The following is a 57671-nucleotide window of genomic DNA, read 5'->3' as shown; positions in this document are numbered from 1 at the left end:
GCCATACTTCGACCTCCTTAGATTAAAGTTTGGCCTTAGTTTACTAGAAAAAACGGTGCTTGACAATTATCAGTTAACCTATAAAAACTAATATGTTAGTAAAAAAGACAGAACAAGCAATTATGCTCGGATCTGTCTTTTTTAGGTTAGTATTCACGGTTTTCCCGCTCTAGCTCACGCTCTGGCTTTGAAACGCGTTCACTAGAACAAAGCTCTCACCTAACTACGCCTTACTCACAAGCCAAGTTCGGGCTTATGTTGTAAGTCTAGGTTAGTGCTCGAGGATTTCCCGCTCTAGCTCACGCTCTGACTTTAAAACGCGTTCCAAAAGACTGATTTTTGCGCTTAGCTACGTCTAACTTGTAAGCGAAGCCCGCTCACGGCGTTAGTCTAGGCTATGCTCAAAATCAACCCGTCTTTTGTCACGCTCTGGTTCTAAAACGCGTTCACCAACACTGATTTCTACATATAACTACGCTTTGTTGTTAGTCGCAGGCGACTATCTGCCAAATCTAGGTTATATTACGAAATCAAATCGTGTTGGCTCACGCTCTGGTTTTGCTGGGGATGTCTGTGTAATCGTCTAATAGGTTGGCGTAACGGGCTAGGGCGAATAAATAATCGGATAGGCGATTAATGTATTGTAATAGAATTGGGTTTATTTTGGTTTGTTGTAGGTGCAGGTTTGCCATGGTCCGTTCGGCACGACGGGCTAATGTTCTGGCGTATTGAAGATTTGCACCAGTTATTTGACCACCGGGGAGAATAAAGGCTTTAATTGCGGGGACTTGTGCCATGATGGTGTCAATTCTTTGTTCTAGATTTGTGACGTCTTCAGCGTTAATGACGTTTGAGGCGGCGACGTTTAGGTCTGCTTGTAGATAATAGAGTTGACGCTGGACGGTAATTAATTCTGATTTTAAGCTTTGGGTTTTGGGCGATAATTGGGCTAAAACAACGCCTAACCAAGATTGCAGTTCATCTAAGGCACCTAAAGCTTCGATCTGGAGATCAAACTTTGGGACCATTTGGCCGGTTATTTGGCGTGTATAGCCTTGGTCGCCAACTTTTGTATAAATTTTGATAGCTAAACACCTCGAATTTAAGTTAGCATGTATCGTTTCAGGGCTTTTGTTAAAGGGGGTTTTAATAATGGGTAAAAAACAAAGTTACCAATGGCATGAGCTAAATCGAATAATAGGCCGCTGAGGTAATAGGCTAAAAAAGCAGGGGCACTGCCAATTACTGCCATGCCTAAACTGACAACAAGTCCGTATTCAAAGCCTAATAAGGTGCACAAGAGCAATTGCAGCCAAAACCAGTGTTCTAGTGGCAGCAGCCATTTAAATGCGGCTATCGTGAGAATACAGACCATATAAGCTGCGATTTGCGGTAAGGTCCATATACCAAACCCTAAAATAATGTTCGATAAGACCATCGTCAAAGTTGCCAATAAAAAGCCATAGCGGACACCCATTGTTAAGGTGACGATCATTAAAATATCGGTTACTGGCTGTACGTTGGGGACGGGAAGCTTAATGATCCGTAAAACAATGCATAGGGCACATAAGACGCCGATTAAAGTGATCTTACGAATGCGGACATGATTTTTAGCCATAATAAACGCCTAGGACTGGCTCAATGTAAAGACAACTTTATCGTTGGCTTTTAACTTTTGGGATTTAACACCTTTAGTGGCCATTTTGCCATTAATGGTATATGTCCAGTATAATTTTTTCTTTGTATTTTGTTTTTGATGATCAATGGTAGTTACAAAGCCTTTATTTAATTGAACAGGCCAATTTTTCTTTAAGCCGGTCAAAACAGTGCTGTTCTTTTTAACGGTGACCGTTTTTTTAGAAAGAGTTTTTTTATTCTTTTTTAAGGTGTAAGTTACTTTAATGGTTTGTTTTGCAGCAGCTTGGGTCACTTGTGGGGTGAAGATTGGGGCAGCTACACTCCCAGAAAGACTAAGTAGAGCAATAAAAGTAACAAGTAGGTAACGTAATTTTTTCATGATAAACTCCTAGATTATTATTTAATGGGACAAGCACCACCGGCACAGTCGGATTGATCGACTAATTCGATGTCTTTTTGGTCATGGTTGTTGTTTAATTTAGCAAAAACTTCAGCCACATCGTCTGAGATTTCAGAACATTTTTGTCGGTAAGTTTTAAGATCAATCGGTTCTTTAGGGGCTTGTTTAAAGGCATCCCCTGCATAAGGCAATAAGGATGTTGACTTAATTGTATGTCGGTATTGTTGCAATAAACCGGCAATTTGATCGGCTTCTTCAGGTTGGAAAGTCACGGTACAGCTGACGGCATTATCAGACCAGTAAGTTTGTAAAAAGGCTTGAGTCGCAAATTGTTCCGCAATTGAAACCGTTCCTGCAGAGGCAAATTGTGGACTGTCCGCATTAGCCGCTTTAATTGGAAATTCAACGCAGACGGTATTTTTAGTATAAACATCCGGTTCCATGAAATAGCCGCAAGCTTTTAAAGCCGGTAAGAGCGGATCATTGTCTTGGAAACGAATCCGTTGAATTAAATAGCCAGCATAATGGAAGTGCATGCCTTCAGAAACACCCGCTAATTTAGCGACGGTTCCAGAAGGTTTGACCGTTGTATGTTTCAAAGAAGGTGCACAGTGCAATGTATCCGCATAAACTTTATCAGCGGTCACAATTGTCTGATATAAAGCATCAATTTGAGCAACGATCGCAGGATCATAAATCGGTGTTTCTACAGTTTCATGAGTGTCGGGCGTGACTTCTGTTTCAAAACCAGTCACAACACGATTTCCAAAGGCATTTAAGAACCAATCTTGAATACCAGACATAGAAATACCAATACGCCGATTCTTTTGAATAATTGCGCGTGAAACAGCCCATTCATAGTCACTGAAGGTTACCCGCTTAGTGTAACGTGTAGCCAGAGTGAAGGCTTCTTCTAAAGACCAGCCTTCTTGCGTCGCGACATAAGGGAAAACTTCAAACAAGTTGCAAGGTTCACCATTGGCTAAAGAAATTTCACCACAAGGATTCATGCCTTCAACTTGATCATCAATCCCTGGTTGGTAGCCATCAATGAGGCGGCCGTAGTTTTTGGATAATTCAAGGTTAACAATGCCCGGTTCACCATTATGGGTAATGGCCTCAGCGATAGGGTTATAATTTGAAAATTGAGTGTCCACTGCGACACTATTGTTAGAGGCCCAGCGATGATGATAGAGCTGATCTTGATCTTGTTTCATCGTGATAAAGGCGTCGTCTTCTGCAGAACCTAAAGCTAGCTCAGCGGAGCGCCGGACATTACCGGCAACGACAGTTTTACCAATTAAATTGGCAATATCTGTACAGTCTACAGAAGTTAAATAAGTATTTAATCGTTGATTTAACAGCTGATTAATATCAAACAACATTTCTACTAATGGCATTGGCCCAGAAGCAGTACCACCAAAACCTTTGATTCTAGCATTTTTAGGTCGAATTTGACTAATATCTAAAACTAAATGGTCGTTAAGATTGGGATTTGTATCCGTAAAATGACCGTCAATTAAATTGGCATTGGCTAAAACCCAGCCTTCGCGAGTATCGGGTAGTTCATAATAACGGACCTCAGATAATTGATGGGTCTGTAACCAAACCGTCTTGTCCACGGCACCCAAAGCGATTGAATCTTCATAAGAAGCACTGGCCTGATCAATCAAGATGGTAAGTTTTGTACGGTGGGTGACTTTAGGAATTTGTTTGATATTAGCTTGGACAACTGAAAAGCCCACACCGCCACCTTTCATTAATTGATCAAATAGAAATGAAAACGGCATTGAAGGCGCAACTTGGTCTTGCGTTAAGTAATCTGGAACAATATGACTATCACCATAGGCTTGTGGCCGGATGGCGATGAACCAGCAGTTGTTTAAGGCATCACCGTTGCGTTTTTGATAATCGGTACCTGAAATCCATAAGTTTCGACCAGAAGGGGTCGCAGCTAAGCCATAAATTAGCTTATAGAGTTGTTGGGCTTCTTGTGTAAGGTCAGCGATAGTTGTTTCAGATACTTGCGCATCTTTTAATCTGGGATCTAAATTAATATTACCTTCAACTACCCGTTTAACGGTTTCTGACCAATTTTCAGTCCGTTGTGCTTCAGGCAGCCAGCGGGCGTAGGTCCGTTTGTATGTAACCCAACCTAAGGCACCCCAATGTGGGGTAATTGTTTTTGTAACGTCATCTATAAATTCATCTGATAAAACGATGGGGGATGTTTTAATCATTTGCATGAAGATGCCTCCTTGAATTAATTAATTAACAGCACTATATATGGTATCTCATTTGGAGATATAACACAATATAGGCTATTAATTATTTTCATGAAAATAATAAAAAATATTTTTATTTTATATAAAAAGGTTTAGAACATTTAACATAGATGCTCTAAACCCCTACTTATAAGTCTATTAAATTTATATTATTGGAATACAAACCATAACTAGTTGTCTTTTTCCAACTGTTGGCGAATATCTGAGATTTCAGCTTTATTACCCGTAAAAATAAGATGATCACCTACATGAATTTCAGTATCCCCATGGGGGGCAAAAAACTGTTTGTCCCGATAAATTCGAGCGATGGTAATTTTGTCCACAAACGGTAAATTCTTTAATTCAATGCCTGTGAAGCGCCGGTTATGGACAATGACTTCAAACAAGCCAGAATCGGTATCGGTGATAATTTTGAAAGTTGCCGGAGATTCAATCATACTGCGTAACATAGAAATATTGGCTTCAAAAGTATTAAAAACTTCTACACCTTGTTGGGCCAAAATATCATATTGATCATCGGCAACATTTTTTGACTCAAATCGGGCAATAATTCGCGGTACTTTTTCAGCTAACGCCCATTGAGATAATCGGAAATCTTCTTTATGATCTGCATAAGCCATGACAGCAATATCGGTATCAAAGGCACCAGCCGCTTTTAAAGCTTCAGGCGTTAACTCCTTGAGATAAGTGATGTCAGCTTCTGAATTATAAGTTCGATAATTGTCTAACTTATCGGTATATAACTTTACATTATACCAGCCCTTAGTTAACTGCTGGGCGATCGGGATAGTGATCAAATTGGCGCCGATAAAATGCACACTCGTTTTTTTCATGTCCTCAGCTTCTGGTTGATAAAATTTGTTAAATAAAACAGGGGCAATTAAACAAACGATGATCGCAGCAATGGTAAAAGCGCCAGATTGGGCATTGGTGATCAATTTTAAGTTTCGGCCAACGGTTAATGCTGGTAAAACTAAAGTGATCGTTGTGGTGCTTAAAAAGGTACCGGCCCAAGCATTGGTAACTTTAAACCGTTTCTTCAAAACTAAGTAAATTGGTAATTTTGCTAAGAAGAAACCTACCAAAAAAATTGGAATCAGAATTAAAGCACTTTTATCTTTAAATAAGCCCGGAATATTTAGTTTGGCACCAGTAACAATGAAGAAAATCGGGATAAAAAAGCCGTAGCCAAGGGAGGTCAGCTTATCTTGAGTTTCTTCTTTAGGCCGGAGTAATTTCATGACAATCCCGGCTAAAAATGCCCCTAAAATATTTTCAGCACCAACTTGTTCCGCAACAGAAACCAGTGCAAAGATTAAGAAAAAGGCGAGCCGAATATCAAGTTGGGTTGTAGATTTATCAATATTTTCAAAAAATTTATAAATTGATTTAGAACGTTTTAATAAGAAAATAGCAGCTAAGAAGATTAATGAAATTAACCAAACACGACCGGGGTGTGCACTATGAACAGTGGCATAGATCGTTAAAGTGACTAAGGGGATGACCTCTCCTAAAGCGGCAATTAACAAAATTGTTTGGCCAAAAGGCTTACTTAACAATTCTTTTTCTTTTAAAGCCGCAATAACGACACCCAACGCGATTGTTGAAAAGATTAAGGCAGCTAAGGTCATTTCTTTGAAAAGGCCGGTAGTTTGCAGTAAGAGGCCTAATAAAAAGGCGGTAATCAAGAGTGCCGCAAAGCTATAAATGGCAATTTTTAATGGGGACCAGATTTTCTTATCGCCGTCCGCTTTGGGGCTGAATAAACTAAAATCAATTTCCATCCCACTAAGAAATAGTAAAATAATAACCCCCAAAGATGACATTTGGGTCAAAGAAGTATTAACATGAATGACGTTAAAGAAACTTTGACCCAAAATAATGCCAACAACAATTTCCGCGACTGCTGTCGGTAAATTAGAAATATGAAAGTTCGCCATTAAAAGGGGCGTTGCCAGCGCTGCAAAAATAACGATTAAAAAAGATAAATTTTCCAAAACAAAGGCCTCCAAAAAAATTACAATAGTAAGATTAAATCATAAGGAAAGAAGCTTGTAAACCGTATGCCGCAAAAGAAAATATTTTATAGCTTACTGCTGTTCATACTAAGCATAGGGATTATTTTAGGCACCCACTTTGATGCTTTTTTATATCAGGATACTGTGGCCAAGGTCGTCAGTGTCAAAACCTTAAACCGGCAAAAAAATATTGATGAACATGAGAATGTCGATCATACGACCACGCAGAAATTGACTTTAGAAATTCTAAATACACGTCAAAAAGGCCAACATGTTCAAGTTCATAACAGCTACACAGAGTCGCAGGCTGTTGATCAAAAATATCATGTGGGGCAGCAAGTATTGATCAGTTTAAGTCATAATCAAAATGTGGTCATTAAAGGTTTAAAACGGGATACGTTTATTGTAGCGTTAATCTGTTTGACTATAAGCTTAATTTTATTGATTGTCCATAAAAAAGGGCTGATGGCGATCATCAGCTTAATGGTCAATAGCTTACTGTTTATTTTAGCGATTCAGTTGGAACTTATCCATAATGGTAAAAATATTTTACCGATCTTTTCAGGGTTAGTTTTTATCTTTACGTTGGTCACATTAGCTTTAATTTTTGGTTTGAACCGACAGCTGCTCGTAGCCGCAACTGCGACGATTATCAGTACTTTTATCAGCTTTGGCTTATTTTTGCTGATCTTAAATAGCACTCACGAACAGGGCATTCATTATGAAGCCATGAGCTATGCGGTCCAGCAGCCTAAAATTATTTTTTTGGCGCAGATTTTGATTGGAGCCTTAGGGGCAATTATGGATGAGGCCACGGATATTACGTCCACACTGCAGCAGCTAAGATTAGAAAATCCGGCGTTTAAATTTAAACAAATCTTTCCTGTAGGGATGGGGATGGGCCGGCAGATTATCGGACCTTTGATTAGTATTTTATTTTTAATTTTTATGGCCGATACAATTCCTATGGCAGTTTTATATTTACGTAATGGCAATAGTATATTGCAAACCTTTAATTGGACAATGTATTTAGGATTGGTCCAGTCTTTAGTGAGTGCGATTGGCATTGTGCTGACCGTACCGTTGACCAGTGTGCTGGCGGGACAGCTATTAGGAGGTAACCAAAATGGGCGTCGTTAGTGCTTTAGCATTAGTCTTACTTGTTTTATTGTTGCTGGTGACCGGAAAAGATACGTTTAGTATATTTGGTGGTTTAATTTTGAATTTTCTGATGATCTTTATGGTTATTATTTTGATTAGCCTGGGGACACCGCCGTTACTGACAGCCCTTATTTTAGGTCTATTGATCTTAGCGTTGATTATCTTTTTTAGTCCGGTGACTTTAACCACTGGGGCCGTGGCCTATTTAGTTTCAGTAGTCGTAATTCTTTTATTGGTTGTCCTTATTTTGCCGGTGCAATATTTTGGACAGTTACAAGGCTTTGGCAATGAGTCTAATGAGGAACTCGGTGTGTTTTCCTTATTGATTGGGATTTCTTTTCCGCAAATTGCTTGTGCCACTATTTTACTCAGTGCTTTGGGGGCAATTGCTGAAGCGAGTATCGCCATGGCCAGTGCCTTACGGGCGTTGTTAATAGAAACACCTAGTTTAAGCAAACACCAATTGTATCAAGACGGCCGTCAAATCGGTCGTAAAGTAATGGCTACTGCTTTCAACACGCTATTTTTTGGTTTTTTTGGCGGTTATTTAGCTTTATTCATTTGGTTTGTGGAATTAAAATATTCACCGGCGTTATTAATAAACGACAAGTTATTTATTGCAGAAATCGCTTCAATTATCATTGCAATCGTTGCGGTTACTTTGACAGTACCTTTAACAACATTTTTGATGACCCGTTGGCGCCATAAATTTGAAATAGACAATCGCTCAGACTCTTGACGGATGTTATTTTTATAGTTTCTGTTAAAATGAAACTGTTGATAATAATTTAAATGGTCTATGTTAAAACCCAAAGTAGAGGATGAACAAATGAGAATAATTGGGCGTTTCTTTAAAATAGTATTTTATGCCGTTGGTATTGGTATCATTATTTTCACAGTACCACAGCTGTATCATAAGTATTCAGATTATTTACAAAAAGAACGGATTGTTACAAAAGTACAACAAGCAACCAATCAAGTCTCTAATCAAGAGGCGCCCGAAAATTGGCAGACATTAAATAATTGGTGGCTGGTGAATCAAAACGGGACGTTAATTTATAATGCTGAGAATTTAACGGTACAAGATCAAGCCGCTGCCAAACAGGCGGCTGACTGGTGGAACCAATTAGCAGGTAGAACTTTAATTACCGTACAGACAAATCAAGGGACACAAGCCGACGTATATTTAGCCTATGTGGATAATAAATATTTAGGCTTTTCTGGTTTGACGGGTACGAATCATCTCCTATTAATTAATCAAGCAATTTTTTCTGAAAATGAAAGCAGTAATGATGTAACTAATATTTTAATTCATGAACTAGGCCATGCGTTAGGGTTAGCCCATGCGCCGCAAGACTATAACGATGTAATGTCCCCTAAACAAGTCGCTACCGGTGAACTTAAAACTGCCTCTAATTATGACCGAGCGGCTCTAAAAGCGAGTTTTACCCGGATGAATTCGGCACTGCATCAAAACATGTCACAAGCAAGTTACATGCAAGTCGCTGCCCAGACGCCTTATCCTGATTTAAATCGAATTGATGATATGACCTATAATGCAAAAGATGGTATTGCGGCCACCTTACAATCGACGCTAGCTAAAGTGAAAAATAAAACAGGCTTAACGGCAGCGCAGCAGACAGCGCTCACAGACAGCAAAGCAAGTTTGAAGAAAATTGAAAATGATGATGGGGCGACGGATAAAGAGATTTTAGCTGCCCAAACGAATTTGCAACGCTTAATTGAAGCCTTTAATCTTCAAAGTTACTTCCCCCAAGCCTATCCGGATCAGCAGATAAATGGCGAGTCAGAAAAAATTAATAATTTTCTTCAAAAAATTCAAGACACTTTCTAATCCACTTTGTAAAGTTGTTTTGTTAATTGTTACACAATGAAGTCATAATATTACTTTACTGTAACAGTTGTAACTGTTTTGTAATATCCTCCATGATATACTCATACTAGTAATTTATTATGCAAGTATTTGTATATTAGGAGGAATTTTGACAATGAGGGGCACAAAAAAAGTTTCATCTGCATTTGCGGCCGCATTATTAGCTTCAGCAGCAACACCAGCGGTAACGCAGGCAGCTACTGTAACAGTTAAATCGGGGGATACATTATCTGAAATTGCACAAGCAAATCAGACAACTGTTGAAAGTTTAATCAAGAAAAATAATATTGAAGATGCTAATTTAATCTATCCAAACGAAACGATTGAAATTGATCCGGCAGCAGAAGCAGTCACACCTGCAGAAAGTACAAAAGAAGTGACGTTGCAAGCCGGCGATTCTTTATGGAAACTTTCCCAAGAATACGGCGTTTCTGTACAAGCCATTGCGCAAGCTAATAATCTTTCCAGTATTTATGCGTTAATTCATCCCGGACAAGTTTTAACGATTCCAGAAGATGATTCTGCTGTCGAAACACCAGCAGTTCAAACGCCAGCAGCGCCAACAGCAACAGTAACGACACCGGCGGCAACGACGCAAACACAAACGACAACAACCCAAACAAGCCAGACTGGTCAAGACCAAGGTACATTTAAGTTATCTTTTTATGATCCAGCCGTTTTAGGCTCTAATATGGGCTACGGTGGTGTGGCTGCGAATTTATCCGTTTTTCCAAAGGGTACGCGCTTGAAGATTACGTTATCGGACGGCACAGTTTGGTATCGGACAGTTAATGATACTGGGACTTTTGCGTATAGCAATCCAAGACAATTAGATGTGGCGATGCCAAATGCGCAAATCCCATCAGCTGGGATTTTATATGCTAACGTGCAAGTTTTAAGTTAAATAACAAATAATAGTTGTGAATATTGTAAAAAACCTCTAAGATAGAAGCGTAGGAAAACGTTTTATATGGAGGTTTTTTATTATGCTAAAAGTTGGGATTATCGGTGCAAATGGCCAAGCAGGTGCCTTAATTGCAAAGGCAGCGACAGTTCGGAATATGGCTGTCACCGCAATCGTTCGGCATCCAGTTGAAGGCGATACCACTTATCCAGTGATTCAAAAAGACTTATTTGCGTTAACACAAGCTGACATCATTGATTTTGATGTGTTAGTCTGTGCAACAGCCTTTTGGACAGAAGTTGAAAAATTTGAAACTTCAATGACACATCTCATCGACATTTTACAAGGAACCTCAGTCCATTTGATGGTCGTTGGCGGTGCCGGCAGTTTGTATATGGACGAAAGCCGTACAACCCGGCTAAAAGATACTAAGGATTTTGAACCGGACTATAAGCCAGTGGCAGATGCAATGACAAAAGGTCTTGAAAAATTAAAGGCTAGTACAGATGTTGTCTGGACGTATGTCTCACCAGCCGCAGATTTTACACCAATGGGTGGGTTAACCAGCCATTATGTGATTAATGGGGATGTATTTACAACGAATGAAGACGGTAAAAGTTTCCTTAGTTATGCAGATTATGCCCAAGCTTTTGTGACGATTATGACAGATAAAAAATATCTCAATCGGCAGATTAGTGTGCATCATGTAGAAAATATTACTTGTTTATAGGCATCACAATTCGCCACTTTACTTTTTATAAGTTATAATTTAGAATGATCAAACTGATAGTTTTAGCACTAACAAAAAAGGTGGTGTGTAGATGCAAGTACAAACAAGAATTGAAATTTCTGATGCAGAATGGGAAGTTATGCGAGTTGTTTGGTCGTTAGGGGCCGCAACGAGTCATGATATGATCACTGCTTTGCGTGAAAAAATGAACTGGAAAGATGCCACTGTTAAAACGCTAATCGGTCGACTTGTCAAAAAAGGTGCACTAACCACTGAAAAAAAAGGCCGAGCGTTTATATATCATCCAACGATTGAAGAACAGGCTGCAATTGATGATGCGACAACATCTTTGTTTCATCACCTATGCCGGATGCGGCAAGGACAGGCTGTAAGTAACTTAATTGATGACCTTACTTTGACTCAAGGTGATATTGAGCGACTGCAAGCGCAGCTGGCTAAGAAACTAGAGACAGCACCTGTTGGGGTAACTTGTGATTGCTTACCCGCAGATTTTGAAATGCAATGTGATTAAATTTAAGATAATGATCGAATCTTTTGCCATTGGCAGAGACTCGATTTTTTTATTTGGCTTAAGATTACATTTGTAGATTATAAAATATTTAGGTTAATAGGGATTTTGACTGGTAAAATAGCTTATTTTAAAAAAGATAGAAAAAACACTTGACGTTTTACGTTTACAAATGTAAACTACAGATATAGATAAAGCGCTGAGATAAATCTGAGGCGTGATGAGGAGGTACAATCATGACAAAAACTAAAATGACAATGCCAATGACTGACCACGATCAAATGGCACATGAAACAATGACCCACGATATGTCCAATATGGACCATGATATGTCTGAGATGGATCACGGAGATATGATGAATCACGGTGGACATATGATGCATATGGGAAATTTAAAACAAAAATTTTGGGTGTCCCTTGTTCTAACGTTACCCATCTTGCTAATGACTTCATTCATGGGTATGACCCAGCCGCTCATTAGCTTTCCGTATAGTGAATGGGTTGTTGCTGTAATCGGTACTATTTTATTCTTTTATGGGGGCAAACCATTCTTCAGCGGCGCCAAAGGTGAAATTCAAGCCCGGCAGCCGGCGATGATGTTATTAATCGCAATGGGCATTACCGTGGCTTATATTTATAGTATTTATGCGGTGATCGCAAACAATGTTTTCCATGTTGATCCGATGATTATGGATTTCTTTTGGGAATTGGCAACTTTGATCGATATTATGTTATTAGGGCACTGGGTTGAAATGAACGCTGTTATGGGCGCTAGTTCAGCATTAGATGATTTGGCTAAATTGCTACCGAGTGCAGCCCACAAAGTTAGTGCTACAGGTGAAATTACAGAAGTAGCAATTAAAGATTTACAAGAAGGCGATTTAGTCTTAGTAAAAGCTGGGGAAAAGATTCCAGCAGATGGTATCTTAACCAGCGGCACATCTATGGTCAATGAAGCAATGGTGACGGGGGAATCTAGATTAGTTGCTAAAGCCGTTGATGACTCTGTCTTTGGTGGTGCGGTTAATAGTGAAGGCACTTTCCAAATGACCGTGACAGGGACTGGGGAGACTGGTTTCTTAGCCCAAGTCACCAAATTAGTGCAGTCCGCACAACAAGATAAATCAGCGCAAGAAAATTTGGCAGATAAAGTATCCGGTTGGTTATTCTATGCTGCTTTAACCGTTGGTATTTTAGCATTTATAATTTGGTTCATTAATAGTGGTTTGACCACTGCCTTACCAATAACCGTTACAGTGTTAGTCATCGCCTGCCCGCATGCTTTGGGCTTAGCGGTACCATTAGTTGTTGCAAGAAGTACATCAATTGCTGCTAAAAACGGATTATTGATTCGGAATAGAAATGCTTTAGAACAAGTTAAAGATTTAAAATATGCGTTGATGGATAAAACTGGGACTTTAACAATGGGCAACTTCAAAGTAAATGCCTACGATAGCTTGACTGATGACGTTTCAAAAGAAGAAGTATTAACTTTATTGGCAAGTTTAGAAGCAGGTTCTTCGCACCCACTAGCGGTTGGTATTATGGATGCAGCCAAAGACAAGGCACTCACTTATGATCAAGCACAAGATGTGAAACAAATTACGGGTGTTGGACTTGAAGGTCAAGTGGCTCAAAAGACGTATCAAGTCGTTTCGATGAGTTATTTGCTGAAATTAGGTTTAACTTTTGATCAGAAGAAATTTGAAGCTTTAGCTGCTAATGGAAACTCTATCAGTTTCTTATTGACAGAGGATCAAGTGATCGGTTATGTGGCACAAGGCGATGAAATTAAACCAGAGGCTAAAAACTTAATTGATGCCTTGTTGGCTCAAGGGATTACACCGGTAATGTTAACGGGCGATAATCGCCAAACCGCTGAAAAAGTCGCAAAAACTTTAGGTATCACAGAAGTTCAAGCACAACTTTTACCAGAAGACAAAGAAAAATTAGTCCGTCAGTATCAAACAAAAGGTAAAGTTTTGATGATCGGCGATGGGGTTAATGATGCACCAAGCTTGGCTCGAGCAGATATTGGTATTGCGATTGGTAGTGGGACTGATGTGGCCATTGAATCAGCAGATGTGGTCTTAGTTAAGAGCAATCCAAACGATGTTGTTGAATTTTTAGAATTAGCACGTAAGACAACTCGGAAAATGACCGAAAATCTTTGGTGGGGTGCGGGTTACAATATTTTGGCCCTACCATTGGCTGCGGGTGTCTTAGCACCGATTGGCTTTTTATTAAGTCCAATGTTAGGCGCGGTATTAATGTCCTTAAGTACGATTATTGTAGCGATTAATGCGATGACATTACGCTTAAAAAATAACGCTTAGACCAAAGTGTTTATGAAATTGACAAGTGTAAGCTCAATAGACACGTAGGTTATGGGAAAATCAGTTAAAAAAGTAATTTACAAATGTAAACATTAGTGATACTTTAGTATTGTTCAATAAATAATTAAGTATCTAATAGATATCTGATGGAGATTGGAGGGGTCATTGTATGAGCGAATGTCGCTTTGCAATTGATGGTATGATGTGTGCCAGTTGCGCGCAAACTGTAGAAAAAGCTACGAATGCATTACCTGGGGTTAAGAAAGCTACGGTGAACTTAACCGCTGAACAAATGCAGGTAGATTTTGATCCAAAAGCAGCACCAATAGAAAAAATTGAGCTTGCGGTAAAAGATGCTGGGTATGGGGCCCAAGCAATGGCAACGACATTGAATTTTGATGTTGAAGGCATGATGTGTGCCAGCTGTCAGCAAACTGTTGAAAAGGCTGTTCAAAACGTCAATGGGGTTTTAGAGGCCACTGTCAACTTGACGGCAGAAACGATGCAAGTCACTTATGATAGCTTTACAGTAGACGTACCGCAAATTGAAACAGCGGTAAAAGATGCCGGCTACAAAGCGACTGCGGAAGATATGGACGCTGATGGGGATGCTGTGGCTGAACAGGCCGCTGAACGTAAAGTTAATGAAGTTCGTAACTTGAAGTTAAGATTCATCTGGTCCGCAATCTTTACAGTACCTTTACTTTATATTTCTATGGGGCACATGTTGGGTTGGTGGTTACCAGCTGCCTTACATCCAAATATGCATCCCGTTGTATTTGCCCTAACGCAATTATTGCTGACCTTACCAGTTTTAATTTTGAATCGATCTTATTACATTATCGGTTACAAAACGCTATTTAAAAGACATCCTAATATGGACAGTTTAGTAGCGGTTGGGACAAGTGCGGCGTTTATCTATAGTTTAGTCAACACCTATACGATCGTTTTTGCGCACGCTGCTTTTCAAGATCAACTGTATTATGAAGCAGCCGTTACAATTTTGACTTTAATTACATTAGGACGTTATTTTGAAACAAAATCAAAACAAAAAACAGGTTCTGCGATTACAGCGTTGATGAACTTAGCACCAAAGCAAGCCTGGGTTAAAGAAAATGGGCAGTTTGTTGAAAAACCCGTAAAGGAAGTTCAAGTTGGCGATGAATTGCTCATCAAACCAGGTGCTAGTATTCCAGTGGATGGCGAAGTCGTTTCAGGCGCTAGTGCCGTTAATGAATCTATGTTAACTGGTGAGAGTTTACCTGTTGAAAAAAATGTTGCTGATGCCGTAATTGGCGGGACATTAAATCAAACAGGCCAATTAGTTATCAAAGCGACTAAAGTCGGGAATCAAACGGCTTTAGCGCAAATTGTTAAATTGGTTAATGACGCCCAAGCTACAAAAGCACCAATTGCACGTTTAGCTGATAAGATTGCCGGTATCTTTGTACCAACGATTATGGTTATAGCCGTTGTTGCCGCTTTGGCTTGGTTAATCAGCGGTCAGTCAATCGCCTTTGTAACGACAATTTTTGTGTCAGTACTAGTGATCGCTTGTCCTTGTGCTTTAGGGCTAGCAACACCAACCGCCATTATGGTCGGGACTGGCCGGGGCGCTGCCAACGGAATTTTAGTCAAAAATGGGGTTGCCTTAGAAAATGCCAGTCAATTAGAAGCAGTTGTATTTGATAAAACTGGGACTTTAACAGAAGGTAAACCAGTTGTAACAGATTGGTATAATACGTCTGAATTAACAGATGATGTTGTCATCAAATTAGCAGCTAGTTTAGAAACTGTTTCAGAACATCCATTAGGCGCAGCGATTGTAGCCTATGGCGAAGAAAAAGGTCTAGATGTTGAAATGGTCAACGACTTTGAAGTCTTACCAGGCTTTGGATTACAAGGACAAATCGAAGGTCATCAAGTTCAAATCGGGAATGACAAATTCTTAAAACAGCTTGATTTAGCCGCAGAGGCACAAGAAGCTGATCGTCAAAGTTTGGTACAACAAGGCAAAACGGTTATGTATATGGTTGTGGACGGCAAATTGGCTGCAATGATTGCCGTAGCTGATCAAATTCGTAAGAGCAGTGTTCAAGCTGTGAAACAGTTGCAAATTATGGGCTTAGATGTTGTAATGTTAACAGGTGACAATCGGCAAACCGCTGAAGCAATCGCCAAGCAACTAGGCATTACCCATGTGATTAGTGATGTTTTACCAGCTGATAAAGTGCAAGTTATTAAAGATTTACAAGCAGAGGGTAAGAAAGTAGGCATGGTCGGCGATGGGATTAATGACGCACCAGCCTTAGCCCAAGCCGAAATTGGCTTTGCGATTGGGAACGGGACGGATGTTGCCATTAAATCTGCCGATATTGTCTTAATGTATCAGAACTTATTGAGTGTGGCAGCTGCTATCGATCTAAGCAAGAAGACAATTAAGAATATTCGAGAAAACCTATTCTGGGCATTTGCCTATAATATTTTAGGGATTCCATTTGCAATGGGGATTTTGTACCTATTTGGTGGACCTTTACTCAACCCAATGATTGCCGGAGCAGCTATGAGTTTCAGCTCCGTATCCGTTGTATTAAACGCATTGCGTCTGAGACGTTATCGGCCGCAATTTGAACTCAGTGCATCAAAATAAAAAACTAAACTACAAAGGAGTTTTAGATAATGGCTAAAAAATTAGTAAGTATCGAAGGTATGAAATGTGACGGCTGCGTGGAGAACGTTACGAAAGCATTCAGCGCTTTAAACGGGGTTAACAATGTTGAAGTGAGTCTTGAAAATAAAAACGCCATCGTTGATGGGGACGTTGCTGAAGCTGACTTAAAAGCAGCCCTAGCAGATACACATTACAGCGTCGTTGCCGTAGAAAACATGTAAAATTTTAAGAGCGTGAACCAACACGGGTGATTTCGCAATATAACCTAGACTTGGCAGGTAGTCGCTTGCGACTAGCAACAAGACGTAGTTATATGTAGAAATCAGTGTTGGTGAGCGCGTTTAAATCAGAGCGTGACAAGCTACGGTTTGACAATGCACATAACCTAGACTTACGACATAAGCCCGACCTTGGCTTGTGAGTAAGGCGTAGTTATGTAAATTGTCAGTAGCTTGGAACGCGTTTTAGAACCAGAGCGTGAACTAGAGCGGGAAAGCCTCGAGCACTAACCTAGGATCTTGCAGGGTGTCGACAGACACACAAAAGATTCGTAGTTAGGTGAGAGCTTTGCTCTAGTGAGCGCGTTTTAAATCAGAGAAATCTTAAAAGTTTAATCAGTAGCTAGTGTTGTTTTTATAAATGACACTAGCTTTTTTTACAGATGCATAACTAAAAAAGCAGCCGACTTAAAATGCACTAAGCGCCGTTAATTTGACGGACTTAGTGCATTTTTGATGCGCCTTTTTCCTTGTGTCATCAGGGGTTAGCGACCTTTTTTAATTAATGACTAGTTGGTTATTGACTTTCCGGTCATTATAGTTATAATTAAGGCGAATTAGAAATTAAAAAAGTTTCAGCGTAGAAATGGGGTTATCAAAATGAATCAATCAAATATTTTAGAAGTACGTGGTTTACAAAAAAATTTTGGTAAAGTTCAAGCTTTAAAACGAATAGATCTAACTTTAAAACCGGGGGAAGTATTGGGCTTCATCGGTCCTAATGGCGCCGGAAAATCGACAACAATTCGTACAATTTTAGGCTTAATTAAAGCAAGTTCAGGTGAGGTACGTGTATTTGGTGAAGATGCTTGGCAGTCTGCCGTTAAGATCCACCAACAATTGGCCTATGTCCCTGGGGATGTTTATTTATGGCCCAACTTGACAGGGGGGCAAACGATTGATTTATTGTTAAAGCTGGCAAAACAAACACATAATGCTAAAACCGATGCTTTAATTAAACTATTTGCACTGGATACTTCTAAAAAAAATCGGACTTATTCAAAGGGTAATCGCCAGAAAGTTGCTTTAATTGCGGCATTATCTGCGGATGTACCATTATATATTTTCGATGAACCAACTTCAGGCTTAGATCCGCTCAATGAAGTGATTTTTCAAGAACAAGTTGCCGATTTAAAAGCACAAGGTAAGAGTGTCTTATTGTCGAGCCATATTTTATCTGAAGTTGAAAAAATGGGTGATAAAATCGCGATTATTCGTGCTGGCGAAATCATTGAATCGGGATCATTATTAGAAATGCAGCACTTAACGAGAAGTCAAGTAGCCGTTACAACTGAAATGTCGCTAGTGGATCTAAAACAACAAACCGGCGTTCATCAAGTGAAATTCAAAGATGAACATTATCGGCAGGCGGCGTTTAGTGTGGACAGTGAAGTGATGCAAGATTTAATGACTTATCTAGGTGCGCATCGAATTCAAAGCTTAAAAGTCACACCCCCAACTTTGGAAGATTTATTTTTGCGTTATTATGGTACGGAAACAACGCAAGACGAGGTGAGATAACATGTTATTTGCAGGAACAAGTCAATGGTTAAAAATTAATTTAAAGAAAGATTGGCTGCGCATTTTAATCTGGCTGATTGCAGCGGCAGGTATTTTTGTCATCGTTGCTGCCAAGTTTGAGGCCATTTATGGGACCCCAAGTCAGATTAAAACAATCAGTGACACACTAAAGTCACCAGCAATGATTGCTTTATTTGGGTTAATGCCTAAAGGACACTTAACAACGGCCAATATTTTTGCAGCAGAAATGTTAGTTTTTTGGGCAATTTTAATGATTATTTGCAATTTTTCGATTGCGATTGGTTCCAGTCGTCAAACCGAAGAAAATGGGATTACCGAACTATTATTAGGGGGTTATCCTGTGGGCCGTTTTGCGCCGTTAGCAGCGACAGCCTTAGAATTAGCTGTGATTAATCTATTATTTATGGTAATCACTGGTGGCGGTTTGGTTATTGCGGATATGTCAGGTAATAATGCAAGTGGAAACTGGCTATTAGCTGTAATTTTAGGCATAGTGGGCTGGGCTTTTGGGATGATTGCGCTCGTTTTTGCGCAGTTAGTTGCGGACAGTCACACGGCCAATATTTATAGTTATTTATTTTTTGGACTGACTTATTTAGTTCGAATGATGACTGATTTAAAAGATGCGACTTATACTTGGTTATCACCACTGGGCTGGATTGAAAAAACACAAGTTTACACGCACAATAATTGGCTACCGGTTTTCTTATTGTTATTGTTGGGACTAGCTACTTTTGGCCTGGCCTTAGCATTAAACGAAAAACGTGATTTAAATGCCGGGTTGCTGCAAGCGCGATCTGGTCATCGGCGCAGTCGCTTTTTACGGGGGCCTTTAACCTTATTATGGTATTTACAACGAACGAGTACAATTATTTGGATTATCGGTCTAGGTGTTTTGGGTGCAACTTATGGTGCTGTATTTGATTCCGTAGGGAAGTTAGTAAATACCTCCCCAATTATCCGTCAAATTCTAGGCAGCGGCGGCGTGCATCATTTGGAAAAACTGCAATTATTGAGTTTTTTAGGTATTTTAGGAATGATTTTTTCATTATTAGCTATAATTGCAGGTGTCATGGTTTTAAATCACTTGTATAATGATGAAAGAAAGGGCTTTTTAGAATTGGTCCAGACAAGAGCGGTTGCACGACCTTATCTTTATTTTGTGTATGTAGGTTATGGCGTTTTGTTAATGACCTTAGCTTTAATCGCCGCTTTATTGGGTGCACAATTTGCAGGTAATGCGGTATTAACGCAGCCACTGGCATTTCATTATTTCAGAGACGTTTTTAGTGCGGTGTGGCCGATTGCTTTATTATTCATTGGTTTGAATGCGGCATTAATCGGTATTTTACCAAGGGGACGTAATTTTGTTTGGTTGCTATTAGCAATGAGCTTTATGATTTCTTACTTTGGTAAAATTATGTCATTGCCAAAATGGGCCATGAATCTTTCGCCTTTTTATTGGGTACATCGTGTACCTGTAGATACCGTGAACACAAGTCAAATGTGGTTGGTGGGCCTTTGTGCAGTGGCACTTGTGCTGATTGGCTGCTGGGGCTATTGCCGGCGGGATTTAAAAACTAATTAAGGAATGAGTTTAAATGTCAAAAAGACAGTCCCGGGATCCTGAAAAAGAACAAGCTATTTTAGCAGCTGCAACCCATGAATTCGCTAAAAAAGGCTATTTTAAAGCCAATACACAAACGATTGCGGATGCGGCTGAAGTCTCTAAGGGTTCTGTGTTTCGTTATTTTGAAAGTAAAAAAAAGCTTTATATACAAGCGGTTAGATTTGCCATTCAACGGCTGCAAGAAATCGCGGATTTTACCGTCTGGACCGATGCACCAGATTTAAGAACTTTGATCATTCGGGCAACGCAATACAAAATCGCCTTGTCCCATGAGTATCCAGATGAGTTTGCGTTATTGTTAGCCGTCTACCGCCAAGGGGCAACGGCACCTGAAGCATTGCAGACAGAGGTACAACAGATGTTTACGCAATTCAGTGATCAAAATATTAAAAAGTTAATTCAACCCGTTATTAAGCGACTGAATTTAAGATCAGACATTGCGCCTGAAGAAATACAAAGTTATGTGGAACTGTTTATGGCTCAGATCATGACTTGGGTGCAACATTATATGGTGGCACATCCTGAAGTGCAGACAATGGAAGATATGACCGAATTGGTGACTAAAATTGAGCATTTCATGGATTTAATGGAACACGGTATTGTTAAATCTGAATAGCTAAAAAGCTGATGGCAACGAAGAAATTGCCATCAGCTTTTTTATATAAACGTGCGTACGCAACGTTTTAATTATTATTAATGATTTAGACGCACCGTTATCATCAGCTGTTCGTTAGACATTAACCAAAGGGTTTCAGAAGTGAATTTTAAATCAGAAGGTGAAATTCTTTTAAATATCTAAACATACGGCAGCATCAAATCATAAAGTTAAAAGGATCGCCTCGTAGAAATCCTTGACTATAATATAGCAAGGAATAATTTAAAAATCAAGGGGAAACCCTAATTGTTTTTATTTAATTCAGTGAGTGCATCAAATAGCTGGGCTTTTTGAGCTTCTGTCACTTTAGGATAAGCCAGTGGCAGTTGTGCCAGACGTTGATTGATGATATTGGAAACAATCAAACGGGAATACCATTTATTATCTGAAGGCACGACATACCAAGGATTGAGTTTGGTGGCTGTTTGATTGATCGCTGTCTGGTAAGCTTGTTGGTATTGTGTCCAGTATTGACGTTCTTGAATATCTGCCTTGGAGAATTTCCAGTTTTTATCTGGGGTATTAATCCGGTCTTCAAAGCGATACTTCTGTTCTTCTTTAGATATATGTAAAAAGAATTTTAAGATAACAAAGCCATTATGGCCTAAATAATCTTCATAATGCCGAATATCTTGATAACGTTGCGTGAATAAGCGCTGGGAAACATCCGCTGTTGTTTGAATGGTTGGTAAGTTAGCGGGTAATAAAATTTCGGGATGGACTTTAGAAATTAAGACATCTTCATAATAAGAGCGATTAAAAATGCCAATATCCCCACGCTGAGGCAGGGCTAGATTGATACGCCATAAATAGTCATGACTTAATGATTCGTTAGAAGGTTGTTTAAAGTTAGCAACTTTGAACCCTGCTGGATTAACCCCTGATAAAATATGGCTAATCATACTATCTTTACCAGCTGCATCCATTGCTTGGAACAAAATTAAAATGCCATAACGCTTTTGGGCGTAGAGTTGTTTTTGATATTGTACGAGTTGTGCGATATTTTCAGCAATTTGGGTTTTAATCGCAGCTTTATCATCTGTAAAATCTGCCGGTACTTTGGTCGGGGCTTTATCTATATGAAACGTATTATCTGTATAACGATAAGGCTTAGTAAGCATAAAAAGACTCCAATCTACGAATTAATTAAGCGATTATATATATTTATAATAACTCTAAATTTGTCAGATGAATTATTTAATTTTGCGTAAAGTTATCCTTAAAATGGTTCGAAAATTGTTGGACACGCTTATGATAGAGGTAACTAGATCATATAGGAGGCATTTTTTTGAAACAGAATAAACTTTTAAAAATGGTTGCTTTTTCAGCCGTGGCATTAGCAAGTCTAGGCTTAGCTGGTCAATATAGTTCTCAGGCTCAAGCAGCAGGCGTTGGGAAGATTGTCAACCCGGATAGCGATAGCGCGGTTTATGTGTACGATGCACCTAATGGTAATGTCATTACAAATCGGACGTTGGGCAACGGCACAAGTTGGAAGATTGGTCAAATTGTTCAAGTTAGCGGTCATGGCACTTGGTATGAATTAGGCAAGGATGTTTGGATCAATAATTATATGTTCCAAGTGACAAGCACAACAGATCCAGACACGGATACGAATACAACAACGAATACGGATACAACGACAACTACAGATAACACAACGAGCACAACTAAAATCGGGACCGTTAAAAATCCTAATGGCACAAGTAATGTTTATGGTTACAGCGCACCAGCTGGCGATACAATCAGTGATCCTACTTATGCAGTCGGTAGCCAATGGAAAATCACTAAAACAGTGGCAGTTTCCGGTCGTGGAAACTGGTACCAAATTGGGACCAATGTTTGGTTGAATGATTATGTTTTAGATGTTTCAGAAGTTACTAATAATACGACAACTGTAGATACCGCTAAAAAAGTGATTACAGTTGCTAGTGCAACACCCGTTTATAATCAAGTTGATGGTAGCGAAACTGGACAAACTTTAGCTGCAAATACAAGCTGGGCTTATTTCCAAACGCAAGCAGCAGCTAATGGCGCCACTTGGTATGAAGTTGGTGGTAATCAATGGATTAAACAGGGCGGTACTGAAAGCAATAATACAAACACTGGCAATGCTTCTGGTGTTGCAACAATTAATGCAAATGGCGCTGGCGTTTACACGGCACCGAATAACGGTAATATCACAAAAACATTAGGTACTGGGACACAATGGGCTGTTAGCGGCGCACAAACAGTGGACGGTGTACTTTGGTATCGAGTTGGTAAAGATCAGTGGATTAGTTCAGCAAATGTGACGGATACAAATGCGATTTCTGTTACTGGTGAAACAAATACTGACAATACGGTCACTGCTGATAATGCAAAAGTCATTACGTTGACTGAGATTGCACCGGTTTATGACGGGCCTATGACTTCTGGCGGTTCTTTGAATGGGGATCTATTAGCAGCAGGCACGGCATGGAAGATTAATGATGTTCAAACTTATAATGGTGTGACTTGGGGCTTAGTTGGTAACAATCAATGGATTGATTTAAGCTTAGGGTCTTTGAGCTAAGCGATAAGGAGGTTTTTTGATGAATGTATTTGTAATTGGTGCCCACGGTAAGATTGGCACATTATTATTACCTAAATTAAATCAAACTGGCTATCAAGTGTACGCCGGTATCCGAGATGAGGCACAAGCTGCTGAAGTTAAAGCAGCCGGAGCCACGCCAGTGTTAATTGATTTACTTGGGACAACGCAAGGGTTAGCCACGAGTTTAGAAAAAATGGATGCCGTTGTATTTGCGGCTGGTTCCGGTGGCGCCACAGGTTATGATATGACATTATTGATTGATCTGGACGGGGCAGTCAAAGCTGCGGAAGCTGCTAAAATGGCTGGTGTTAAGCGTTTTGTAATTGTTAGTTCTGGCGCCAGCAATACTCGAGCAACTTGGGGCCAACAAATTCGCCCATATATGGCCGCTAAGTACTATGCGGATCAAGAAATTAAAAAACTCGGCTTAGATTATACTATTATCCGACCAGGTATTTTAACGAATGAAACAGCCACAAATCGTTTCTTGTCAGAACCTGGTATTGGGCTAGGGCAAACGATTACGAGAGAAGACGTCGCCACGTTCATCACCGCTGTTTTAGGCACACCAAGTACGATTAGACAAGCCTATGATCTGGTGAACGGCTCACAGTCGTTGGCAGCCATTTTAAATTAATCTAGAATTTTAAAAAATAAAGGCATCCTCAAAGTTGTATTAAAACTTTAAGGGTGCCTTTATTGAGTATATTTATAAATACGTATTTAGCTCAAATTTGAATCAGCAGCTTCGTCTGATTCCAAAGAAATTGCTTCTAAGAAGGCTTTGATTCGACCTTCGGGATGATCAAAAAATGCCTTGGAAGCACCGTTGTAAATTGCTTGACCGTCTTCAAAAAAGACAATTCGATCCGCAACTAATCGGGCAAATTCCATATTATGCGTGACGACAATCATCGATTGTTTTTGAGCAGCTAAGTCTTTTAAAACTCTGAGAACTTGAATTTCTAATTCTGGATCTAAGGCGCTAGTAGGTTCATCCAGCAATAAGTATTCTGGCTGCATTGCTAATGCCCGGCAAATAGAAATACGCTGTTGTTGACCGCCGGATAGTTGATTCGGATAACGATTCGCTGTATCTGGTAGGCCCACGAGTTCCAGTAGTTTTTTAGCAGCGTTTTCTGCGACGGTTTTAGATTGTTTTAAAACGGCACGGGGGCCCTCAGTGATATTTTGCAAAACGGTCAAATGGGGGAATAAATTCCAATTTTGAAAAACCATCCCTGATTTGCGTCGTAATTGAAACTGCTGTTTACTGCTGATTGGTTGGCTGAAATCGATATCCAGATCATCAAATTTGAGATGTCCTTTTTCCGGTAACTCTAATAAATTGATTGCCCGTAATAAGGTGGATTTTCCAGAACCGGAAGGGCCAATAATGACGGTCGTTTCATTTTTAGGGAAATCAAGGGAAACATCTTTGAGCGCATGATGTTCAATGTATTTTTTATCAACGTGTTCTAATGTAATCAATGGTGAGCACCGTCCTTAGATAAATACTTAGACGTCCGTTTTTCTAAATAGTGTTGTAGATAGGTTAATACCGAACAGAATATCGCATAAATAGCCGCTACGATGGTATACATCAAGAGCGGTTCATAGTTTTTAGCGGTGATTTGCTGACTGACAGTGAACATTTCCAAAATAGTGATCGAACTTGCCAAAGACGTATCTTTCACTAAACCAATAAAGGAATTAGATAAAGGCGGGATGGCAATACGCATCGCTTGAGGGAAAATAATGCGCATTAAAATTTGGGGGCGCTTCATACCTAGTGTATAAGCAGCTTCCCACTGATCATTTGGAATAGAGCTGATTGAAGCCCGAATGGTTTCAGAAGCGTACGCACCAGTATTTAATGAGAAAGTTACAACCGCTGCTAAGAAAGCTGGTAATTCGATACCTGCATTAGGTAACCCAAAGAAAATAATAAATAACTGCACTAATAATGGCGTTGAACGGAATAGCCAAACATAAAACGCAAAAATAGCCTGTAAGATGCGCCAGCCTAGTTTCGGTAATTTATGCCCAGGCTTAGGCATGAGTTTAACAACTGCAGTTAATACTGCTAAAATGAGCCCAAAGAAAAATGAGATTAAAGCCAAAGGAATGGTGTATTGTATCCCGGCTTTTAACAATTCAGGAACAGACGTTACAATTGTATGTAACAAAAGCGAAAACCTCCTTAAAAATAAAGAAGACTGGTTCAAAACTTAATTTAGGGACCAGCCTTCTAGGATAAATGACGATCAAATATTAGTCTTTGGTAATATCGCCACCGAAATATTCTTTAGATAATTTAGCTAAAGTACCATCATCTTTTAGTTCTTTCAAAGCCTTATTGACCTTCTTTTGCAATGCTGGTGATTGTTTATTAAACATTACGGAAACTTTAGAAGCAGGTACTTGGCTTTCAGGAATCAACTTATATTTCAGATCATCTGTCCCGTTATCTTTTTGATAAGTTAAAAAAGATTCTCTGGAATTAATGGTCCCATCTGCACGACCTTGGCGGACTAAAGCAAGTGAGTTTTCAAAAGCGTTAGAAGGTACAATGGTAGCCCCAAATTTAGTGGCTGTTTTTTCATTTTCTGTCCCAGTACCTTCAGCCATCTTTTTACCTTTGATATCCTTAACATTAGTAATTGTTGTATTATCATCTTTAGTAATTAAGACACTGCGAGAATAGATATATGGCGTTGAAAAAATATATTGTTTTTTCCGAGCCTTCGTAACGGTAATATTATTCAAAACAGCATCAAACTTTTTACTACCTAAACCAGCGATTAAAGAATCCCATTTTGTAGGCACAAATTTAGCCTTAACATCTAGTTTTTTAGCAACGGCCTTACCAAGATCAACTTCAAAGCCAGTTAACTTACCATCTTCACGGTAAGAGTAAGGCGCAAAAGTACCTTCCAAACCAATGGTCAAAGTCTTAGAATCTTTTAATTCGGATTTATAGTCACTAGACTTAGAACTTTTTGAACTATTCCCACATGCTGTTAATGCCATACTTAGACCCAAAACGGCAACAACTGCAGACAAAATCTTAAAATGTTTTTTCATTTTTCTTCCCTCTTATATAAAATAAAAATAGTTAGATCAAATAAAAATTACCATTCCACTAACTTATTGTCAATAATATTAAAGCTTAGATTGGAATAAGATTAGACTTCTCTTATTATTTCACATAAAAAAAGCCCACATATTTTCCGCTATGTGGGCAAATGGTATCAATAATCATGAGATTATTAACACTTTCAGTATCTGCCAAAAACATTATAAAAAATCAAAGAAAAGTTTAAGAAATGATAAAGTAGTTATAAATATATTATTGAGATCTATTTATTGGTCTAATGCAGCACTTTGAACAAATTTTTATTGAACTTAGTGAATCATAGCAAAAAAACGAACTATGATAGACTGATTGTAAGGTACTATTATTCATGGTTTAACAAATTGCTGATAATCTAGATGCACTTGTGCACTATATGCTTGGGCCCACTGACTGACAGCTAGATCAAAATTTTTACCATCATGAACGTAACCTAAAATTGTGGCACCGCGGGGACTTTGACTGTGTGCATTGGCTAAGATTAGAGCACAAATTTTCACATAGGATTTAAATTGCGGCCAAGTTAATTTTGTTAAATCAATGGATTCTTTCATATCCCGGAATTGACGAACGTAGAAGTTCTTTTCATTGGCTTGAAAATAGCCCAAGAATGGATCGGAAGCGGACTGCAAAATTTTTTGACAGTCGATAATCCGCTGACCTTCGTTGGCTTCGATTTGGAGTGTTAAAGCTTTATGGTCTTCATTACGGCGTTTACGAGTTGGCAGCGCTTCTTTAACCTGCAGTACTAAGTGGCTGCCATCATTGTTAGTTAGCAAAATTAAGTAGCATAAAGAGCCAAAACTGCCGACACCAACGCTATGACGAATAATGTCGGTAATATGATATTGGGATAGTAATAATGCGACATCGGTCCGTACTGTTTGACGATAGTCACCGAAAGCTTTAACAATCCGCTTGCTAATGGCTTTATTGGGATGTGTCGAACGGGGCGGATTTTCTTTAAATTGCAACTGACCATAAGTATCGGTAGTTGTGTATTTTTTAACAACTTGTTCAGAATTTCGGTTTTGTGCCTTAGCAATGATATGATCCAAGAGATTTTTGTTCGTCTCATCATCAACAAAAGCCATCATTTGTGCCACACTGTTTTTAGGATAAAAACGGGTTAAGGCAGTTTGATCGTAAGCTGCAGTTAGACCTTTACGGTAAGTTTTGCTAACTTTTCTCAATAACTTAATTATTTTTTCAGATTCGAACTGGTTATTTTTACCAGCCAATAAAATACTGACTAATAACCGTTTTAAGTCCCATTCCCAATAATTAATGCCAGCTTCGTCAAAATCGTTCAAATCAAATAGCAGCTGTCGTTCGGGAGACGCAAAAAATCCGAAGTTTCCAATGTGGGCATCCCCGCAAATAATAGCTGGAATCCCGCTATTATAGCCACGAACTAAATCATGATCCATCAGCTCCACACTGCCACGGAAAAAAGCAAACTCATTAACCGCCATACGCGCATTACGTAGTGGGATGAGTTCTGGTAGTAACATATTGTGAATATTTTTCATGATTTGTTGACTATCTCTTTGTTGTACTTTAAAGTAGCCCAATTCACTATAAGGTACCAATTTACTCTGTTGATAACCATCATCAATCAGCTCAGCCATGCTTTGCTGAACCTTGACACGCGTTAGGTTATAGCCATTACGGATCTGCATGAAAATCACTTCAATCTTTTTGAATTAGAGTATACAATGTTTACTAACTTAGAACAATGATTCATGCAAAATTCGGTACAATTTGACTATCAATGTATGAAGGGAGCTATTTATTTTGAATGAACAATGGTTACAACAATTACCAATTCCAACAGTGATTAATTACAAAAAAGTCCTAGGTGGTGACATTAATAGGGCTTTTCATTTGCAAACAGAAGATGATGATTTCTTCTTGTTAGTACATCCGAATCAACCGGTTACTTTTTTTGAACATGAGGTAGATGGTCTAGAGGTTTTAAGCAAAATTATTATGACACCCCGGGTTATTGCCACTGGCGAAATTGAAGGGGATGCTTATTTATTAACGACCTATATTGATGCTGGTAGCGGTGATCAGTATCAGCTAGGTCAGATGGTCGCACAGATGCATGAACAGTATAATCCGGCACATAAATTTGGCTATAAATCAGCGTTTCGTTGTGGTAAGTGCGGTCAGTTTGAAATCAAAAATGACTGGTCAGATTGTTGGACAGATTTCTTTTTGAACACGCGGTTAAACCCATTAGTAGATCACTTAAAACAACATAATCTGTTTTTAGCGTCCTGGCAGGCACCTTTAGATCGTGGCTTGGCGGTATTTAAAACATTGTTTGCGGACTATACTCCAAAACCATCCTTACTGCATGGGGATTTATGGGCTGGTAATTATATGTTTGCAAAGGATGGCACACCTTATTTGGTGGATCCGTCAATTTGGTATGGTGATCGGGAATTTGATATTGCATTGACTGGTGTTTTTGGCGGTTATAATGAGCGTTTTTATAAAGGTTATAATGATGCTTATCCTTTGGAAAAAGGTGCCAATGCACGGATGGAATTTTATCGTTTGTACTATTTAATGATTCACACTTTGTTGTTTGGTACCACTTATCAAGCAACGATCACGCAAATTTTACGGCAATATTAAAGATTAGAAAGTAATTTCTAACCATAAAAATAGTTTTTTTCAAGGGTTATTATGGTATCATTCTTTTGATAAAAAAACGGTTAAAAAGTTAAAGGAGCATCAATTAAAAATGCAACGTGTATTGTTTGTCTGTTTAGGTAATATTTGCCGCTCACCAATGGCGGAAATGATTTTTAAACAGCTTGTTAAAGACCATCAATTAGAAAGTGAGATTCAAGTATCTTCTGTGGCCACCTGCAGCTATGAAGCGGGCAATCCTATACATTTAGGGGCCGCTAAGGAATTAAAAGATCACCAGATACCTGTTGGCCATCATCTGTCTAGAAAAATCACCGCAGAAGATTTTCAAAATGCGGATTGGATTATTGGAATGGATTTTCAAAATGTCAACACATTACGGCGACTTGCCCCTGATGAAACGACAAAAGCAAAAGTTCATCTAGCGGCAGAAGTTTTACCGGATAATCAAACTTTTGAAATTGAAGATCCTTGGTATACGAATGATTTTGCTAGAACTTATGCTGAATTAACTAAGATCTTACCTTACTGGTTGACTAAGGTTGTAGCTGACTATTTGGTCAGTGAATAAAAGCAATCAAGTTTAAATGATTTTTACAAAAAGAAGTTAAGCCGAAACTCTTTGTTTCGACTTAACTTTTTTTGACTTTGTAGATTTGTCGCTCTGGGTTTTAAACGCGTTCACCAACACTGATTTCTACATATAACTACGCCTTGTTGTCAGTCGCAAGCGACTACCTGCCAAGTCTAGGTTATACTGCGAAATCACTCGTGTTGGTTCACGCTCTGGTTCTAAAACGCGTTCCAAAAGACTGATTTTTGCGCTTAGCTACGTCTAACTTGTAAGCGAAAACCGCTCACGGCGTTAGTCTAGGCCATGCTCAAAATCAACCCGTCTTTTGTTACGCTCTGGTTTTTAAACGCGTTCACCAACACTGATTTCTACATATAACTACGCTTTGTTGCTAGTCGCAAGCGACTACCTGCCAAGTCTAGGTTATATTGTGAAATCACTCGTGTTGATTCACGCTCTGGTTCTAAAACGCGTTCCAAAAGACTGATTTTTGCGCTTAGCTACGTCTAACTTGTAAGCGAAAACCGCTCACGGCGTTAGTCTAGGCTATGCTCAAAATCAACCCGTCTTTTGTTACGCTCTGATGCTTAAACGCGTTCACCAACACTGATTTCTACATATAACTACGCTTTGTTGCCAGTCGCAAGCGACTACCTGCCAAGTCTAGGTTATATTGTGAAATCACCCGTGTTGGTTCACGCTCTGGTTCGTAAACGCGTTCCAAAAGACTGATTTTTGCGCTTAACTACGTCTAACTTGTAAGCGAAAACCGCTCACGGCGTTAGTCTAGGCTATGCTCAAAATCAACCCGTCTTTTGTCACGCTCTGATGCTTAAACGCGTTCACTAGAGCAAAGCTCTCACCTAACTACGAATCTCTTGTGTGTCTGACGACACTCTGCAAGATTCTAGGTTAGTGCTCGAGGCTTTCCCGCTCTAGTTCCCGCTCTGTTATTTAATCACTATTTCAGTTTTATCACCGACAAATAGGCCATAGGCGTGTTTGTCAGGTTCTTCTGCTAGTGGGCCTAGATCTATTGCAGGTAGGCCGTCAACTTCTGTAAAGCCTTCAAAGCGGGCGGTCATAAATTTTTTCAAAGCAATTACTTCATGAAGGATTTCAGAGACTTTTGAGGTGGCGGCTTGTAAAGTATAACCTTCATCTAAAAAATGTTTGATCGACATGATCGCAATGATAGTTTTAAAGTTGTATTTTCGGCTTTCACCGTCTTTTTTTTCTAATGATTTAATATAACCACGTTTTTCCCAATAACGTAATTGTCGTGTAGAAACATCAGTCATTCTGCTGGTTTCACTAATACCAAAAATTAATCGGTCTGTTTTAAGAAAGGGAAAATGTTGGGGTGACTCAGACATGAACTTCAGGTCCTCTCTTTTGATAAATAGGTTTATTATATTATATTTATCATTGATGTCAACTTAATTGAGATATTTGTTAATTAAATTATTTTATTTGTCAATTTGGTTGACAAAGTTTTCTGAAAGGTTTATATTAACCAACAGAATTTTTATAAAAGAAGGCAAGAAGTAATGACAAATACACAAACAACGGATGTCAATGGTACACCGTATAATCGCACATTGTTATTAGTAACTGTCATTGTAGGGACATTTACGACGGTGTTGACACAAACCTTATTGGCGACCGCTTATCCAACATTGATGAAAACTTTTGATATTTCTACGTCCACCGTACAATGGTTGACCACGGGTTTTCTACTTGTTAATGGGATTATGATTCCAATCAGTGCGTTTTTGATTAATCGTTTTAATTCGAAGTATCTGTATATTGGCGCAATGGGTGTTTTCTTTATAGGCACTCTGATTTGTTTTATCGCACCGAATTTTTCTGTACTTCTAATCGGCCGTTTAATTGAAGCCGTGGGGGTTGGTCTGTCTATGCCATTGATGCAGACGATTTCGCTCTCCATTTTTCCACCAGAAAAACGGGGCGCAGCTATGGGGATGGCCGGTTTAGCCATCGGGTTAGCACCTGCAATTGGTCCAACTTTATCTGGTTGGGTAATTGATAATTACGACTGGCGTGCATTATTCGGTATGATTTTACCGATTGCTGGATTAGTGATTATTGCCTCATTTTTCTTCATGCGTAAAGTATTAAGAACTTCTAAGCCAGATTTGGACGTTTTGTCAGTTATTTTATCTACCATCGGTTTTGGGAGCCTTTTGTATGGCTTTTCTGAAGTTGGGGATAAAGGCTGGGGCAGTCCGCTTGTTTTAGGATTGCTCGTAATTGGTGTGGTTTTCATCTTCTTATTTGGTAGACGACAATTGCATTTGGAACATCCATTCCTAGAATTACGCGTATTTACGAATCATACGTTCACAGTTTCTGCAATCTTGAGCTCTGTTGTAAATATGGCAATGGTTGGTGTAGAAATGGTTTTACCATTATACTTGCAGACAGTTCGGGGCGAAAGTGCTTTTCATTCTGGATTAACATTATTACCCGGGGCATTAATGATGGGTATTATGAGTCCAATTACTGGACAGCTATTTGACCGCATCGGCGCAAAACGCTTAGCCATTACCGGGATGACTTTGTTGACCCTTGGGACGTTATCGTTTGCCTTTATTACAAAAGATACACCGCTAGCTGAAGTCGTCATTTTATATGCCGTTCGACTGTTCGGGATTTCTATGGTTATGATGCCTGTGACAACCGCCGGGATGAATGCCTTGTCCTTTGATCTGATTAGTCACGGGACCGCGGTGAATAATACCACTCGGCAAGTTGCCAGTTCTGTAGGGACGGCTATTTTAATCAGTATACTTTCCAATGTAACTAACGCACAAATGCCTGGTAAACATCTGCTAAAAACCGCACCGCTACAATATAAAGATAACGCCTTAACTTCAGTGTTAAGTGGTTATCGAGCAGCGTTTTTAGTAGCCGTTATCTTTTGTGTAATCGGCTTAATTGTCAGCTTCTTCTTGAAGAATACAGATAGTAAAGAGGAGGTACAAAGATAATGATTATTTTTCTATTAATCTTAGGTGTCCTTTTATTCTCAATCTTTACAATTGGTATGAATCGGAGTGTTGCAAAATATAGTTTAGTGGGCTTATCTTTAGTCGTCATTCTCGGCAGCTTATTGATGTTAACAGTTAATGACGTTGCCTACTGGGGCATGAAAGAAGTCAGCACAACAAGTGAAAAGCCATTAAGTGCAGCGACCAATATTCAAGGGACTAACACCGTACTTTACAAAGCATTAGGTAATGGTAAAGAGAAGGTTTATATTTATAAGACCAGCGCAAAGCAAAAGAAAGTTTCTACAACAAAAGCGGATATTGATACAACGAATAAATTAGTTCGTAGTAACAAAGTAGCACATCCAACGTTAGAAACAAAAACTTACAAGTATATCTATAAAAATAATTTTTATAAACTATTATTTGCAGGTATCAATGGCAATAACCGGGTGAAAAAGTATGTCAATACATTTAACATACCTGAAAGTTGGGTTGCTTTAAGTACAGATCAAGTTGCAAAATTGCAAAAGCAAGCCAAATCAACCGAAAAAACGGCTAAAGCTCAAATTACTCAAGCTGTTGAAACCGGCGTAGCTCAAGCCAAAGCTCAAAATCCAAATCTGACCGCCACAGAACAAAAGGCACTGGTTAAAGAAATTCAAACTCAAGCTAAGAAACAAATGGCACAACAAGTTGCTCAGAAACTACAAAGTCTCTCGTTAAAATAGAGCGTAACTAAAGCCATAAAAAATACAGCTAAGTCAAAGTTAATTTGGCCCAGCTGTATTTTTTTAATGATTATTTTGTTTTAGTACTTCATAAATTCGTTGAACATCTTGGTTCGTACCGCGAAGCTCGTAATCTGCTAGGAAGGGTACATTAAATTCTGCAGCATATTGCTTAGCTGTTAAACAGTATTGATTATTGAAATTTTTATTACCTGAACCAATAACGCCCAAGCAGTATTGCGCATTTGTACCGACTTCTAAGTATTCTCGTAAAGCATCCGTCATAATTTCTTGGGTGCCATTATCTGTCCCGTTGCCGCCTTCAAGGTAAGTTGGGACAAAAGCAAAATAAGTTTCAGTTTCAACAGCTTCAGGTGTGGCATCACTAATTTCTTTCAATTGAATGAGCGGCTGTTGATTGTCTTGGTCATGTTGCTGCTGTGCGTAATTCTGAAGATTGCGGACGAAGTTGCGGGTATTACCGGAAATAGAAATGTATAAAATGTTAATCATTGAAAGTCACCCTTATTTTAGATTATGCCCATCATAGCATAATTTGGTTAAAAATGAATTTCAGTTACTGTATTATGAGTGAATTGACATTTTTAAATCAAAAAAAGTTAAATTTAAACTGTTGACAAAACCGGTTATTAGCATTAATATAATGACAATCAATTGCAAATAAATTAAAAAATACTGTGAGAAGAAAGAGTAATGATTAGTTTTTTCTAAGCGAGCTTCGTAAGGTGTGAGGAAGCGTTAAAACAAATGATGAAAATCATCTTCGAGTTTTGTAGTGAAGCCGATGGATAAATTACAATGGGGGCGCCCATTATCGCGCTAGAGTATCCACAATTATAGTGCGTACTTGATGAGGTGACAGTTGTAAAGCTGTCATGAAGAAAAGGTGGTTTCACGAAATTTCGTCCTTTATATATCAGTCGATATATAAAGGACTTTTTTATTTGTAATAATCTAATTTAAAGGGGATCTATATTATGAAATTTACAGTTGTTGGTGCCGGTGCCATGGGTTTGCGTTATGGTGTTTTGTTACAAGAAGCTGGAAATGAGGTAGATTTTGTAGATGCTTGGCAACCCCACGTAGATAAAATGAAGGCTCAAGGTGGCGTTTATGTCAATCGAGATCATCAAGGACGGCATTTAGTACCAGTACACGTTTATTATCCTGAAGAATATCAAAAACAAGATCAAGATGTGCTTATCTTTTTTATGAAGCAAATGCAATTGGCCGATATGTTAAAACGTTGCCAACACTTCTTTAATGATAAACAATATGTTTTAACTTGCATGAACGGTATGGGGCATGTCGATCAACTACTAAATTATTTCAAACCTGAAAAAGTTGTGGCCGGGACGGCTTTAGTAGCCACAATTCTAGACGGCCCTGGGGAAGTAGATTTTGTTGGAAAACCCGGCGCAGGCTCGATGAACTTAGCCAATTATACCGAACAGCCGGATGAGATGACCCACAAATTAGTGGCGCAACTAAAAAAAGCCAATTTTAATCCGAACTTAACGACGAATTTTATGGGTACTTTATTGGCGAAAGTGGTCTTTAATTCAGTGGTCAACACGTTATGTACTTTGTTTGAAATCACAATGGGTGAATATGCGGATTATCAAGGTGCCGATAGTTTATCGCGGCAACTTGTGGATGAAGCCTATGATGTGGCTGAACGTATGGGCGTGACAATGCTAAATACGCGAGAAGAGGAAATGGCTTCTATTAATTATGTTAGCACCGTTGCCAACCCATTGCATTATCCATCAATGTATCAAGATATGACCAAAAATCGGCCAACTGAAGTCGACTATATTAATGGCTATTTAGTCAAAATGGGCCAAAAGTATCACTATGAAGCTAAGACACATGCTTTTTTGACACACTTAGTTCATTTGGCAGAACACACTCGGCAACAAAGTTTAGCTGCTGAATCAGCTAACGAAAAGGTAGTTGTTCTAAAAAAGGCTGCGGGTAATTAAACTGAAATAGTTTGAACTGAAGACTTGACCTTTTGAAAGAAACAGGCTAAAATAAAGATACAAATTAATTGTACACAATTTATTTGTGATTATAATATAGGCTTACTCAAGGAGGGTCATGGTTATGGAACTTAACGTTAAAGCAGCTGCCGAAGCGTATCTAAAAACAAAGATTGAACCTGGGGCAATTGTATTTTTAGCCACTGATGATGGTTCAAGTAAGTTTTCTAAAGTTGGTGGGACTTGCGCGATTGGGAATAAATTCCAATTAGTGGTCAGCGACCAACAGGATACGGATTATAATATACCGATGGCTAATAATATGGGCTATCAGTTATTTACTTCAGATGGCGAATTAGACTATTTAAGTAATGGGCTAAATTTAGACTACCGCAATGCCAGTTTGTTATTAAAGGATGATAGTGGTATTTTAGATGGTGCTGTAGATGTGGTGAACGTTGTCACTGCTTCATTGGCAACAGATCAAAGCCGCAGTACTGAGATGGAAAATCTTGGCGGTAAGATTTGCTAGATTAAATGGATTAGAAATTAAAAACGTGTCATTGAAGTAGTTATCTCAAGCTGCTTCAATGACGCGTTTTTTGAATATTCAAAGTTCTGAATATTCAGATATTGCCCCTGCCAAGGGACTTCATTATAACATATTCCCCTTGTCAGAAGATGATATACTAGAGCTATTCTATAAAAAGTGAGCTGACGATATGCCTACAAAAGCAATTCGGCCAAAGCATAAAGGCCTTTCCAGAGTATTATCTATCATTTTTTCGTTAACATTTAGTCTATTCATTTTAGGTTATTTGACGAATCGAACAGTATTGAGTGAAGATTTTACAAAATCGGTGCTTAATCAATCCAGTAATAAAACGATTGTTGTCCAAGAAACTCGGCAGCTATTAAATCAAATGAGTCAAAATACCGGTTTATCGGAAACAGTAACGAGCGCCTTGATTGATGATACAACCATCACCAAAGTTGTGAATCAGACGGTTGCCAATCTTTATGAAAACAAAACAGATCCCATTCCAACGCAGCTTATTCAAGATGCGGCAAGTGACAAAGTAAACGATGCTTTAAGTCAAACTTTTGGCATTACAAGTACGAGTATCGTTTCAGAAGTAACGCAAAATCTAAAGGACTATGTGGATACCAATATGCAGCCGATCGCGAATCAAGTGGGGCAGCGACTATCTGAAATTCAAACGATCGTCAACCTTGTAATGTATGTTGGTGCAATTATAAGCATCATTTTAGCAATAATGATCTTACTGTTGAATCATCCCCTCATCCGTGGTTGGTGGTATTTAGGCTGGGGGCTTAGCATTGCTGGTGCATTAGCCGGCTTAGCTTCACTATTTTTCAAAGCTAATAGTCAAGTGTCCTTTGTCAGCGCCACATACAGCCAATATTTCCAAGAAGTTGTTCAAAGTTGGTTAGGGGCAGCGGCGGACCAGTTTGTTCAGCTAAGTCTGGTCGTTTTAGGACTGGGCATTGTTTTAATCATTGTTTTTGGGATTTTAAAATCTCGCCATAAAAGTGAGTGATTGTGATGACAGTAACTACGGTAACCGAGCAACAACAGTGGATCGACTTAGATCAAATAGATGCTGACCAGGGGACAACCACTTTTGAAAAATATCAAATGCCTAAGAAATTTGTACCTTACATCCAAGATCAAAGAGAGCGTGCTCGTTTAGAGTATGATGAGACCAGTGGTTATTGGCTGTTAGTTTTTCGTGGCATTGCTTCAGCAGAAGCGGCACGCTTTCGAACAGCACCAATTGCTTTTATTTTTAATGAAACAAATTTAATGACGATTAATCTGGCAAAAGAAGCTTTTTTAATAACAGAAATTTCAGAAATTATAAGTCTTGTGAAAGTAAAAACTTTAAAATCAAATTTTGCAATCATTACGGAATGTCTTTTGAGGATGACCAATCATTATTTTGATGTGATTGACAATATTAATGAGCTTCGTGGCGATCTAGAAAATCTTGCCGGACGCCCCACTAATGATGCGATTAATCAGTTAACGGGTTTAAGCAAAAGTCTCGTTTATATTACGACAGCTTGTAATAACAATGTCATCGCCCTAGAGCAATTGCGGTTAGCCTCGAATTCCAAAAATGATAATTTACATTTAAAAGCTCACGAGCATGAACGCTTAGGGGATGCTATCGTAGAAAGTAAGCAGGCTTTAGAAATGGCCCAGATTGCTACAAATGTGGTGGATCGGGTTGTTAATTCTTATAACAATTTATTAAATAATCGGTTGAATGATACAATGCAGTTTTTAACAGTATGGTCGATTATTTTAATGATCCCACCAATTATTTCTGGATTTTATGGCATGAATGTGCGGTTACCCTTTGCAGATCGGCCATGGGCTTGGTTATGGACAATTATTTGGACATTGGTTTTAGTGGCTTTTTTAATTATCCGTTTTTATCGAAATCGAAAGCCATAATATATTAGTACAGAAAAATTCATTGTGAATTGTGTAACAATATGACACGCTATTTATTTATTAAGGCGTCATATATAGTCTTTTGAATAACGATAAAGTAATCAATCTTACAATTGGTCCGTTTTTAAAAAATAAAACATTTGACTATAGCACCAGCACTTGCTACAATTGGGTCATCAAAGTTAGCGCTTACACATTTCTAATCATAGAATAAGATAAACCAAAGCTTTGGTATAAATATTATTCAGGGGGTTTTTGAGTATGGCATATAAAACAGTCAATCCATTTACAAATGAAACAGTAAAGACCTATGATAATAGTACAGATGCACGAGTAGAGGCCGCGATTACGAAGGCCCATAACTTATATAAGTCTTGGCGTGATGATCCCATTAAACCAAGAGCTGATGTCTTACACCGCTTAGCAAAAGTATTTACAGATGATGCTGAAGCATTGGCAAAGGTTTTGACAGAAGATATGGGTAAACTTTATAAAGAAGCTTTAGGTGAAGTTGCCTTATGTGCAGATATCGCTGAATATTATGCAACCAATGCTGAACGGTTATTAGCACCAAAGACGATTCAAACACCAGCTGGACAAGCTGAAGTTTTGAACCGGCCTTATGGGGTATTATTAGCTGTTGAACCTTGGAATTTCCCATATTATCAAATTATGCGGGTATTTGCCCCTTACTTCGTTGCTGGGGATCCAATGTTATTAAAACATGCTTCCAACACACCGGGCTCTGCTGTAGCTTTTGAAGAGGCTGTTAAAAAAGCCGGTGCACCAGACGGCTCTTTCCAAAATCTATTCTTAGCTTATGATCAAATTGATACAGTTTTAGCAGATAAACGCGTTCAAGGTGTTTGCTTAACTGGTTCTGAACGTGGTGGCCGGGCAGTTGCCGCAGCAGCAGGTAAGAACTTGAAGAAATCCACAATGGAATTAGGCGGTAATGATGCCTTTATCGTTTTAGACGATGCGAATATGGATGAAGTTGAAAAAGTCAATGCGGCTGTAAGATTATTCAACTGTGGTCAAGTATGTACTTCCGCAAAACGATTCATCGTTACCGAAAAGAACTATGATCGTTTCTTGGATAATTTGACGAAACAATTTGCCAGTGCCAAAATGGGTGACCCAATGGATCCTGAAACAACATTGGCACCAATGTGCTCTGAGAAAAATAAAAATAATTTACAAAAACAAGTGGACGCAGCAATTGCCGCTGGCGCAACAGTTCACTATGGTAATACACCAGTAGATTTAGAAGGCCAATTCTTCCAACCAACTATCTTAACGGATATTGACCGTGACAACCCGGCTTATTTTGCAGAAATGTTTGGGCCAGTTGCACAAGTTTACAAAGTGAAAGATGAAGCAGCTGCTATTGAATTAGCTAACGATTCTAACCTAGGCTTAGGTGGTATGTTATTCTGTGGTGATGCAAATCATGGGGCTGAAGTTGCTGCTAAAATTGAAACAGGGATGGTTTTTGTTAATACATTCTTGAGTTCTTTACCTGAAATTCCATTCGGTGGGATTAAACAATCTGGGTATGGCCGTGAATTAGGGGATGACTGCATTTATGGTTTTGTAAACCAAGAATTAGTTGTTAAAAACCCAACTGGTAAATTACCAGACTATCGTTTTGGTGGTTTAGCAGCACCTGACTTTATGCCAGCACCTGAAGCTTAATAAACAAATTAAAATTATAATAGCGAGTACCTATCAGAAAGTTGATTTCTGATGGGTATTCGCTATTTATTTGTAATGTATAAGTTGTTTGAGATAGGCGTAACTTTGACGCATAGGTTGACTATCTAAAGAATTTTTCAAGTTAATTTTATATGAGCCTCAGTGTAAAATTCGAAAACAGTGGGGTGATATTTTAAGCGTTCATCAATCCGCTATTGAAAATAAGTTTGTGAACTGAGGGAAATTATGTTATTATAGCCTCTGGTGCCAAACCTATTGAATTAAAAAGACCTTTGTCATTGGATGAAGGCAAGAAACAGCCAGATCAAAAGTTAACTTTTGATCTGGCTGTTTTGTTATGTTTTGCATTAATTTGAATCAAAATTGTAGCTTGTTAAACGCGCTCACTAGAGCAAAACGCTCACCTAACTACGAATTATTCATAAGCGAAGTGCACTTATTTCATAATTCTAGGTTAGTGTTCACGCTTTTTTTAACCGGACTTCTGGTGCGAAGCGCCACAATAGGATGAAGTTTACTAGGAGGAGTAGGGCAGTTGTAATAAAAACGGCATTGTAGTCAAAGATCCCTGCAATAAAACCACCTAATAATGAGCCGAACATGTTGCCTAGAGACTGGAATGATTGGTTCCAACTAAAAATGTAAGAGGTCATGTTTACGGGACTATTTTTAGTTAGGAGTGTTTGAATTTCAGGAAATAGAGCCGCATCAGAAACACCAACCATTAATCTTAAAAAGCCTAAAACCCAGACATTTAAAATTAAACCTTGGGGGAAATACATGACGATGGCGAATAGATAGCCAAATAACAAGACTTTTCCAGAACCGTGGGCATCCCCATAACGGCCTAACTTAGGCGCCATTATAATGTTTGAAATGCCTGGCAAAGCTGCGATAATCCCTGCAACAACGGTTACTGACCCTTGATGATGCATTAGTTCTTTAACATAAAGACTAATAATTGGGGCGATGGAATTGTTACCTAACTGGATAATCATTGTAGATAACATAAGGATAAAGATAAGGCGCGCATTTGGTAAAGCGCGCAAGTTATAGTTTTGTTTTTGATTACCTTCAAGTTTAACTGGAACAAACTGTTCAGTGACAAGACCCCAACTCATTAAAAAGGTGATAACTAATAAAATTGCGGTAATTATAAAGGTTAATCGAATGGAAAAGAGTTGGGCCAAGGCACCACCGATAACCGGACCTAATAACATTCCGCTTGTATAACCTGTTGTTAAAGTACCCAGTGCTGCACCGCTTTTGGCCATTGGCGTTTGAGCAGCGACCAGGGCCTGAGCATTAGGAATATAGCCGGCGAAAATACCTTGAATTGCTCTAAGTAAAATTAACAGCCAAACATTATGCACAAAACCCATCATTGCAAAAACAAAGGCCATGCCTAAAGAAGAGCGTAATAGCATAACTTTGCGGCCTTTTTTATCCGCTAATTTTCCCCATAACGGTGAAGCAATCGCGGTGACTAATGCAGTGGCACCATAAACTAAACCACTATAAATAGTGACTTGTGAACGTGAAAAGTTTCCCATTGTGCCTACGTATAATGACAAAAAAGGCATAATCTCACTAAATGCCACGCCAGCAACAAAAGTGCAAAACCATAAAACGGTTAAATTTCGACGCCATGGCCCTTTGCGCCGTGATTCGTCGTCCAAACTGTCACCTTCTAAATATAAAAAAGTATTTTCTTAAATCATAGCACTAAAAGATTTGATATTGTAACGAAATTATTAGTCAAAAAAACAAGCCAACGCTAGGATAAGCAGTTGGCTTGTTAGAGATTAAGGTTATTGAATGGATTTGAAAGATTCTTTTAATACTTTGGCAGAGTCACAAAGTTTTTTCATATCGGTTTCATTTAAGTCTAATTCAATGATGCGATCTAAGCCGTTAGCGCCGATAATGGCAGGTACACCAATAGATACATCGCTTAGACCATATTCACCATTTAAATGAATGGACATGGCAAATGGACTTAAATCGTTATGCAAAATAGCAGCGGTAATTCGAGTTAAACTGGCGGCAATACCATAAAAGGTTGCACCTTTTTGTTCGATAATACTATAAGCTGAATTTTTTACGGAATCCGCAATTTCATTCAACATAGCTTCTTGCCGTTGTTCAGGAATCCACTGTTTGATGGGTTTGCCACCAATAGCGGTATAATCCCAAACAGGGAATTCTGAATCACCATGTTCACCTAAGATATAACCGCTGACACTGCGGGCATCTACGTTAAAACGTTGACTGATTTCAGAACGTAAACGGGCACTGTCTAGCGCAGTTCCAGAGCCAAGAACTTTATTTCTTGGTAGGCCAGTTGTTTGAACAACCAATTCAGTTAAGATATCCACTGGGTTGCTGGCTAGTAAAATAATGCCATCAAAGCCGCTGTTTGTAATTTGGTTACAAATATCCTTAACAATTGCGGCATTTTTTTGAAGTAATTCCAATCTTGTCTGGCCAGGTCGTTGGGGAATACCAGCAGTAATAACAATTAAGTCGGCATAGCGACAGTCACTATAGTTAGCGGCGTAAATATTCTGTTGTGAAATATAAGGTAGGGCATCGGATAAATCTTCCACATCCCCTTGGACGCGTTTCATATTAATATCTATGATACCGATACTTCTGCCGATACCAGAAGTTAGGCAGTTAAAGGCGAAACTAGAGCCAATGGCACCATCGCCGATTAAAATAATATTTTTAGAGTTCTTCATGAGGTTCCTCCATAATGTTGGTTTCTGAAGTCTGTAACAATATAAAATCGTTTACAATTAGATTTTACACTTTTTGAAACGAAAAAAGAAGCCATAATATTCATAAATTATATGAAATATTATGACTTCTTATAAAATTGAGCCTTATTTACAAGCCAAATTCGGGCTTATGTCGCTTTTATTTTGTGCTCGTTTTTTTGTCACGCTCTGGATCTGAAACGCGTTCACTAGAGCAAAGCTCTCACCTAACTACGTCTAACTTGTAAGCGAAAACCGCTCACGGCGTTAGCCTAGGTTAGTGCTCGAGGCTTTCTCGCTCTAGTTCACGCTCTGGATCTGAAACGCGTTCACTAGAGCAAAGCTCTCGCCTAACTACGCCTAACTTGTAAGCGAAAATCGCTCACGGCGTTAGCCTAGGTTAGTGCTCGAGGCTTTCCCGCTCTAGTTCATGCTCCGGATCTGAAACGCGTTCACTAGAGCAAAGTTCTCACCTAACTACGCCTAACTTGTAAGTGAAAATCGCTCACGGCGTTAGCCTAGGTTAGTGCTCGAAGCTTTCCCGCTCTAGTCCACGCTCTAAACGCGCTCACCAACACTGATTTCTACATATAACTACGCCTTGTTGTTAGTCGCCAGCGACTACCTACCAAGTCTAGGTTATATTACGAAATCAGCCCGTGTTGGTTCACGCTCTGTTATTTTTCAAGGTCTTGTAATTTTTGGTTATCATCCAATTGAGAAGGTACCATAAAATTAGATTCATGGATCTTTTGTAAGATACGCATGCCATAATACAATAAACCGAGGCTAACGGCTAAGAAGATCAGCAATGTGCCCCATGAGGCGAAGACGGTGTTACTGCCTAAGCCAGAGGTGATTGCTTCACGGAAGGCGTTAATGGAATAGGTCATTGGTAAGAATGGATGAATGGCATTAAAGAAGCCATTGGTAACTTCCATTGGGAAGGTACCACCTGAACCACCTAATTGCAGCATCAGGATAACCATCGCTACAAAACGGCCTGGATTATCAAACGTCATCGACAAGAACATAATTAAGAACATGGACGTCAAGGCGAATAATATGGCGGTGAGATAGAATTGGACAACATGGTCAACATCTAAGCCGGCAATGATAATGAAAGTAGCTTCGATAACGGCCATACCCACGGCTACAACGGCACCGACACAGACTTTGCTGAGGAACCATTGGGCGGCAGTACCATCTGTCTTAGAAACTTTACGGATTGGATAAGCAAAGTTGAAGACGATAGCGCCGACATAAAGGGCAACGGATAAAACATAAGGTGCTAAAGCATGACCATAGTTGGAAACGCGACTATAGTAACTATGTTTTGTTTTGGTTGGCGCCGCAAACATATCGGCAGTCTTGCTTGTAGTCTTGATGCCGTTAACTTCATGGGCACCAGTCGTCAAAGCTGTCTTTAAGCTCTTAGAACCATCTGTTAATTTTTGACTGCCATCAGTTAAATCAGCAGAATTGGCAGCAAGTTGACTCGTACCTGAACTCAATGTTTGAACACCGCTGATTAAGGTTGGAATCTGGGCATTCATGCTGCCAATACCACTGGCTAATTGAGTGGCACCACTATTTAAAGTACTGCTATTACGTTTTAATGTTTGACCGCCATCATTTAATTGGCTGACACCATTAACTAACGTTGGTACTTGACTATTTAATTGGCTTAAACCAGTGGTTAACTGACTGATGCCAGAACCTAACTGATCAACACCGCCAGTGTATTGTTGTACACCAGAATTAACTTGAGTGGCACCGGTACTTAATTGGTTGATACCACTCGTCAACGTTGGTACAGAACCATTTAATTGGGTTAAACCACTGGATAACTGACTGGCACCACTTGTCAAACCGGTTTGATTGCCAGAACCAGCTAAAGCAGTTTGGACACTAGCTAAGCCACTATTTAATTGGGTAATTGCTTGAACGGCACCAGGTAAAGCTTGGTTAGAAGCCGTTGCTAGTTGATTAACACTCGTTTGTAATTGCGTTAATTGGCCACTCAATTGCTGTAATTGCGGTGCAGCTGTTTGAATGGCTTGTAAATTAGTACCAATTGCTCGATTGGCAGTACCAGCTGCTTGTAAATCAGCAGCGATACTTTGCAGCGCACTCGTAATATCAGAACTTGTATTCGCTGTTTGACTTGCTAAACTTTGTTGGATTACGGTTGAAACAGTTGTTTGATCCGCATCGGATAGTTGGGTGCCACTATTTGTCAAAGCACTAACAATTTGTGCAGTTATTGCACTGGCTTCAGAAGTTGTATCGGTATTTGCACCACTGGCCGCAGCTTGAATACTACTCAAACTTTGACCAGCACTTGTTAAATAGCCGCCTAATGTTTGTGCTTGGTTACCAATATCCGTCAAGTTATCCGTTAAACCACCCGCAATATTGGTTGTACTAGAACTACCTTGTAAACTTTGATTTAATTGTTGTAGACCGCTGTTAATTTGTGGTAAAGCGGTAGTTAATTGCGTTATTTGCGCTTGCTGTGTTGGAGTATTGCTGGCAGATAGTGCGGTTTCTAACTGGTTCAAACCATTAGATAACTGCATTGAGCCAGAAGTCAATTGATTAACACTGCTTGTTAATGGTAATGTTTGGGCTGCCATTTGAGCTAAGCCGTCAGCAACTTGTGCACTACCGCTGTTTAAAGTACTGGAATTAGCTGTTAATTGTTGTTGGCCGCTTTGGAGTTGTGTGCCACCATCGGCTAATTGCTGAACACCGCTGGCAAGGGTTCCGGTGCTACCATTTAGAGTACTAATACCATCGGCTAAAGTATCTACGCCTGCTGTATAGGTCCCTAAACCAGTTGCCAGACTATTAGAGCCGTCTGCTAATTGCTGAACGCCGGTTGCTAGTGGTGAAACACTAACACTGAGCGTCTGGACACCATCATTAACTTGAGAAACGCCCGCTGTATACTGATTTAAGCCATTGTTTAAAGTAACTAAGCCAGTATTTACTTGTGAAGCTCCAGTGGCCGCTTGACCCATGCCTTTACCAATAACATGTAACTGATCAAACATAGCACTAGCATAAGCATTAGTGACCGCAGCGCGAATTTGTTTGTCTAAACCACTCACACCCACACTACTGATGACTTCACCAATATAGTTCAAAGAATCATTAGTTTTGTAATTCAGAACCATTTTTTTAGGGTGCTTATTCATTAAAGTTGCTGCATTTTTAGAAAAATCTTTAGGAATCGTGATAATTGTATAATACTTCTTATCTTTCATACCCACTTTAGCTTCATTAGCGGAAACAAAACGCCAACCAAGCTGCTTATTTTTCTTTAATTTTTTAACGGTTTCTTTCCCAACATTTAAAGTCTCACCATTATATTTAACGGCTTTATCTTTGTTAACGACAGCTACTGGCAAATCTTGAGTGTTGCCATAAGGATCCCAAACCGATTTTAAGAAGAAAATCGAATATAAAAAGGGGATAATCGTCATTACAATGACTGAGACTAAAATTAGCCGATTGTGGCCAATAAACTTCCATTCATTTTTAATCATAAATTGTAGATGCTCCCTAAAAATAGTTATTCAATTAATTCGTTTTGATTTCGCTCAACTGCAATTCCAATAGTTGCCGGAATTGTTCATGCCGTTTTTTTTCATCGGTCGGCAAGAAACCCATAATTTCTAAAACGATAAAGCCAAAAACTGAACTAATTAAAGTTTGTACATATGCGTCTTCATCCATAGTCTTTAATGTCACACTATGAACAAGTGTATTTAATAAATCTAATATCTTAGCCATCGCTAGATAGAATTCACTTTTTGTACCATAAGTATGAACTTGATAAAGCAGTTCGACAGATCTATGTTGGCTCTCAAAGTAGGTATGGGCAATATCTGCATATTTTTGAAAGGCAGCTTTGCCCGACAACCCAATAAGACCTTCAATTAATTGTTGGTACAGATCTTCTAAAAAGCGTGCACCCAGCTGCTCAACCAAATCATCCAAGTTTTTGAAATAATTGTAAAGTGATTGTGAGCGAATATCTAAGTCTTTAGATAGCCGCTGAAACGTTAAGGCAACAACGCCGTCATTATAAACAATCTCTTGAGCTTGTTGGATAATCTGTTCGTGATCCAAGCGCTTGCGGCTCATAATAGGACCTCCATTCTCTATTTTTCTACAAGTTGTAATTCTACAACGACTATTAGAAATTATCAAGCTACATTTAGTATTGATTTGTCTTATAGGAAGAAAAAATTTTTAACGGTTTAATTTGACAATTTTAATCTATTAGATTACTATTAGATTCATATTAAACGTATCATTAAATATTAATTGTTATGGTGTTGCGGAGAATAGTAACCATTAAAGTACTTCTTAAGAGACTGCTTCTAGGCTGAAAGAGCAGGTTGAAAATTTTGGCGAAGATGAGCTCCAAATCACTTGATGCGAGTGCAAGCTCAATTCACGGGAGAATCCGTTATAATTCTAGGCATGTTGGTGCTGATGAGGTGTCTTTTTGACACAAATTTGGGTGGTATCACGAAATAATTTCGTCCCTTGTAAACTACAATTGTAGCTTGCAAGGGACTTTTTTTATTCGATGATAAAAATCTAATGATTATTATTTTTTTAATACAGTTTAATTAATATATTTTAAGGGGATCATCAATTATGAAGATAAGTAAGAAAATTATTTTATGCTTTGCGGCATTAGTTAGTAGTATTACGTTAGGCGCATTTGCTGGGCAACAAACAGCACAAGCAGCAGAAACTAAAACAATTGGGGTTGCGCCAGGGCCTTATGGAGACATGGCCAAAGATGTTATTGGCCCTTTGTTGAAGAAAAAAGGCTACGATGTCAAAATTAAGGAATTTAATGATTATGTTCAACCCAATAAAGCCTTAAATTCAGGTTCAATTGACGCTAACTTGTTCCAACATACTGCTTATTTGAAGACCTTTGCTTCAGCCAATGATTTGAAGTTAACTGCTGTTGGCCAGACACCAACGTTGGGGATGGGGATCTATTCTAAGAAAATTAAGTCTTTGAAAAATCTAAAATCTGGGGATACTGTAGCGATTGCGAACGATCCTTCTAACCTATTACGTTCATTGCAATTATTGGAAAAAAATAAGTTGATTACATTAAAGAAAAACGTCAATTCTGCCAAAGCTAGTATTGATGATATTGCTAAGAACCCTAAAAATTTAAAATTTAAGACTTTGGATGCAGCACAATTACCACAATCACGTAGCACAGTGACAATTGCCTTAATCCCTGGTAACTATTCATGGAATGCTAATTTAAAACCATCTAGTGCGTTGAAATTAGAACATCTCAGTAAAGATTACATGGAAGTTTTTGTAGTACGGACAAAGGATAAAAATACAAAATTTGGTAAAGCAGTTACGAGTGTTTTGAAGAGCAAAGCCTTTAAGAAAGCTATTGCAAAGTCTGAATTTAAGGATTTTCAAAAACCAGCCTCATGGAAATAGGAGTTTTATAAATGAGTCAAATTGAAATCAATGATGTTTCTGTCGTATTTAAAGATCATGCCCAAGCCATTAAGGCAGTTTCAAATGTTTCTTTATCTATCGAAAAAGCAGAAGTGTTTGGCATTGTCGGCTTATCCGGGGCTGGCAAATCTACCTTAGTGAGAACAATTAACGGTTTACAAAAACCAACATCCGGGCATGTTATTGTGGACGGTGTCAATATAACGCAAGCTTCTAAAAAACGGTTAGCCCAGGCAAGACAAAAAATGGGCTTTATTTTTCAAAATTTCAACTTAGTTGCTAATCGGACAATTGCCCAAAATATTGCATTTGCCCTTACAGCCGGCGGTTATCCAAAAGAGAAACAAGCCGATCGAATTAATGAGTTATTAGGTCTTGTAGGTTTAGCCGATCGTTTGGATAATTATCCTGGGCAGTTATCCGGGGGCCAAAAGCAACGGGTAGGGATTGCGCGCGCACTAGCCAATGATCCAGATATTTTACTTTGTGATGAAGCAACGAGTGCATTGGATACGGAAACTGCTGAAGAAATTGTCGAGATTTTAAAAGATATTAATGAGCGCCTGCATATCACAATTGTCTTTATTACCCATCAACTAGAGGTAGCCAAGCGGTTATTTGATCGGGTAGCAGTCATGGAAGATGGTAAAGTTGTTGAACAAACGACAGCATATGATCTTTTTGCAGATCCTCAGTCAGCTATGAGTCAACGTTTAGTCGGTCGATTCTTAGATACAGAAGTGCCTGATGAAGTTCGATTTAAACTGCGAAAAACGCCGGGGCAATTATTGTCATTACGTTATCGCGGTGAGGATTCTTTGGATCCAATCATTACGAAGATCGCTACTGAAACAGGGGTTGATGTGAATATTTTGCAGGGCCGAATTGAATATATTCAGTCTAGAGCAATTGGGGTATTGGCAGTTTTTGTAACTGGAGAAGATAGTGCGGTGCAGCAAGCTATTACGCAGTTTAAAGCACAAGTTGATTATGTAAGGGCGGTGACATTATGAGTGAAACCATTCAAATTTTACAGCAGAATTTAGGACAGGCGTTGTGGGAAACGGCGGAAATGGTCTTAATTTCTGGAATTATTGGGGTTGTTTTAGGGACGTTATTTGGGATCTTTTTATATTATTTCTCTAATCCGCTTTTTTCTTACAAGCCTTGGGTTAATGCTACTGTGGGCTTCATTGTAAATGCCATTCGTTCTTTTCCATTTTTAATTTTGATGGTTGTCTTAATTCCACTGGCACGTGTTTTAGCAGGTGACCCTTATACCCCAATGGGCGGTACAGTTTCACTATCTATCGCGGCAATTCCGTTTTATGCGCGCTTGGCAGAGGGTTCTTTTACCGATGTGGATCAAGGTGTTGTAGAGGCAGCTTGTGCCACAGGAGCCAGTTTTGGGTTGATTTTCCGTCAAGTCCTCTTCCCAGAAGCGTTACCGTCTTTAATTCGGGGATTTGTACTAACTCTAATCAGTTTGCTAGGCTATTCTGCAATGGTCGGGACAATTGGTGCTGGTGGTGTGGGGAATTTAGCCATTCAGTTCGGTTATAATCGCTACGAAACAGGCGTTTTAATTGTTGTTATTGTGATTTTAGTTGTCATTGTTCAAGTTGTACAGTGGCTTGGTGATAAGTTAGCCAGTCATTTCACCCGGGCTTAGTTTGTCAGAAATATAAATTTTAACTGTTTTACCATTACTTAGGAGGTAATTTCTTTGAATTTTCCAGAATCAGATATTTTACAGCAACTACCAAAGCAGTTTTTTGCAAATTTAGTTAGTAAAGTTAATGCAAAGGCAGCTTCAGGCGTAGATGTCATTAACTTAGGTCAAGGTAATCCAGATCAACCAACACCAGAATTTATTGTGGACAGTTTGAAACAGGCTGCTGAAAATCCACAGAATCATAAGTATTCTTTGTTCAGAGGGATGCCTAGATTTAAAAAGGCTGCGGCTGATTTTTATAAACGAGAATATGGTGTTGATTTAGACCCAGAAAAAGAAATCGCCGTTTTAGGTGGTTCTAAAACGGGTCTGGTGGAATTACCATTAGCCTTGATGAATCCTGGAGAAACATTGTTGTTACCTGATCCGGGTTATCCAGATTATTTGTCCAGTGTTTCGTTGGCACAAATTAAATTGGAACTCTTCCGATTAAAAGCCGAAAATAACTTTTTACCAGATTATAATGAAATTGATCCTAAAGTAGCGGCAGCAGCTAAATTTCTGTATTTAAACTATCCTAATAATCCAACCGGTGCAGTGGCAAACTCAGAATTCTTTGAACAAACGGTGGCTTTCGCTAAAGAAAAGCAAATCGGTATTGTCCATGATTTTGCTTATGGTGCCATTGGCTTTGATGGTCAAAAACCGGTGAGCTTTTTGCAGACACCAGGTGCTAAAGAGGTGGGGATTGAGATGTATACACTCTCCAAATCTTATAATATGGCCGGTTGGCGTGTGGCATTTGCAGCTGGGAATGCGGATATTATTGAAGCGATTAATTTAATTCAAGATCATTTATTTGTCAGTATTTTCCCAGCAATTCAAGATGCTGGTATTACAGCGTTAGATAGTGATCAAAGTACGGTGCACAAATTAGTGGCTTTATATGAAAAACGGCGCAATGAATTTTGGTCTGCTGCTCGGGCTATTGGTTGGGAACCTTATCCGTCAGGTGGGTCATTTTATGCTTGGATGCCGGTACCAGAAGGTTACACAAGTGAACAATTTGCCGACTTATTATTAGATGAAGCAGGTGTGGCTGTTGCGCCAGGTACTGGTTTTGGTGCTGGCGGGGAAGGCTATGTTCGTGTAGGCCTGTTGATTGATGAACCACGGTTTACCGAAGCTTGTCAACGAATTGCTAAGCTACACTTATTTGATAAAGTTAAGACAAAATAGCATTAACTTAAAAAGGACTATTCTTAACAAGTCCTTTTTTAATTTATCTTGAATTAGCGAGTGCTTCTAGTTGCATTAAATAAAGTTATTACTATAAACTAATAATATGGATTCTTTCTTAATTGGGAGTATTCATAGGTCTTATTTATAATTATTTTAATAGGGAGGCTTTTGATGGAAAAACCGGTAGAAACATTAGAAGGTTGGTACTGTTTACATCTCTTTTGGCAAATTGATTGGGGGAGCTGGACGCAACAGTCACAAGACACACAGCAACAGCAGGTACAGCAGTTTGAAGCATTTCTAAAGGCACTAACGGTATTTGAACAGGAACATCAAGGGAGTCATTATTTATTTAATGTTTCGGGACACAAGGCAGATTTGGGTTTGATGGTGTTAAGAGAGACGCTGGATGAGTTGAATGAATTGGAAACAAATTTAGATAAGTTACCATTATTTTTTAACCTATATAAAGCAAATTCGTTCGTTTCCGTAACCGAAGTCGGAACTTATACAGGAAAGCCCACATCTGAAAAAGGTTGGGCTTATGTAGAGGCACATTTGAAACCTGAACTACCTAAAGAACCCTATATTTGTTTTTATCCAATGTCTAAGTTACGTCTGCCAGATGCCAATTGGTACACGTTGACTTATGAACAGCGGCAACAGTATATGCATGAACATGGGGTCGTAGGGCGGACTTATGCAGGCAAAATTTGGCAGTTTATCACAGGCGCTATTGGATTAGATGATTATGAATGGGGTGTGACTTTGTTTGCCCAAGAGCCATTAATGTTCAAAAAAATCATTGCTGAGATGCGTTATTACGAAGCAAGTTCAGTTTATGGTGAATTTCCATATTTTATTGTTGGGACCTACTTAGATCAAGCCAAACTACAAAATTTATTTTTGAATCAGTTGGGGGCAGATGTAGATGACAGAAGCAAAGACTAAGACACCGATTTGGCTGTATGCAATTGCTGTATTTATTACACAAATGGATGGTGGTGCGGTTTCTTCATTGCTGCCCGCAATTACACGTAGTTTTCAATTATCTTCAATTAGCGCTTCCTGGGTTGCTGGTTTATACACTTTAGGGTTAGTAATCGGTACGCCGATTGCTGCGAATCTTTCGGACTTATATGGTACAAAAAAAGTATTTTTAGCAGAACTTATTTTATGGTTTATCGGTAGTTTGATCACGTTTACAGCACCTAATTATTATGTCATGCTAGGCGGTCGTTTAGTTCAAGCTTTAGGTGATGGTGGCATTATTGTACTGTCGATTAATGCTGTCTTGGCCGTAGCGAAGCAAAAGCAACAAGGTCGAAAAGTCTCTATCATCGGTGTTATTGCCGGATTATCGGCCATTTTTGGACCAATTATTGCGGGTATTTCAATTGGCATTTCTGGCAGCTGGCGTTTATTTTATGGCTTGATGCTACCAGTATTGGTTATTTTACTATTATTAGCTTGGCGTTTTTTGGACAATACGCCGGGACAACCTGGCAAAAAAACAGACTATTTAGGCATTATTACGTTTACAATAGCTTTATCTAGTTTGATGTTAGCTTTAACTTTTGCCCAGCACTTTAATACTTATGCCTTTTTAATTTTGATTTTACTTGTAGTTGGCTTGATTAGTGGTGAATTATTTATTCGTTTTGAACGGCGTTTGGATCAAAACCACTTATCTTTCTTGCCGCTGCATTTATTAAAAAAACCAGCCTATACTTTAACTATTTTGTTAGGGGCTTTGGGCGGCATGCTATTCTCTGTATTTGTTTATATTCCAACTTTTGTGCATACAACTTTTGGACTGCCGATTAGATTATCCGGGATGGTCCTTGTGGGCACCGGGGTCGGCAGTATTTTAGGTTCTTATTTAGGTGGCGTGCTGGTAGACAAACGCGGAATCCGCAGTGCACTTTTATGGTCTAGTTTGGTGATTGGCAGCTCTAGTTTGCTAATTGCTTTAACATTGAGTAGTTTAAGAATGTTTATGATCTTTTCCTTTATTTTTGGGATTGGTTTAGGTGGTTTAATGTCTGCACCATTACAAGTCATTGCTGGGCGATTGGCGGATCCAAGCGATCATGCGCAGGCCATCGGTGGTTTATCCACAATGAAAAAAATAGGGGTCACGATTGCACCGCTATTATTTGCCACTGTCTTACAGCTGAGTGCAAAAGACGGCGTCATGGGTCTTGCATCTTATCGGAATATGTTTATCGTAATTATCTTTATTGCAGTTGCCTGTGCGATTGTAACTGTTAAAATGCCCCTTGAAAGGAGTCTCAAAGAACGTGTCTACTAAAAAAGTAGCAATTTTATTGATGGCCTTTGGGACCCCTAATGAGACAGCGGATATCTTGCCTTATTACACGCATATTCGGCATGGCCATCAGCCGAATGCGGCACTTTTAGAGGCGTTACAACGGCGTTATGACGCTATTGGTGGCACGTCACCTTTAGCAGAAATCACGTTGGCCCAAGTAGCCGGTGTGCGGCAGGCCTTTATGGCAGACACATCAGTGACAGTCTTTTTAGGGTTACGGCATATTGCGCCGTTTATTGAGGACGTTGCCGCGGAAATTGGACAAGCGGGTTATCAAGAAGTTTATGGGTTATCATTAATGGCTCATTATTCTACTTATTCGACCAAAGATTATCATCAAGTAGCAAGACAGAGTCTAAAAGTATTTCCAGAAGTTCAGTATCATGAGGTCAATGGTTTTGATCAGATGCCAACGCTGGAAAAATTTTGGGCACAGCAAATTCAACAATTGCAGGTTGCTTTGCCTCAACAGACAACTAAGGTGATTTTTTCTGCCCATTCATTGCCTTTAAAAACGGCGGCTGATGATCCCTATTCGCAAAATGTGCTGAAAAACGCAGCGGCGATAGCAAAGCTTGCGCAATTAAATGCAGCAGACTACACTGTCACTTGGCAGTCCGCTGGTAGAACGGCAGAGCCTTGGATTGGTCCAAGTTTAACTGATGTGGTGGCCCAAGTATTGACCCAGGGCACTGTGAAGCAGATTCTTTCCGTACCAATCGGATTTATTAATGACAATTTAGAAATTAATTATGATTTAGATATTGAACTAGCAAAACAGGTTGAAACATTAGGTGGGCATTGGCACAGAGCAGCGATGCCTAATGACGATCCTGCGTTAATTGAAGCGTTAGTGCAACGTCTGAAACAAGTTATGGATTGAGAGACGTTTTATGTCTGTTAGCAATAAAGCGGTGTACTAAGTTGAAAATTAGGCAAAATGCAGCGGCGAAAACAGCACCAATAAAATTATTTTGGATTCGAAAAAGGATGGAATGATCAACGCCATAAATTGTTGTTGCTAACATTAATCCTCCAAAACAATTTAAAACAGTTGTTAAGAAATAAGTTGCTGTATAACCAATTAAAAAACCAGCCATCGGACCGATGAGCAGTGTCAGCGCACTAGGTAACTGTTTGTAAATCAGGCCAAATAGCAAAGAGCCGCAAATGACACCACCAATTCTCAGCCAAACGCGACCTCTGATTTCATCTGAATTTGGCAATAAGACAGACATACAGGCATAGCCTAGCCAAACAACTCGAGGCAGGTGCCATAGTTGGCCAAGAAATAGGCCAAGACTGACGCCTAAAGCTAAACGAACTTGCCAGCGACATTTGGCATCTTTTAGAGTGAAATTTTGAAATAGTGTTTGAACTTGCCGCTGTGGATCCTTTTGCCGATGTTTCGCAACCATGATGGTACCGCAAATAATCAGACCTAAGCCTAGTTCTAATAGGCGTAGATGCATTAAATGGCCGTTGACGGGTGTATTACTAATAAAAAGGTAACTAAAAACATAAATACCGGCATTGCCCATGATGGGTTCATCGGCGGTTAAGATTAAAATCAGCAGTAAAAAGATTAAATTTATGAAGAAATAGAGTAAGGGCTGTTTTAGACTATTGATGTAGCTACTAGCAGCCATTAAAATAAAACTGAAAGTCATGGCACCTAAGCTGTGTTTGATATTATAGCCATAAGGTACAAATCGAATGCCCAATAAAATGCAAAATAAACTAACGGCGACACTACTATTAGCTTCATCAAAATAGTAATTCAATCCAGCAATGAAGAGAATTGCAAAGGCGATTAATAGGGTGCTTCGAAGGGTTAAAACACCATAAATATAAGCTGTTTCTTTATAATTTTTAGCATGCTTTAAATGCTGCTTTAAAACGAGGGGACTGAGTTGCAGTGCTTGATAAAGTGACATAAGTGCCTCCGATTAAATTCGTAAATTGTAGCATTGAAAAAAATATCAAATCTAATAAGAGATGTCAATTTCGTCTAAAATAGGCATTTATAGAATTTTGACAAATAACGTGAATCGTTGAGGCTATTAGGATAAACGTTCGTTAGCTATCGAAATAGATTGCTATATTTTTTCAAATCATTCGTTAGGAAATTAAAGTTTAAATTATGATTAGAAATCAGAAAATTAAAAAAATTTCTTGACAATGTGGAAATGGGCGCCTAAACTGAAAACATTAAATAACGATGAGAGGAATGAATTTTATGTCTGCAATTCAAACTAATGAAATGATGTGTTGTTGTATGATGCAAGCCACAATGTGTGCTGGCCTAGTTCAACGTACATCTTTCCAGTTTGAAGTGTTTTGACAATATTCAGTTAAAAAACTGAGTTGAAATTCAGACTTTTTACGAAAGAGCTGTCGACTAGGTGTTTAGTGCACTTAGTTGACGGCTCTTTTTTGTTTTCAAGGAGGCGGTGCCCGTTGGATTGTCCAATGTCCCAGTGTTTTACCAATTTTATTATTAACAAGACGTAATCAGAAGTTGATTTTCTAGGTTGATATAAATTTAAAAGTGAAGCCTAAAAATAACTTTAGATATACGTTTATCTCAGGAGGATTAGATGATGCGTATTTGGTTAACAGTTCTAATTGTTGTTTTAAGTGCAGTTATTTTAGGCGGCTTAGTTTGGCTGCAACGTAAGCATGTGAAGTTTACAAAGCGTGTGTTTTTGGCGCTATTATTAGGGATTGGCTTTGGCTTGATCTTACAGCTATCATTAGGTACAGATAATAAAAGTTTAACAACGGCCATTGATTGGTTAAATATTGTAGGTGCAGGTTATGTAAGTTTGTTAAAAATGTTAGTCATTCCTTTGATTTTTGTGTCGTTGGTTGGCGCATTTATTAAATTAGAGGATGCCGGTAATCTGAAAAAAATAACGTCCAGTGTTTTAGGCCTTTTATTAGTGACAACTGCTATTTCAGCATTAATTGGCATTGGCTCAGTATTAGCATTTAATTTGCAGGGGGCTAAATTTATTGATGGGGCGACTGCTGCTAAAAGTAGCTTAGCCGTTTTACAGGAACACCAAACTGAATTAAAAGGGCTAACTTTAACAGGTCAAATTGTTAGTTTCATTCCAACAAATATTGTTTCAGATTTTGCTGAAACTCGGGCGACAAGTACGATTGCTGTCGTTATTATCTCAGTATTCACGGGTATTGCTTATTTAGGTATTCGGCGTAAAGAACCAAAACAAGCACAAACTTTTGCAACTGGATTTGAAGCAATTCATGCGATCGTCAGCCGAATTGTCACTTTAGTTTTACGGCTAACGCCTTATGGTATTTTTGCTTTGATGACCCGCGCAACAGCAACAAATAGTATTCAAGCGATTGGTAATCTAGGTATCTTTATTGTTGCAGCCTATGTCGCATTATTTATTGTATTGATAATACATACAATTATTTTGATTGCCAATGGGATTAATCCAGTACTTTATTATAAAAAAGCTTGGCCAGCACTTATCTTTGCCTTTACTTCACGGACGAGTGCAGGGACATTACCGTTGAATATCAAAACTCAAACAGAATCTTTGGGCGTACCTTCTACAATTGCTAATTTTGCAGGTAGCCTAGGCTTAACGATTGGTCAAAATGGGTGTGCCGGTGTTTATCCCGCAATGATTGCAACGATTATTGCACCAACTGTAGGTATTAATGTCTTATCACCGCAATTCATCTTGAGTCTTATTTTAACGGTCACTATCGCTTCCTTTGGGGTTGCTGGCGTCGGTGGCGGGGCCACTTTTTCAACATTGATGGTCTTAGGCGTTTTGAATTTACCAGTTAGCATCATGGCTGTGATTATTGCCATTGACCCAATTGTAGATATGGCCAGAACTTTAGTAAATGTAAACGACAGTATTTTAGCAGGTGTATTGACTGCTAAGTATACCGGAGAGTTAGACACCGCCGTTTTACGCACAAAAGATAACATCGTCGTTCAAGCATAATAGGAAAAAGCGTGTAACAAAAAGGGCAGGATCAAAATTTTGATCCTGTCCTTTTTTTGTTAGTTAAAGATTGATTGTGTTTATTAGAAATTAGTCCCCAGGTTTGTAATCTTCATCAATGATTAAAACAGGTTTGATTGTAACCCCTTTACCGGAGTCCGCATTGGCTTCGTTAATATCTTCAAATTTATAGAATTTGATCGTCTTATCGAAATCAAACATGCCTTGACGATAGAAGCGAATCAAACGAGGTACGTCAATTTGTGGAATAGAATCCCCCATGTTAACCCCAATGACTGCTTTGTCATTGACGCAAAGGCTGTTCCAAGTATCCAAATCAATGTGATTTGGTGTAACTGCGATACATGCAGAAACGCCGCCTTGAGCTAACGCTTCAATGGAATCTTCCATTACGGATGTAATCCCAGTTGTATCTACGGTGTAGTTTACGCCAAAGCCACCAGTTAATTCACGGATAGCTTCCACAGCGTTTTCATTTTTACTATTGATAACGTGGGTTGCCCCTAATTCTTTAGCCAATTCTAGTCTGGAGTCAACGAT

Annotated in this window: 49 protein-coding genes and 1 other annotated feature; of the genes, 31 read left to right on the top strand and 18 right to left on the bottom strand. The window is 39.0% G+C overall.

Annotated features, from left to right (window positions below):
* Window positions 1-545 precede the first annotated feature (545 nt).
* From EKM93_RS00245 to EKM93_RS00225, 5 genes are all read right to left on the bottom strand, one after another.
* Window positions 546-1118 carry a cob(I)yrinic acid a,c-diamide adenosyltransferase gene (locus EKM93_RS00245; RefSeq protein WP_125711862.1) on the bottom strand — a complete coding sequence of 191 codons (573 nt, stop codon included), beginning with the start codon at window positions 1116-1118 and terminating at the stop codon, window positions 546-548.
* Complete coding sequence (locus EKM93_RS00240) at window positions 1103-1618, bottom strand: ECF transporter S component (protein ID WP_125711860.1); 516 nt, start codon at window positions 1616-1618, stop codon at window positions 1103-1105. Before EKM93_RS00240 ends, EKM93_RS00245 begins: the two co-directional genes overlap by 16 nt.
* 9 nt (window positions 1619-1627) lie before the next feature.
* Window positions 1628-2017 (bottom strand): DUF4430 domain-containing protein, encoded by a 390-nt coding sequence (locus EKM93_RS00235; protein WP_125711858.1) that lies wholly within the window; start codon window positions 2015-2017, stop codon window positions 1628-1630.
* A 17-nt stretch (window positions 2018-2034) separates the two neighbouring features.
* Window positions 2035-4284 (bottom strand): ribonucleoside-triphosphate reductase, adenosylcobalamin-dependent, encoded by a 2250-nt coding sequence (gene nrdJ, locus EKM93_RS00230; RefSeq protein ID WP_125711856.1) that lies wholly within the window; start codon window positions 4282-4284, stop codon window positions 2035-2037.
* Window positions 4285-4493: 209 nt separating this feature from the next.
* A complete protein-coding gene (locus EKM93_RS00225; RefSeq protein ID WP_125711854.1) occupies window positions 4494-6320 on the bottom strand; it encodes a monovalent cation:proton antiporter family protein in 1827 nt (608 codons plus the stop codon).
* A 66-nt stretch (window positions 6321-6386) separates the two neighbouring features.
* Between EKM93_RS00225 and EKM93_RS00220 the strand changes: the two genes are divergently transcribed.
* From EKM93_RS00220 to EKM93_RS00165, 12 genes are all read left to right on the top strand, one after another.
* Entirely contained in the window at window positions 6387-7481 is a 1095-nt protein-coding gene (locus EKM93_RS00220) for a YibE/F family protein (RefSeq protein ID WP_125711853.1), read from the top strand.
* Entirely contained in the window at window positions 7468-8241 is a 774-nt protein-coding gene (locus EKM93_RS00215; protein ID WP_125711851.1) for a YibE/F family protein, read from the top strand. The genes EKM93_RS00220 and EKM93_RS00215 overlap by 14 nt, the downstream gene beginning before the upstream one ends.
* 90 nt (window positions 8242-8331) lie before the next feature.
* Complete coding sequence (locus EKM93_RS00210; protein WP_164506936.1) at window positions 8332-9357, top strand: matrixin family metalloprotease; 1026 nt, start codon at window positions 8332-8334, stop codon at window positions 9355-9357.
* A 154-nt stretch (window positions 9358-9511) separates the two neighbouring features.
* A complete protein-coding gene (locus EKM93_RS00205; protein WP_125711847.1) occupies window positions 9512-10300 on the top strand; it encodes a LysM peptidoglycan-binding domain-containing protein in 789 nt (262 codons plus the stop codon).
* A gap of 82 nt (window positions 10301-10382) precedes the next feature.
* A complete protein-coding gene (locus EKM93_RS00200) occupies window positions 10383-11030 on the top strand; it encodes an NAD(P)-dependent oxidoreductase (protein ID WP_125711845.1) in 648 nt (215 codons plus the stop codon).
* Window positions 11031-11121: 91 nt separating this feature from the next.
* Entirely contained in the window at window positions 11122-11562 is a 441-nt protein-coding gene (locus tag EKM93_RS00195) for a CopY/TcrY family copper transport repressor (RefSeq protein ID WP_125711843.1), read from the top strand.
* Between the two features lie 260 nt (window positions 11563-11822).
* Window positions 11823-13895, top strand: a complete 2073-nt coding sequence (locus EKM93_RS00190; RefSeq protein ID WP_125712326.1) for a heavy metal translocating P-type ATPase — start codon at window positions 11823-11825, stop codon at window positions 13893-13895.
* Between the two features lie 169 nt (window positions 13896-14064).
* Window positions 14065-16545 carry a heavy metal translocating P-type ATPase gene (locus tag EKM93_RS00185; RefSeq protein ID WP_125711841.1) on the top strand — a complete coding sequence of 827 codons (2481 nt, stop codon included), beginning with the start codon at window positions 14065-14067 and terminating at the stop codon, window positions 16543-16545.
* A gap of 29 nt (window positions 16546-16574) precedes the next feature.
* The gene (locus EKM93_RS00180; RefSeq protein WP_125711839.1) at window positions 16575-16787 is read left to right on the top strand and encodes a heavy-metal-associated domain-containing protein; all 213 of its coding nucleotides are present in this window, start codon (window positions 16575-16577) and stop codon (window positions 16785-16787) included.
* A 657-nt stretch (window positions 16788-17444) separates the two neighbouring features.
* Window positions 17445-18365: an ABC transporter ATP-binding protein gene (locus tag EKM93_RS00175; protein WP_125711837.1), complete on the top strand. Its 921-nt coding sequence runs from the start codon at window positions 17445-17447 to the stop codon at window positions 18363-18365.
* Window position 18366: 1 nt separating this feature from the next.
* Window positions 18367-19974 carry an ABC transporter permease gene (locus EKM93_RS00170; protein WP_125711836.1) on the top strand — a complete coding sequence of 536 codons (1608 nt, stop codon included), beginning with the start codon at window positions 18367-18369 and terminating at the stop codon, window positions 19972-19974.
* A 13-nt stretch (window positions 19975-19987) separates the two neighbouring features.
* Window positions 19988-20632, top strand: coding sequence for a TetR/AcrR family transcriptional regulator (locus EKM93_RS00165; RefSeq protein ID WP_125711834.1), 645 nt, complete (start codon window positions 19988-19990; stop codon window positions 20630-20632).
* Between the two features lie 281 nt (window positions 20633-20913).
* Here EKM93_RS00165 and EKM93_RS00160 read toward each other — a convergent pair whose 3' ends face one another.
* On the bottom strand, window positions 20914-21792 hold the full coding sequence (locus tag EKM93_RS00160) for a PPK2 family polyphosphate kinase (protein WP_125711832.1): 879 nt from the start codon (window positions 21790-21792) through the stop codon (window positions 20914-20916).
* A gap of 167 nt (window positions 21793-21959) precedes the next feature.
* On the opposite strand from EKM93_RS00160, the gene EKM93_RS00155 reads away from it, so the two are divergent.
* Window positions 21960-23225, top strand: a complete 1266-nt coding sequence (locus EKM93_RS00155) for an SLAP domain-containing protein (RefSeq protein ID WP_125711830.1) — start codon at window positions 21960-21962, stop codon at window positions 23223-23225.
* 19 nt (window positions 23226-23244) lie between these two features.
* The gene (locus tag EKM93_RS00150; RefSeq protein WP_125711828.1) at window positions 23245-23883 is read left to right on the top strand and encodes an SDR family oxidoreductase; all 639 of its coding nucleotides are present in this window, start codon (window positions 23245-23247) and stop codon (window positions 23881-23883) included.
* An 86-nt stretch (window positions 23884-23969) separates the two neighbouring features.
* On the opposite strand, the gene EKM93_RS00145 is transcribed toward EKM93_RS00150, so the two are convergent.
* From EKM93_RS00145 to EKM93_RS00130, 4 genes are all read right to left on the bottom strand, one after another.
* Window positions 23970-24737, bottom strand: coding sequence for an amino acid ABC transporter ATP-binding protein (locus EKM93_RS00145; protein ID WP_125711826.1), 768 nt, complete (start codon window positions 24735-24737; stop codon window positions 23970-23972).
* The gene (locus EKM93_RS00140) at window positions 24734-25435 is read right to left on the bottom strand and encodes an amino acid ABC transporter permease (protein ID WP_125711824.1); all 702 of its coding nucleotides are present in this window, start codon (window positions 25433-25435) and stop codon (window positions 24734-24736) included. Before EKM93_RS00140 ends, EKM93_RS00145 begins: the two co-directional genes overlap by 4 nt.
* An 85-nt stretch (window positions 25436-25520) precedes the next feature.
* The gene (locus tag EKM93_RS00135) at window positions 25521-26333 is read right to left on the bottom strand and encodes a transporter substrate-binding domain-containing protein (protein ID WP_125711822.1); all 813 of its coding nucleotides are present in this window, start codon (window positions 26331-26333) and stop codon (window positions 25521-25523) included.
* A gap of 378 nt (window positions 26334-26711) precedes the next feature.
* A complete protein-coding gene (locus EKM93_RS00130; protein WP_125711820.1) occupies window positions 26712-28064 on the bottom strand; it encodes a DUF2252 domain-containing protein in 1353 nt (450 codons plus the stop codon).
* A 115-nt stretch (window positions 28065-28179) separates the two neighbouring features.
* Here EKM93_RS00130 and EKM93_RS00125 point away from each other — a divergent pair, with 115 nt between their 5' ends.
* Both EKM93_RS00125 and EKM93_RS00120 read left to right on the top strand, forming a co-directional pair.
* Window positions 28180-29031: a fructosamine kinase family protein gene (locus EKM93_RS00125; protein ID WP_164506935.1), complete on the top strand. Its 852-nt coding sequence runs from the start codon at window positions 28180-28182 to the stop codon at window positions 29029-29031.
* A 109-nt stretch (window positions 29032-29140) separates the two neighbouring features.
* Window positions 29141-29620, top strand: a complete 480-nt coding sequence (locus EKM93_RS00120) for a low molecular weight protein-tyrosine-phosphatase (RefSeq protein WP_125711816.1) — start codon at window positions 29141-29143, stop codon at window positions 29618-29620.
* A 953-nt stretch (window positions 29621-30573) separates the two neighbouring features.
* Here EKM93_RS00120 and EKM93_RS00115 read toward each other — a convergent pair.
* A complete protein-coding gene (locus EKM93_RS00115) occupies window positions 30574-30999 on the bottom strand; it encodes a MerR family transcriptional regulator (RefSeq protein ID WP_125711814.1) in 426 nt (141 codons plus the stop codon).
* A 174-nt stretch (window positions 31000-31173) separates the two neighbouring features.
* On the opposite strand from EKM93_RS00115, the gene EKM93_RS00110 reads away from it, so the two are divergent.
* On the top strand, window positions 31174-32637 hold the full coding sequence (locus tag EKM93_RS00110) for an MDR family MFS transporter (RefSeq protein ID WP_125711812.1): 1464 nt from the start codon (window positions 31174-31176) through the stop codon (window positions 32635-32637).
* Window positions 32637-33368, top strand: a complete 732-nt coding sequence (locus EKM93_RS00105) for a DUF4811 domain-containing protein (RefSeq protein WP_125711810.1) — start codon at window positions 32637-32639, stop codon at window positions 33366-33368. Before EKM93_RS00110 ends, EKM93_RS00105 begins: the two co-directional genes overlap by 1 nt.
* 63 nt (window positions 33369-33431) lie before the next feature.
* On the opposite strand, the gene nrdI is transcribed toward EKM93_RS00105, so the two are convergent.
* Window positions 33432-33878 (bottom strand): class Ib ribonucleoside-diphosphate reductase assembly flavoprotein NrdI, encoded by a 447-nt coding sequence (gene nrdI, locus EKM93_RS00100; RefSeq protein WP_318530788.1) that lies wholly within the window; start codon window positions 33876-33878, stop codon window positions 33432-33434.
* Window positions 33879-34057: 179 nt separating this feature from the next.
* Window positions 34058-34302: a binding site (T-box leader), on the top strand.
* Between the two features lie 64 nt (window positions 34303-34366).
* Between nrdI and EKM93_RS00095 the strand changes: the two genes are divergently transcribed.
* From EKM93_RS00095 to EKM93_RS00075, 5 genes are all read left to right on the top strand, one after another.
* Window positions 34367-35374 carry a ketopantoate reductase family protein gene (locus EKM93_RS00095; protein WP_125711806.1) on the top strand — a complete coding sequence of 336 codons (1008 nt, stop codon included), beginning with the start codon at window positions 34367-34369 and terminating at the stop codon, window positions 35372-35374.
* A 124-nt stretch (window positions 35375-35498) separates the two neighbouring features.
* Window positions 35499-35906 carry an iron-sulfur cluster biosynthesis family protein gene (locus EKM93_RS00090; RefSeq protein ID WP_125711804.1) on the top strand — a complete coding sequence of 136 codons (408 nt, stop codon included), beginning with the start codon at window positions 35499-35501 and terminating at the stop codon, window positions 35904-35906.
* Between the two features lie 190 nt (window positions 35907-36096).
* Window positions 36097-36936, top strand: a complete 840-nt coding sequence (locus tag EKM93_RS00085; protein ID WP_125711802.1) for a hypothetical protein — start codon at window positions 36097-36099, stop codon at window positions 36934-36936.
* A 5-nt stretch (window positions 36937-36941) separates the two neighbouring features.
* Window positions 36942-37859 carry a magnesium transporter CorA family protein gene (locus EKM93_RS00080; RefSeq protein ID WP_125711800.1) on the top strand — a complete coding sequence of 306 codons (918 nt, stop codon included), beginning with the start codon at window positions 36942-36944 and terminating at the stop codon, window positions 37857-37859.
* 261 nt (window positions 37860-38120) lie between these two features.
* Window positions 38121-39557 carry an NAD-dependent succinate-semialdehyde dehydrogenase gene (locus EKM93_RS00075; protein WP_125711798.1) on the top strand — a complete coding sequence of 479 codons (1437 nt, stop codon included), beginning with the start codon at window positions 38121-38123 and terminating at the stop codon, window positions 39555-39557.
* A gap of 482 nt (window positions 39558-40039) precedes the next feature.
* Here the strand turns inward: EKM93_RS00075 and EKM93_RS00070 are convergent, their stop codons facing one another.
* From EKM93_RS00070 to EKM93_RS00055, 4 genes are all read right to left on the bottom strand, one after another.
* Entirely contained in the window at window positions 40040-41257 is a 1218-nt protein-coding gene (locus EKM93_RS00070; protein ID WP_125711796.1) for an MFS transporter, read from the bottom strand.
* A gap of 132 nt (window positions 41258-41389) precedes the next feature.
* Window positions 41390-42322 carry an L-lactate dehydrogenase gene (locus tag EKM93_RS00065; RefSeq protein ID WP_125711794.1) on the bottom strand — a complete coding sequence of 311 codons (933 nt, stop codon included), beginning with the start codon at window positions 42320-42322 and terminating at the stop codon, window positions 41390-41392.
* A gap of 695 nt (window positions 42323-43017) precedes the next feature.
* Window positions 43018-45894 carry a YhgE/Pip domain-containing protein gene (locus tag EKM93_RS00060; protein WP_125711792.1) on the bottom strand — a complete coding sequence of 959 codons (2877 nt, stop codon included), beginning with the start codon at window positions 45892-45894 and terminating at the stop codon, window positions 43018-43020.
* A 34-nt stretch (window positions 45895-45928) separates the two neighbouring features.
* A complete protein-coding gene (locus tag EKM93_RS00055) occupies window positions 45929-46495 on the bottom strand; it encodes a TetR/AcrR family transcriptional regulator (protein ID WP_125711790.1) in 567 nt (188 codons plus the stop codon).
* A gap of 522 nt (window positions 46496-47017) precedes the next feature.
* Between EKM93_RS00055 and EKM93_RS00050 the strand changes: the two genes are divergently transcribed.
* The 7 genes from EKM93_RS00050 to hemH all read left to right on the top strand — a co-directional run bounded on the left by EKM93_RS00050 (window position 47018) and on the right by hemH (window position 53998).
* Window positions 47018-47842 carry a MetQ/NlpA family ABC transporter substrate-binding protein gene (locus tag EKM93_RS00050; protein ID WP_125711788.1) on the top strand — a complete coding sequence of 275 codons (825 nt, stop codon included), beginning with the start codon at window positions 47018-47020 and terminating at the stop codon, window positions 47840-47842.
* Window positions 47843-47853: 11 nt separating this feature from the next.
* A complete protein-coding gene (locus tag EKM93_RS00045) occupies window positions 47854-48876 on the top strand; it encodes a methionine ABC transporter ATP-binding protein (protein WP_125711786.1) in 1023 nt (340 codons plus the stop codon).
* A complete protein-coding gene (locus tag EKM93_RS00040) occupies window positions 48873-49535 on the top strand; it encodes a methionine ABC transporter permease (RefSeq protein ID WP_125711784.1) in 663 nt (220 codons plus the stop codon). Before EKM93_RS00045 ends, EKM93_RS00040 begins: the two co-directional genes overlap by 4 nt.
* A 54-nt stretch (window positions 49536-49589) precedes the next feature.
* Window positions 49590-50777, top strand: coding sequence for a pyridoxal phosphate-dependent aminotransferase (locus EKM93_RS00035; protein ID WP_125711782.1), 1188 nt, complete (start codon window positions 49590-49592; stop codon window positions 50775-50777).
* Between the two features lie 174 nt (window positions 50778-50951).
* Window positions 50952-51731: a hydrogen peroxide-dependent heme synthase gene (gene hemQ / locus EKM93_RS00030; RefSeq protein WP_125711780.1), complete on the top strand. Its 780-nt coding sequence runs from the start codon at window positions 50952-50954 to the stop codon at window positions 51729-51731.
* Window positions 51712-53094 (top strand): MFS transporter, encoded by a 1383-nt coding sequence (locus tag EKM93_RS00025; protein WP_125711778.1) that lies wholly within the window; start codon window positions 51712-51714, stop codon window positions 53092-53094. The genes hemQ and EKM93_RS00025 overlap by 20 nt, the downstream gene beginning before the upstream one ends.
* Window positions 53084-53998, top strand: coding sequence for a ferrochelatase (hemH, locus tag EKM93_RS00020; protein WP_125711776.1), 915 nt, complete (start codon window positions 53084-53086; stop codon window positions 53996-53998). Before EKM93_RS00025 ends, hemH begins: the two co-directional genes overlap by 11 nt.
* Here hemH and EKM93_RS00015 read toward each other — a convergent pair.
* Window positions 53988-55052, bottom strand: a complete 1065-nt coding sequence (locus tag EKM93_RS00015; RefSeq protein WP_125711774.1) for an FUSC family protein — start codon at window positions 55050-55052, stop codon at window positions 53988-53990. The genes hemH and EKM93_RS00015 overlap by 11 nt on opposite strands.
* 666 nt (window positions 55053-55718) lie before the next feature.
* Here EKM93_RS00015 and EKM93_RS00010 point away from each other — a divergent pair.
* Window positions 55719-57110: an L-cystine transporter gene (locus EKM93_RS00010; RefSeq protein WP_125712324.1), complete on the top strand. Its 1392-nt coding sequence runs from the start codon at window positions 55719-55721 to the stop codon at window positions 57108-57110.
* Window positions 57111-57200: 90 nt separating this feature from the next.
* Here EKM93_RS00010 and EKM93_RS00005 read toward each other — a convergent pair.
* Window positions 57201-57671 (bottom strand): zinc-binding dehydrogenase (locus tag EKM93_RS00005; RefSeq protein ID WP_164506934.1); only part of this gene is annotated, 471 nt, incomplete at its 5' end.

The sequence above is a fragment of the Agrilactobacillus yilanensis genome (assembly GCF_003946725.1).
Lineage (GTDB): Bacteria > Bacillota > Bacilli > Lactobacillales > Lactobacillaceae > Agrilactobacillus > Agrilactobacillus yilanensis.
This window is presented reverse-complemented; position numbering and strand designations above follow the sequence as displayed.

Excerpts from the sequence above, each read along its gene's own strand:
- EKM93_RS00160 (WP_125711832.1), bottom strand. The coding sequence starts at position 21,792 with ATGCTTACTAAGCCTTATCGTTATACAGATAATACGTTTCATATAGAT.
- EKM93_RS00130 (WP_125711820.1), bottom strand. The coding sequence starts at position 28,064 with ATGCAGATCCGTAATGGCTATAACCTAACGCGTGTCAAGGTTCAGCAA.
- EKM93_RS00060 (WP_125711792.1), bottom strand. The coding sequence starts at position 45,894 with ATGATTAAAAATGAATGGAAGTTTATTGGCCACAATCGGCTAATTTTA.
- EKM93_RS00115 (WP_125711814.1), bottom strand. The coding sequence starts at position 30,999 with ATGTCTGAGTCACCCCAACATTTTCCCTTTCTTAAAACAGACCGATTA.
- EKM93_RS00165 (WP_125711834.1), top strand. The coding sequence starts at position 19,988 with ATGTCAAAAAGACAGTCCCGGGATCCTGAAAAAGAACAAGCTATTTTA.
- EKM93_RS00220 (WP_125711853.1), top strand. The coding sequence starts at position 6,387 with ATGCCGCAAAAGAAAATATTTTATAGCTTACTGCTGTTCATACTAAGC.
- EKM93_RS00105 (WP_125711810.1), top strand. The coding sequence starts at position 32,637 with ATGATTATTTTTCTATTAATCTTAGGTGTCCTTTTATTCTCAATCTTT.
- EKM93_RS00185 (WP_125711841.1), top strand. The coding sequence starts at position 14,065 with ATGAGCGAATGTCGCTTTGCAATTGATGGTATGATGTGTGCCAGTTGC.
- EKM93_RS00215 (WP_125711851.1), top strand. The coding sequence starts at position 7,468 with ATGGGCGTCGTTAGTGCTTTAGCATTAGTCTTACTTGTTTTATTGTTG.
- EKM93_RS00210 (WP_164506936.1), top strand. The coding sequence starts at position 8,332 with ATGAGAATAATTGGGCGTTTCTTTAAAATAGTATTTTATGCCGTTGGT.
- EKM93_RS00040 (WP_125711784.1), top strand. The coding sequence starts at position 48,873 with ATGAGTGAAACCATTCAAATTTTACAGCAGAATTTAGGACAGGCGTTG.
- nrdJ (WP_125711856.1), bottom strand. The coding sequence starts at position 4,284 with ATGCAAATGATTAAAACATCCCCCATCGTTTTATCAGATGAATTTATA.
- EKM93_RS00095 (WP_125711806.1), top strand. The coding sequence starts at position 34,367 with ATGAAATTTACAGTTGTTGGTGCCGGTGCCATGGGTTTGCGTTATGGT.
- EKM93_RS00235 (WP_125711858.1), bottom strand. The coding sequence starts at position 2,017 with ATGAAAAAATTACGTTACCTACTTGTTACTTTTATTGCTCTACTTAGT.
- EKM93_RS00175 (WP_125711837.1), top strand. The coding sequence starts at position 17,445 with ATGAATCAATCAAATATTTTAGAAGTACGTGGTTTACAAAAAAATTTT.
- EKM93_RS00240 (WP_125711860.1), bottom strand. The coding sequence starts at position 1,618 with ATGGCTAAAAATCATGTCCGCATTCGTAAGATCACTTTAATCGGCGTC.
- EKM93_RS00085 (WP_125711802.1), top strand. The coding sequence starts at position 36,097 with ATGCCTACAAAAGCAATTCGGCCAAAGCATAAAGGCCTTTCCAGAGTA.
- EKM93_RS00150 (WP_125711828.1), top strand. The coding sequence starts at position 23,245 with ATGAATGTATTTGTAATTGGTGCCCACGGTAAGATTGGCACATTATTA.
- EKM93_RS00055 (WP_125711790.1), bottom strand. The coding sequence starts at position 46,495 with ATGAGCCGCAAGCGCTTGGATCACGAACAGATTATCCAACAAGCTCAA.
- EKM93_RS00120 (WP_125711816.1), top strand. The coding sequence starts at position 29,141 with ATGCAACGTGTATTGTTTGTCTGTTTAGGTAATATTTGCCGCTCACCA.
- EKM93_RS00015 (WP_125711774.1), bottom strand. The coding sequence starts at position 55,052 with ATGTCACTTTATCAAGCACTGCAACTCAGTCCCCTCGTTTTAAAGCAG.
- EKM93_RS00050 (WP_125711788.1), top strand. The coding sequence starts at position 47,018 with ATGAAGATAAGTAAGAAAATTATTTTATGCTTTGCGGCATTAGTTAGT.
- EKM93_RS00200 (WP_125711845.1), top strand. The coding sequence starts at position 10,383 with ATGCTAAAAGTTGGGATTATCGGTGCAAATGGCCAAGCAGGTGCCTTA.
- EKM93_RS00090 (WP_125711804.1), top strand. The coding sequence starts at position 35,499 with ATGGAACTTAACGTTAAAGCAGCTGCCGAAGCGTATCTAAAAACAAAG.
- EKM93_RS00075 (WP_125711798.1), top strand. The coding sequence starts at position 38,121 with ATGGCATATAAAACAGTCAATCCATTTACAAATGAAACAGTAAAGACC.
- EKM93_RS00180 (WP_125711839.1), top strand. The coding sequence starts at position 16,575 with ATGGCTAAAAAATTAGTAAGTATCGAAGGTATGAAATGTGACGGCTGC.
- EKM93_RS00065 (WP_125711794.1), bottom strand. The coding sequence starts at position 42,322 with ATGAAGAACTCTAAAAATATTATTTTAATCGGCGATGGTGCCATTGGC.
- EKM93_RS00205 (WP_125711847.1), top strand. The coding sequence starts at position 9,512 with ATGAGGGGCACAAAAAAAGTTTCATCTGCATTTGCGGCCGCATTATTA.
- EKM93_RS00190 (WP_125712326.1), top strand. The coding sequence starts at position 11,823 with ATGACTGACCACGATCAAATGGCACATGAAACAATGACCCACGATATG.
- EKM93_RS00110 (WP_125711812.1), top strand. The coding sequence starts at position 31,174 with ATGACAAATACACAAACAACGGATGTCAATGGTACACCGTATAATCGC.
- EKM93_RS00170 (WP_125711836.1), top strand. The coding sequence starts at position 18,367 with ATGTTATTTGCAGGAACAAGTCAATGGTTAAAAATTAATTTAAAGAAA.
- EKM93_RS00010 (WP_125712324.1), top strand. The coding sequence starts at position 55,719 with ATGCGTATTTGGTTAACAGTTCTAATTGTTGTTTTAAGTGCAGTTATT.
- EKM93_RS00135 (WP_125711822.1), bottom strand. The coding sequence starts at position 26,333 with ATGAAAAAACATTTTAAGATTTTGTCTGCAGTTGTTGCCGTTTTGGGT.
- EKM93_RS00045 (WP_125711786.1), top strand. The coding sequence starts at position 47,854 with ATGAGTCAAATTGAAATCAATGATGTTTCTGTCGTATTTAAAGATCAT.
- EKM93_RS00080 (WP_125711800.1), top strand. The coding sequence starts at position 36,942 with ATGACAGTAACTACGGTAACCGAGCAACAACAGTGGATCGACTTAGAT.
- EKM93_RS00025 (WP_125711778.1), top strand. The coding sequence starts at position 51,712 with ATGACAGAAGCAAAGACTAAGACACCGATTTGGCTGTATGCAATTGCT.
- EKM93_RS00195 (WP_125711843.1), top strand. The coding sequence starts at position 11,122 with ATGCAAGTACAAACAAGAATTGAAATTTCTGATGCAGAATGGGAAGTT.
- hemQ (WP_125711780.1), top strand. The coding sequence starts at position 50,952 with ATGGAAAAACCGGTAGAAACATTAGAAGGTTGGTACTGTTTACATCTC.